The sequence below is a fragment of the Salinicoccus sediminis genome (genome assembly GCF_000986795.1).
In the GTDB taxonomy this organism is placed as follows: Bacteria; Bacillota; Bacilli; order Staphylococcales; family Salinicoccaceae; genus Salinicoccus; species Salinicoccus sediminis.
The window spans coordinates 113587-171257 of sequence record NZ_LAYZ01000002.1; the positions used below are offsets into that span (position 1 = coordinate 113587).

53 protein-coding genes and 4 pseudogenes (2 of these 57 only partly in view) are annotated in these 57671 nt (G+C 47.3%); 33 read left to right on the top strand and 24 right to left on the bottom strand.

Annotated features, from left to right (window positions below):
• The 8 genes from WN59_RS04390 to WN59_RS04425 all read left to right on the top strand — a co-directional run.
• On the top strand, positions 1-451 hold the 3' portion of the coding sequence (locus WN59_RS04390) for an HD domain-containing protein (protein WP_046513253.1). Its footprint begins 851 nt before the window's first position; only the last 451 of its 1302 coding nucleotides appear in the window; its start codon lies beyond the left edge, outside the window; it ends in the stop codon at positions 449-451.
• A 12-nt stretch (positions 452-463) separates the two neighbouring features.
• The gene (locus tag WN59_RS04395; protein ID WP_046513257.1) at positions 464-988 is read left to right on the top strand and encodes a YwhD family protein; all 525 of its coding nucleotides are present in this window, start codon (positions 464-466) and stop codon (positions 986-988) included.
• Positions 989-1200: 212 nt separating this feature from the next.
• Positions 1201-1599 carry a DUF1934 domain-containing protein gene (locus WN59_RS04400; protein ID WP_046513262.1) on the top strand — a complete coding sequence of 133 codons (399 nt, stop codon included), beginning with the start codon at positions 1201-1203 and terminating at the stop codon, positions 1597-1599.
• Positions 1600-3249, top strand: coding sequence for an arginine--tRNA ligase (gene argS / locus WN59_RS04405; protein WP_046513267.1), 1650 nt, complete (start codon positions 1600-1602; stop codon positions 3247-3249). It begins immediately after the preceding gene.
• A gap of 55 nt (positions 3250-3304) precedes the next feature.
• Positions 3305-4159: a helical backbone metal receptor gene (locus WN59_RS04410; RefSeq protein WP_046513270.1), complete on the top strand. Its 855-nt coding sequence runs from the start codon at positions 3305-3307 to the stop codon at positions 4157-4159.
• Positions 4152-5105: a FecCD family ABC transporter permease gene (locus WN59_RS04415; RefSeq protein ID WP_046513273.1), complete on the top strand. Its 954-nt coding sequence runs from the start codon at positions 4152-4154 to the stop codon at positions 5103-5105. The genes WN59_RS04410 and WN59_RS04415 overlap by 8 nt, the downstream gene beginning before the upstream one ends.
• 91 nt (positions 5106-5196) lie before the next feature.
• Entirely contained in the window at positions 5197-7152 is a 1956-nt protein-coding gene (locus tag WN59_RS04420) for a S9 family peptidase (RefSeq protein WP_046513277.1), read from the top strand.
• 48 nt (positions 7153-7200) lie between these two features.
• Complete coding sequence (locus WN59_RS04425) at positions 7201-7749, top strand: sugar O-acetyltransferase (RefSeq protein ID WP_231577111.1); 549 nt, start codon at positions 7201-7203, stop codon at positions 7747-7749.
• Between the two features lie 29 nt (positions 7750-7778).
• Here the strand turns inward: WN59_RS04425 and WN59_RS04430 are convergent, their stop codons facing one another.
• Complete coding sequence (locus WN59_RS04430) at positions 7779-8384, bottom strand: hypothetical protein (protein WP_046513281.1); 606 nt, start codon at positions 8382-8384, stop codon at positions 7779-7781.
• Between the two features lie 92 nt (positions 8385-8476).
• Here WN59_RS04430 and WN59_RS04435 point away from each other — a divergent pair, with 92 nt between their 5' ends.
• A complete protein-coding gene (locus WN59_RS04435; protein WP_046513284.1) occupies positions 8477-9601 on the top strand; it encodes a M24 family metallopeptidase in 1125 nt (374 codons plus the stop codon).
• A 62-nt stretch (positions 9602-9663) separates the two neighbouring features.
• On the opposite strand, the gene WN59_RS04440 is transcribed toward WN59_RS04435, so the two are convergent.
• Positions 9664-10566: a VOC family protein gene (locus tag WN59_RS04440; protein ID WP_046513288.1), complete on the bottom strand. Its 903-nt coding sequence runs from the start codon at positions 10564-10566 to the stop codon at positions 9664-9666.
• A 161-nt stretch (positions 10567-10727) separates the two neighbouring features.
• Positions 10728-11609, bottom strand: a complete 882-nt coding sequence (locus WN59_RS04445) for an EamA family transporter (RefSeq protein WP_231577112.1) — start codon at positions 11607-11609, stop codon at positions 10728-10730.
• A 109-nt stretch (positions 11610-11718) separates the two neighbouring features.
• Here WN59_RS04445 and WN59_RS04450 point away from each other — a divergent pair, with 109 nt between their 5' ends.
• Positions 11719-12537 (top strand): ZIP family metal transporter, encoded by an 819-nt coding sequence (locus WN59_RS04450; RefSeq protein WP_046513294.1) that lies wholly within the window; start codon positions 11719-11721, stop codon positions 12535-12537.
• A gap of 61 nt (positions 12538-12598) precedes the next feature.
• Entirely contained in the window at positions 12599-13222 is a 624-nt protein-coding gene (locus WN59_RS04455) for an SDR family oxidoreductase (protein ID WP_046513298.1), read from the top strand.
• A 40-nt stretch (positions 13223-13262) separates the two neighbouring features.
• Here the strand turns inward: WN59_RS04455 and nhaC are convergent, their stop codons facing one another.
• The 4 genes from nhaC to WN59_RS04475 all read right to left on the bottom strand — a co-directional run bounded on the left by nhaC (position 13263) and on the right by WN59_RS04475 (position 17698).
• Positions 13263-14732 (bottom strand): Na+/H+ antiporter NhaC, encoded by a 1470-nt coding sequence (nhaC, locus tag WN59_RS04460; RefSeq protein WP_046513302.1) that lies wholly within the window; start codon positions 14730-14732, stop codon positions 13263-13265.
• Between the two features lie 82 nt (positions 14733-14814).
• Positions 14815-15015: a hypothetical protein gene (locus tag WN59_RS04465; protein ID WP_046513306.1), complete on the bottom strand. Its 201-nt coding sequence runs from the start codon at positions 15013-15015 to the stop codon at positions 14815-14817.
• A gap of 113 nt (positions 15016-15128) precedes the next feature.
• On the bottom strand, positions 15129-16502 hold the full coding sequence (locus tag WN59_RS04470; RefSeq protein ID WP_046513309.1) for an SLC13 family permease: 1374 nt from the start codon (positions 16500-16502) through the stop codon (positions 15129-15131).
• Positions 16502-17698 carry a glycerate kinase gene (locus WN59_RS04475; protein ID WP_046513312.1) on the bottom strand — a complete coding sequence of 399 codons (1197 nt, stop codon included), beginning with the start codon at positions 17696-17698 and terminating at the stop codon, positions 16502-16504. Before WN59_RS04475 ends, WN59_RS04470 begins: the two co-directional genes overlap by 1 nt.
• Positions 17699-17878: 180 nt before the next feature.
• Here WN59_RS04475 and relB point away from each other — a divergent pair, with 180 nt between their 5' ends.
• Together relB and WN59_RS13800 are read left to right on the top strand one after the other, a co-directional pair.
• Positions 17879-18085 (top strand): type II toxin-antitoxin system RelB family antitoxin, encoded by a 207-nt coding sequence (gene relB, locus WN59_RS04480; RefSeq protein WP_046513315.1) that lies wholly within the window; start codon positions 17879-17881, stop codon positions 18083-18085.
• Between the two features lie 28 nt (positions 18086-18113).
• Positions 18114-18311, top strand: coding sequence for a hypothetical protein (locus WN59_RS13800; protein WP_046513318.1), 198 nt, complete (start codon positions 18114-18116; stop codon positions 18309-18311).
• Positions 18312-18554: 243 nt separating this feature from the next.
• On the opposite strand, the gene WN59_RS04490 is transcribed toward WN59_RS13800, so the two are convergent.
• Positions 18555-19403, bottom strand: coding sequence for an SDR family NAD(P)-dependent oxidoreductase (locus WN59_RS04490; RefSeq protein ID WP_046513320.1), 849 nt, complete (start codon positions 19401-19403; stop codon positions 18555-18557).
• 1 nt (position 19404) lies between these two features.
• Complete coding sequence (locus WN59_RS04495) at positions 19405-19845, bottom strand: acyl-CoA thioesterase (protein WP_046513323.1); 441 nt, start codon at positions 19843-19845, stop codon at positions 19405-19407.
• A gap of 166 nt (positions 19846-20011) precedes the next feature.
• On the opposite strand from WN59_RS04495, the gene WN59_RS13595 reads away from it, so the two are divergent.
• The 4 genes from WN59_RS13595 to WN59_RS04505 all read left to right on the top strand — a co-directional run bounded on the left by WN59_RS13595 (position 20012) and on the right by WN59_RS04505 (position 23351).
• Positions 20012-20188 carry a hypothetical protein gene (locus WN59_RS13595; RefSeq protein WP_156172389.1) on the top strand — a complete coding sequence of 59 codons (177 nt, stop codon included), beginning with the start codon at positions 20012-20014 and terminating at the stop codon, positions 20186-20188.
• Positions 20185-21222, top strand: coding sequence for a glycoside hydrolase family 3 protein (locus WN59_RS13495; protein ID WP_052747261.1), 1038 nt, complete (start codon positions 20185-20187; stop codon positions 21220-21222). The genes WN59_RS13595 and WN59_RS13495 overlap by 4 nt, the downstream gene beginning before the upstream one ends.
• Positions 21168-22034: a glycoside hydrolase family 3 C-terminal domain-containing protein gene (locus tag WN59_RS13500; protein ID WP_156172390.1), complete on the top strand. Its 867-nt coding sequence runs from the start codon at positions 21168-21170 to the stop codon at positions 22032-22034. Before WN59_RS13495 ends, WN59_RS13500 begins: the two co-directional genes overlap by 55 nt.
• Positions 22035-22151: 117 nt before the next feature.
• On the top strand, positions 22152-23351 hold the full coding sequence (locus WN59_RS04505; protein WP_046513325.1) for an MFS transporter: 1200 nt from the start codon (positions 22152-22154) through the stop codon (positions 23349-23351).
• Positions 23352-23406: 55 nt separating this feature from the next.
• Here the strand turns inward: WN59_RS04505 and WN59_RS04510 are convergent, their stop codons facing one another.
• From WN59_RS04510 to WN59_RS13695, 3 genes are read right to left on the bottom strand one after another with little or no spacing between them, the layout of a single operon-like run.
• On the bottom strand, positions 23407-24609 hold the full coding sequence (locus tag WN59_RS04510; RefSeq protein ID WP_046513328.1) for a thiolase family protein: 1203 nt from the start codon (positions 24607-24609) through the stop codon (positions 23407-23409).
• A complete protein-coding gene (locus WN59_RS13600; protein ID WP_156172391.1) occupies positions 24606-24758 on the bottom strand; it encodes a hypothetical protein in 153 nt (50 codons plus the stop codon). Before WN59_RS13600 ends, WN59_RS04510 begins: the two co-directional genes overlap by 4 nt.
• Position 24759: 1 nt before the next feature.
• Entirely contained in the window at positions 24760-25005 is a 246-nt protein-coding gene (locus WN59_RS13695; RefSeq protein ID WP_046513333.1) for a hypothetical protein, read from the bottom strand.
• Between the two features lie 87 nt (positions 25006-25092).
• On the opposite strand from WN59_RS13695, the gene dctP reads away from it, so the two are divergent.
• From dctP to uxuA, 4 genes and pseudogenes are all read left to right on the top strand, one after another.
• A complete protein-coding gene (gene dctP, locus WN59_RS04520) occupies positions 25093-25518 on the top strand; it encodes a TRAP transporter substrate-binding protein DctP (protein ID WP_231577135.1) in 426 nt (141 codons plus the stop codon).
• Positions 25515-25814: pseudogene (locus WN59_RS13280) on the top strand (TRAP transporter large permease subunit); the annotation flags it as partial. The gene dctP and the pseudogene WN59_RS13280, both read left to right, overlap by 4 nt.
• A gap of 27 nt (positions 25815-25841) precedes the next feature.
• Positions 25842-27239: a glucuronate isomerase gene (uxaC, locus tag WN59_RS04525; protein ID WP_046513335.1), complete on the top strand. Its 1398-nt coding sequence runs from the start codon at positions 25842-25844 to the stop codon at positions 27237-27239.
• 18 nt (positions 27240-27257) lie between these two features.
• On the top strand, positions 27258-28289 hold the full coding sequence (gene uxuA / locus WN59_RS04530; RefSeq protein WP_046513338.1) for a mannonate dehydratase: 1032 nt from the start codon (positions 27258-27260) through the stop codon (positions 28287-28289).
• A gap of 667 nt (positions 28290-28956) precedes the next feature.
• Here the strand turns inward: uxuA and WN59_RS04535 are convergent.
• The gene (locus WN59_RS04535; RefSeq protein ID WP_046513340.1) at positions 28957-30126 is read right to left on the bottom strand and encodes an ROK family transcriptional regulator; all 1170 of its coding nucleotides are present in this window, start codon (positions 30124-30126) and stop codon (positions 28957-28959) included.
• Positions 30127-30223: 97 nt separating this feature from the next.
• Between WN59_RS04535 and WN59_RS04540 the strand changes: the two genes are divergently transcribed.
• Complete coding sequence (locus WN59_RS04540; RefSeq protein ID WP_046513343.1) at positions 30224-31066, top strand: SDR family oxidoreductase; 843 nt, start codon at positions 30224-30226, stop codon at positions 31064-31066.
• 42 nt (positions 31067-31108) lie between these two features.
• On the opposite strand, the gene WN59_RS04545 is transcribed toward WN59_RS04540, so the two are convergent.
• Both WN59_RS04545 and eda read right to left on the bottom strand, forming a co-directional pair.
• Positions 31109-32119, bottom strand: coding sequence for a sugar kinase (locus tag WN59_RS04545; RefSeq protein WP_052747266.1), 1011 nt, complete (start codon positions 32117-32119; stop codon positions 31109-31111).
• Positions 32119-32760, bottom strand: coding sequence for a bifunctional 4-hydroxy-2-oxoglutarate aldolase/2-dehydro-3-deoxy-phosphogluconate aldolase (gene eda, locus WN59_RS04550; protein ID WP_046513349.1), 642 nt, complete (start codon positions 32758-32760; stop codon positions 32119-32121). The genes WN59_RS04545 and eda overlap by 1 nt, the downstream gene beginning before the upstream one ends.
• Positions 32761-32871: 111 nt before the next feature.
• Between eda and WN59_RS04555 the strand changes: the two genes are divergently transcribed.
• Entirely contained in the window at positions 32872-33837 is a 966-nt protein-coding gene (locus tag WN59_RS04555; RefSeq protein WP_046513352.1) for a LacI family DNA-binding transcriptional regulator, read from the top strand.
• Positions 33838-33905: 68 nt separating this feature from the next.
• On the opposite strand, the gene WN59_RS04560 is transcribed toward WN59_RS04555, so the two are convergent.
• Entirely contained in the window at positions 33906-34676 is a 771-nt protein-coding gene (locus WN59_RS04560; RefSeq protein ID WP_046513355.1) for a class I SAM-dependent methyltransferase, read from the bottom strand.
• 208 nt (positions 34677-34884) lie between these two features.
• On the opposite strand from WN59_RS04560, the gene WN59_RS04565 reads away from it, so the two are divergent.
• The 5 genes from WN59_RS04565 (at position 34885) to WN59_RS04585 (ending at position 43229) form a co-directional block, all read left to right on the top strand.
• Positions 34885-35292 carry a MarR family winged helix-turn-helix transcriptional regulator gene (locus WN59_RS04565; protein WP_046513358.1) on the top strand — a complete coding sequence of 136 codons (408 nt, stop codon included), beginning with the start codon at positions 34885-34887 and terminating at the stop codon, positions 35290-35292.
• Between the two features lie 14 nt (positions 35293-35306).
• Positions 35307-36524 (top strand): MFS transporter, encoded by a 1218-nt coding sequence (locus tag WN59_RS04570; RefSeq protein WP_052747268.1) that lies wholly within the window; start codon positions 35307-35309, stop codon positions 36522-36524.
• Positions 36525-36856: 332 nt separating this feature from the next.
• Positions 36857-38869, top strand: a complete 2013-nt coding sequence (locus tag WN59_RS04575) for a type I restriction-modification system subunit M (RefSeq protein WP_046513361.1) — start codon at positions 36857-36859, stop codon at positions 38867-38869.
• On the top strand, positions 38866-40239 hold the full coding sequence (locus WN59_RS04580; RefSeq protein ID WP_046513364.1) for a restriction endonuclease subunit S: 1374 nt from the start codon (positions 38866-38868) through the stop codon (positions 40237-40239). The genes WN59_RS04575 and WN59_RS04580 overlap by 4 nt, the downstream gene beginning before the upstream one ends.
• A complete protein-coding gene (locus WN59_RS04585; RefSeq protein WP_046513368.1) occupies positions 40236-43229 on the top strand; it encodes a type I restriction endonuclease subunit R in 2994 nt (997 codons plus the stop codon). Before WN59_RS04580 ends, WN59_RS04585 begins: the two co-directional genes overlap by 4 nt.
• 176 nt (positions 43230-43405) lie before the next feature.
• Here WN59_RS04585 and WN59_RS13400 read toward each other — a convergent pair.
• The 4 genes and pseudogenes from WN59_RS13400 to WN59_RS13505 all read right to left on the bottom strand — a co-directional run bounded on the left by WN59_RS13400 (position 43406) and on the right by WN59_RS13505 (position 46438).
• A pseudogene (locus WN59_RS13400) lies at positions 43406-44026 on the bottom strand (recombinase family protein).
• A gap of 298 nt (positions 44027-44324) precedes the next feature.
• A pseudogene (locus WN59_RS04595) lies at positions 44325-44678 on the bottom strand (carboxymuconolactone decarboxylase family protein); the annotation flags it as partial.
• Between the two features lie 425 nt (positions 44679-45103).
• Positions 45104-46039 (bottom strand): cation diffusion facilitator family transporter, encoded by a 936-nt coding sequence (locus tag WN59_RS04600; RefSeq protein ID WP_046513371.1) that lies wholly within the window; start codon positions 46037-46039, stop codon positions 45104-45106.
• 78 nt (positions 46040-46117) lie between these two features.
• Complete coding sequence (locus tag WN59_RS13505; RefSeq protein WP_082099166.1) at positions 46118-46438, bottom strand: ArsR/SmtB family transcription factor; 321 nt, start codon at positions 46436-46438, stop codon at positions 46118-46120.
• 259 nt (positions 46439-46697) lie between these two features.
• Here WN59_RS13505 and WN59_RS04605 point away from each other — a divergent pair, with 259 nt between their 5' ends.
• Entirely contained in the window at positions 46698-47696 is a 999-nt protein-coding gene (locus WN59_RS04605; RefSeq protein WP_046513376.1) for an arsenic resistance protein, read from the top strand.
• Positions 47697-48101: 405 nt separating this feature from the next.
• Positions 48102-48884 carry a hypothetical protein gene (locus WN59_RS04610; protein ID WP_046513378.1) on the top strand — a complete coding sequence of 261 codons (783 nt, stop codon included), beginning with the start codon at positions 48102-48104 and terminating at the stop codon, positions 48882-48884.
• Positions 48885-49714: 830 nt separating this feature from the next.
• Here WN59_RS04610 and merA read toward each other — a convergent pair.
• The 4 genes and pseudogenes from merA to WN59_RS04625 all read right to left on the bottom strand — a co-directional run bounded on the left by merA (position 49715) and on the right by WN59_RS04625 (position 53796).
• Positions 49715-51358, bottom strand: a complete 1644-nt coding sequence (gene merA, locus WN59_RS04615) for a mercury(II) reductase (RefSeq protein WP_046513380.1) — start codon at positions 51356-51358, stop codon at positions 49715-49717.
• 48 nt (positions 51359-51406) lie between these two features.
• Positions 51407-51729: pseudogene (locus WN59_RS13805) on the bottom strand (mercury transporter).
• A 16-nt stretch (positions 51730-51745) separates the two neighbouring features.
• Positions 51746-52153 (bottom strand): Hg(II)-responsive transcriptional regulator MerR, encoded by a 408-nt coding sequence (gene merR / locus WN59_RS04620; protein WP_020006639.1) that lies wholly within the window; start codon positions 52151-52153, stop codon positions 51746-51748.
• A 296-nt stretch (positions 52154-52449) separates the two neighbouring features.
• Entirely contained in the window at positions 52450-53796 is a 1347-nt protein-coding gene (locus WN59_RS04625; RefSeq protein ID WP_020006638.1) for a dihydrolipoyl dehydrogenase family protein, read from the bottom strand.
• A gap of 893 nt (positions 53797-54689) precedes the next feature.
• On the opposite strand from WN59_RS04625, the gene WN59_RS04630 reads away from it, so the two are divergent.
• The 3 genes in view from WN59_RS04630 to WN59_RS04640 are tightly spaced (each overlapping or abutting the next) and all read left to right on the top strand, a layout consistent with a single transcriptional unit that may run on beyond the window.
• On the top strand, positions 54690-55058 hold the full coding sequence (locus WN59_RS04630) for an ArsR/SmtB family transcription factor (protein WP_046513385.1): 369 nt from the start codon (positions 54690-54692) through the stop codon (positions 55056-55058).
• On the top strand, positions 55051-57285 hold the full coding sequence (locus WN59_RS04635) for a heavy metal translocating P-type ATPase (RefSeq protein ID WP_046513388.1): 2235 nt from the start codon (positions 55051-55053) through the stop codon (positions 57283-57285). Before WN59_RS04630 ends, WN59_RS04635 begins: the two co-directional genes overlap by 8 nt.
• Positions 57282-57671, top strand: the 5' portion of a protein-coding gene (locus tag WN59_RS04640) for a CadD family cadmium resistance transporter (protein ID WP_046513390.1). 231 nt of this gene lie beyond the right edge of the window; the window shows 390 of its 621 coding nt (coding positions 1-390); its start codon is at positions 57282-57284; the stop codon falls past the right edge of the window. Before WN59_RS04635 ends, WN59_RS04640 begins: the two co-directional genes overlap by 4 nt.

Consider the following 57671-nt stretch of genomic DNA (forward strand, 5'->3'; position numbering starts at 1 on the left):
TTTGAGGCTCGATGAAATGGTGGTCAACTTCTACCTCCAGGAGTGGATACATGAAGATGACGAAGTGCTCTCCGACCTGTCGCACCGTTTCGTGAACAGGGACCTGTTCAAATACCTGCCGTTCGACGGTTCGATCATCACGATCACCGAAATCGAAGAGCTGTTCCGAAAAGGCGGGGTGGATCCCGAGTATTATTTCTTCAGCGATTCCTATTCGGACCTGCCTTACGATTACGACCGGCCGGGGTCGAAGAGCAACCGCCGGCCGATCCATCTCCAGAAGAGGAACGGCGAACTGAAGGAGATCAGCAGCCAGTCTGCGATCATACACAGCATTACAGGCATGCACCGCATGGATTCGAAACTTTATTATCCGAAAGAGAAAATACTTCAGATTGAAGACCCCGAAGTGAAGGGGCAGATCATCAATCTGCTGAATGAATTGGCATAGGAGCATGATAATATGGCAAATGAATCTGAAAACAAAAAACCGGGGTTCCAGTTCAACATCATAAAGGATGATCCGCTGACCGGCCATAAGGGCCAGAATATCGGATCCATCAGTCTGGAGAATATCGCCCCTGTCTATATAGATATCGATACGCAGGAGACCTTCATCGACATGGCCGGCCTCCATGCCCGCGCCGAAGTTGAAAAGCGTGTGAAATGGGTGGCGAACAAGTCCGAAGTCGAAGGGGACGGCCAGAAGGAATACTGGATCGTCTGGGTGGCTGTGGAACGCAAGGATATCGGACCGGTGTATGCCGGTGTCGCAGCATGCTACCAGATGGTCAATAAAGAGCGCCGCCGCGGCTATAAGATGATGCATGAGCATGTCAATATGCTGGACCGGGCGATGAAGGGCAAGATTGACGTCGGCATGATGGATGAGGCAAGCAAAAGTTCACTGAAAAAATTCCTCCAGAATCACAATATGGAGATATGGGAGAATTCGCGAGAATTGAAAGAAATATTGGAAAATCACTAATTGTGACGTTATTGTGTCAAAGTCATAAAAACATTGCAGATTTTTACATTGAAATATAGAATTGTATATAGTTATGCATCTGTATAACTAGGACACTGTGGGCAGGAGGAATCCTGTCCACTTTTTTTATGCATCAATTGCTGAAAAGCCTCATATATAAATGTTCGGGCTTTCTGATTATGTTATAATTTAGCTTACTTGAAGGTGATCATATGGACAGGAAACATTCACAATTCAAACTGCGGCAGACGGTGGATATGAACGGTGAGAAGAAGCGGTTCCGGCAGGATCTTGACGTCGAGTTGATCGAACGGAAGGACAGGTATTACCGGTACACGGAAAAGCTCGATGAACATGAGATGGATGTCGTGCTCCGCGCAGGCGACGGGTTCGTCAAGATCCAGCGGCGCGGCGTGATCAACATGAATTTTCATTTTGAAGAAGGCCGTACGACGGAAACTTTTTATGAATCCCCGGCAGGAAAGCATCTTTTCCGGATCTATACGACCCGGCTGGATGTGGGTGACGGACTGGTGGATATCGAATACAATCTGATCGAGGACGGAACAGTCATAGGGAATTATCATTACAAATTAGAGAAAGTGGGATAGATGATGGATCTGAAACAGCATTTGAAAACTTCAATTGAAAAAGCAGTCGAAAAATCCGGCCTTGTTGAAGAGGTGCCGCCGGTAAAAGTGGAAGTGCCGAAGGATAAGGCGAACGGGGATTTTTCCACAAACATCGCCATGGTGCTCACAAAACAGGCGAAGCGCAATCCGCGTGAAATTGCCCAGGCGGTCATTGACAACCTGGATAAAGACGGAGCACAGGTGAAATCCGTCGATATCGCCGGACCCGGATTCATAAACTTCAAAATGGAGGAGGCATCCCTCACAGGCATCATCGCCAAAGTGCTTGAGGAAAAAGAGCGTTTCGGCAGTACTGTACGTGAAAATGCAGAAAAGATCCTGATTGAGTTCGTAAGTGCGAATCCGACCGGCGATCTCCATATCGGGCATGCGCGCAATGCGAGTGTCGGGGATACGCTCTCAAATGTGATGGCGTTTGCCGGGTATGACGTCGAACGCGAATATTACATCAACGATGCCGGAAACCAGATCCACAACCTCGCACTGTCCATCGAAGCGCGCTACCTGGAGGCGCTCGGACAGGAGCTCGACATGCCGGAGGACGGATACAACGGCAGAGACATAAAAGTGATCGGGGAGAAACTTGCCAAGGAATCACCGGAATATGCGGATCAGCCGCACGAAGCGCGTGTGGCGAAATTCCGTCAGCTCGGCGTGGATTACGAAATGGAGAAGCTCCGCCAGGACCTCTCCGATTTCAATGTCCATTTCGACAACTGGTTCAGTGAAACGTCCCTCTATGAAAAAGGGGAAGTCGAGGAAGCGCTCGGCAAGATGACGGACAACGGCTATACGTTCGAGGAGGATGAAGCCCTGTGGCTCAGAACGACGGATTTCGGCGACGACAAGGACCGCGTGCTTCGCAAGAGCGACGGCACCTACACCTACCTCATGCCGGACATCGCCTATCACTATGACAAGGTGGAGCGCGGCTTTGACAGGCTCATCAACCTTTTCGGGGCGGACCACCATGGTTACATCAAGCGTTTGAAAGGATCACTCGGGGCGCTCGGTGAAGACCCGGAAACTTTGGAAATCCAGATCATGCAGATGGTGCGCCTGATTGAAAACGGCGAGGAAGTGAAGATGTCGAAGCGTACAGGCAAGGCGATCACGCTCCGCGACATCATCGAAATGATTGGTGTGGATGCGAGCCGCTACTTCCTGGCTATGAGAAGCCCGGACACACACTTTGATTTCGATCTTGAGCTTGCGAAATCGGAATCCAGCGACAACCCTGTCTATTATGCACAGTATGCACATGCCCGCATCTGCTCGATACTGCGTCAGGCGAAAGAGCGTGGGTATGATGTGGACGGGGGTGTAAACGTCGATGTGATCGTTAACGATCAGGCGCTGGAACTGCTCAAGAAACTCGGGGGCTTCCCGGATGTGGTGCAGGGGGCGGCGGACAGCCGCGCCACAAACCGCATACCGAACTATATCCAGGAACTTGCCGGACTTTTCCATAAATTTTACAATGCAGACAAAGTCCTCACTGACGACAAGGAGAAGACACTCGCCTATCTGGCGATGATCGAGGCAGTGAGGCAGACTCTCGAGAATGCGCTCGGTCTGATCGGTGTGAGTGCACCGGAAAGGATGTAGCGTCCAATCCCCCGCAGCAAGCGGGGGATTATTTTTAAAAGGGGAGTGGGAATGAATGGATCGTATGAAAGGAATACTGATGATTGCCGCTTTGCTCCTGATGGCTGCCTGCAGTCCGGCGGAAGAAGGGGACGGGACCCGCATCGTATCGCTCATGCCGAGCAACACGGAAATCATTGCTGAACTGGGTCTTGAGGATGCCCTTGTCGGCGTGACGACCGAAGATGACCATCCGGAATCGGTGGCGGACGACGGGGACCTTTCGAAGCTGGATACATTCGAGCTTGATGAAGAGCAGCTCATCGGCCTCGAGCCAACACATATCGTCGCCCATGAAGCTTCGGCCGGCATGCATCGGGAGCTGCTGGACCGTGTGGCGGAAACGACGGGGGCGGAAGTGCTGACGGTGGAAGAAGCCCGCGACATCGAGGGGATCTATGAATCCATCAGACAGATCGGATCGTTCTTCAGTGTGGAGGAGGATGCCGAGGATGTGATCAGCGGCATCGCCCGGGACCTCGGCGATCTCAAGGGGCAGTACAGCGATGAAGAGACCCGCCGGGCATTCATCCATATTTCGGATCAGCCTGAAATATATACGGCCGGGGGCGGGACATTCATGGATGATGCCCTCTCCTGGATCAATGTGGGGAACGCGTTTGATGATATGGAGGGCTATCCGGCCGTGAGCGCTGAAGATATAGTGGAAAGGAATCCGGATGTGCTTGTTTCCGTAATGGGGCTTGACGATGAAGCACTCGGACGCTCCGTCAGCGATACGCCGGGGTTGCAGGATATGGCCATCAGCGACCCCGGAAACCAGTGCAACATCGATCCGGACCTGCTGACCCGTCCGGGTCCGAGAATTGCGGAAGGACTCAGGCAGACGGCCGAGTGCGTGTATGAATAGACACATCATCATCCTGCTGGCTGTCATCCTCATGACAGCCACGGCCAGTGTGTTTGCCGGGTCCGCCTCTTTAGAAGCTCTGGACGGTGACCAGCTCATGAGCATCGTCTTCGGCATCAGAGTACCCCGCATACTGTTCGCATTCGTCCTCGGTGCCGCGCTTGCCATGAGCGGCGCGGTCTTCCAGATCGTTCTGAGGAACCCGATGGCGGACAGTTTCACACTGGGCATGGCAAACGGTGCGGTGCTCGGCAGCGCCCTCGTTGTCGTCCTTGCCCTTCCTTTGTATCTGCAGCCGGTGATGAGCATCATATGCGGAATCGCCGGCCTGCTGGTCGTCCTTGCCGCCGCCCGCCGGATAGATGCCGGATACCGGCCTGAAACGCTGATCATAACGGGAGTGCTGCTCGGTGCAATGCTCTCCGGCATACTGTATATACTTGTACTCATCCAGCCCGATAAGACGGAGTCCATCGCCAGGTACATGTTCGGCTCGATGGCCGGGGCCACATACGGAGACGCCCTGGTGACCGCTGTACTTACAGCAGTATCCGGAACCATCGTCCATAAATACGGCAGGCAGCTGGACCTGCTCAATCTCGGGGACGTGCGGGCATTCAGCCTCGGCGTGAATACTGCACGGCTGCGGGTACTGCTCCTTGCCGCGGCGTCCATCCCGCCGCTCGTGGCAATCAGTTTCAGCGGCATCATAGCGCTTGTGGGCATCATCGTCCCGCAGATGATCCTCTATTTCAAACCCCTGTTGTTCAGACCGCTCCTGCTTCTGTCCTGCCTGTACGGCGGGCTCTATGTACTGTTCATCGACACGATCGGGCGCACGCTTCTTGCCCCCGTGCAAATACCGACGGGGGTCATGGTGATGGTTTCGGCAGTGCCGCTCTTCATATTCCTGATGCAGAAACGGGTATTGGCCCATAGACAGTAGTGCTTAAGGCGGGAAAATTGGATAACCTCGTGATAAACTGGATGAAAAGACTGAAACTTTCAGTCTTTTCTTAATTTAGGGGGGATGCATGATGAAGAACAAAGTCGAAATCGGGGACATTTACAAAATCAGCTCCGTTTCATCACCGGCAATCGTGCCGGGGACGGGGGCCGTCACCTATCTTGTAACGACGCTTGATGAAGAGAAGAACGAATATCGGACGAATCTGTACCGCCATCATAATGGTGAGAACGTGCAGCTTACATACCAGCATGAACGTATTTCCAATGTGAGGCATTCGCCGGACGGCGCGGGCACTTTATTCATCGCCAAAGCAGAAGAAAAGCAGCAGGTATTCCTGCTCCGGGCCGCAGGCGGGGAACGGGAACAGCTGACCGAAGAGGCGGATGGTGTCACGAGCGCTGAATTTTCCAAAGACGGGAAATCGGTCCACTATCATGTCTCGATTGAGAAGGATGCAGAAGACCGGGCAGAAGATAAGAAAGATGAAAAGGACAGGAAGCCGGAGCCTGTCGTCATCGACCGGATGAAATACAAGGCCGACAGCCTCGGGCTGCTCAAAGAGAAGTACCAGGCTGTCAGAACAATCGACATCGCATCACGGGAAGTCACGACACTCCTGTCGGGCGAAGAGAACTTCACGCTTGTGGAGGCAGCCGGTGACGTTATGATCTATACGACTGACCGGAGCGACGAACCGGACTTCAATTTCAGCCAGAAACTGTATATGAAACAGGGGAAAGAGGTACCGGTGGAGATTGAAAAAGGCGAGGGGATCGTGCTGGATGCGGCGTTATCACCGGATGGTTCGAATCTCCTCATAACCCATATGGGGCGCGAGTTTGAGAATGCAACGCATGGCGTTATAATGCTGTACGATACAGCGTCGGGCACGCTGCAGGAGCTCACGGGGCAACTGGACAAGCCGGTCGGCGACTATGCAGCGGCAGACACGCAGCAGTCGGTGGAGATGGTGCCTGCAAAATGGGTTTCTGATGAACGCTTCGTCTTCGTCGTATCCGAAAACGGCAGTGTGAACCTGTACGGAGGGAACATTGACGGTGAAGTGAAACCGCTGCTCACCGGCAGGCATCACATCTACGGGATGGATGCAGAGGCTGATCATGCAATGCTAACCATATCAAGGCATGACTCGCCGGGTGAACTCTACAGGTTCGATTACGGCTCAGGAAACCTTGAAAAACTGACCGGCTTCAATAAGGAATATGAGGAGAATACAGAGCTTGCCGATCCGGAGGATATCCGTTTTGAAAGCGGCGACGGCACTGAAGTGCATGGCTGGTTCATGAAGCCGGCGAACTTTGATGAAGACGGGAAATACCCTGTCGTCACCAATATTCACGGCGGTCCGCATGCCTTCTACGCCAATACCTTCTTTCATGAGATGCAGGTGCTGTCCTCCCTCGGCTACGGAGTGCTTTTTGTGAATCCGCGCGGTTCCCACAGCTACTCGCAGGAGTTCGTGGATGCCGTGCGCGGCAACTACGGCGGCATCGACTATGAGGACATCATGGCAGGCGTCGACTGCATCACCGGGAAATACAGCTGGATCGACCGGGAGAACCTCGGGGTGACGGGCGGCTCGTACGGCGGTTTCATGACCAACTGGATCGTCGGCCATACGGACCGGTTCAAAGCGGCGGTGACACAGCGCAGCATATGCAACTGGGTGAGCTTCCGGGGTGTCTCCGATATCGGCTACTATTTCAGCGACTGGCAGATCAAGGCCGAGTTCAGTGATATCGATGCGATGTGGCACCATTCACCGATCAAATATGTGGATGATATCAAGACGCCGCTTCTGATCCTCCACAGTGAACGCGATTTCAGATGCCCGATGGAGCAGGCGGAACAACTGTACATCGCACTCAAGTATCAGAAAAAAGAAACACGGTTTGTACGCTTCCCGGATGCAGACCATAATCTGTCAAGGACAGGGAAGCCGAATCTCAGGGTGGAGCGGCTGAACCATCTCACGGAATGGTTCAAAGAGTATCTTGACTGATCCATCTCGGGGATTTCCCGGGAAATAAAGAAGGGATGAGGTGACAGCGTGTCTGAAAAAGAAAAGATGCTGAACGGCGAATATTATGATCCCGGCGACCCGACGCTCAAGCATCTGCGTGAGAATGCAGAAAAGCTGATGGACGAATACAACCGGCCGGAGGCAAAGAATGAAGCGCAGATCCTGGAAATGCTGATGGGCTACAGGGCGGAAGGCATAAGCATCCGGAAGCCGTTCTATTGCGACTATGGCATCAATATCAAAGTGGGGCGCAATTTCTATGCCAACTATAATTGTGTGCTGCTTGATGTCGGACCGATCAACATCGGGGATGATGTCTTCCTGGGCCCCGGCGTATCACTGATCACCGTCAATCATCCGCTGGACCCCAAAGAGCGCAGGGCCGGAAAAGAATATGCCCGAACCATCAATATCGGAGATAATGTATGGCTCGGGGCAGATGTGACGGTGAACCCCGGTGTGACCATCGGGGAGAATGCGGTCATCGGTTCCGGTTCGGTGGTTGTGAAGGATATTCCCGCCAATATGGTGGCGGCCGGCAATCCGTGCCGTCCTATAAAAAGTGTGGAAACGTAAAAATGCCGGGGCGGGAGCCCCGGCATTTTTCATGCCACCCACATACTCAGCGTATCCACTGCGCCCCACAGTCTGAACAGAAGGTAGGAGATCAGGTGGATCCCGGCGATGTACATCATGAACGGCCAGAAGATATCGATCGGCCGCTCCTTCACTGCCAGGTAGAACAGATACCCCGGGTAGAGGTTCAGGACCGTGAAGATGGCAACTAAGGAAGCGCCGAATACTATGAAGACGGTGTGGCCCCCCATCCCGAAGAAATGATACAGCCCGAGTACGGCGGAGAAAAGGATGAGACTTGCGAAAAATACTGCTGTGGTGACGATTGCGTAATACGACAGCAGCACAGGGATCCTCATCCGTTCCCGTTTGAACCAGAGTATCATCAGATAAAGGAAAGCGATGTTCAGGATGATGTACAGTAGGAGTATCGCAATCCGGAGAGAAAAGATTTCAAACCCGGGCGTGAACGGCTGATAGTCATCGGCGAAGAGGTCCATCCCGATGATATGGCCGAACACACCTGATATGAGGGTATAGAGGATTAGAAGTGATATCGTGATGAAAGGCGGGATTTCCAGGCTTTTACTCAGATTTATGTGGATATCTTTCAGATAGGCGATCAATTTGGACATGGACAGGCCTCCGTGTTTCATTAGTGACATATTAGCACAAGTTCCTGTAAATTAATAACGATGGAATCTATGGTATATTGGGATAAAGACCAATGAAAGGGATGGTTACCATTACTGAAAAATATGTAAAAAGAGTGGAAAAACTGGCAGAATCACTCGATGTGGATGCGGTTGTGATCACCGATCCGGTGAATGTCTTCTACTTCACCGGATGTTTCATAGAGCCGCATGAAAGGCTGCTTGCGCTTCTCATTGATGTAAAGACGAAAGACACTGCGTTGATGTATCCGGCGCTGGACCAGGAAATCGTGAATAGCCAGGCGACCGTGACGAATCATCTTCCGCACAATGACGGAGAGGATCCGTTTGACAGGCTGTTCGAGCACCTGGACCAGGCACAGGCGGGAACAATCGGCATCGAAGGCGCGCACATGATATATGACCGCTACCAGCGTCTGCTCGATAACTATACGGCAGACCAGATCCGTTCGGTGGACAAGGAGATCAATGCGCTGCGCGGCAGAAAAGATGAAGCGGATAAAGAAAAGTTGCAGGAAGCGGTGGATATCACTGAAAAAGCACTCGCCGACCTTGTGAATGGACCGGTATCCGGCAAGAGTGAGAAAGAGATTGCGGACTTCCTTCTGCAGAAGGTGAAGGAATACGGCGCAACCGGCGTGTCATTCGGGCCGCTGGTGCTGGCAGGGGAAAATGCGGCACTGCCGCACGGCAGATCCGGCGACACGGTGGTGGAGCCGGGAGATTTCCTGCTCATCGACTTCGGTGTCGTGACCAAAGACCGTTATGTATCCGACATGACCCGCACCTTCATCATCGGGGAGCCGACCGAAGAACAGGCGGCCATATACAACGCAGTGCTGAAAGCGAACAAGGCCGGCATCAGCCAGTCGCGTCTTGGCGAGCAGATGAACACACTCGACAAAGTGGCGCGGGATGAAATCCAAAACGACGGGTACGGGGAGTATTTCACCCACCGCATCGGTCACGGCCTCGGTATTGGGCTGCATGAACAGCCGTCGCTTGATTCACAGAATACGGACAAACTGCAAAAAGGCCATGTCATCACCATCGAACCGGGCGTATACAAAGCCGGGTTCGGCGGCGTGCGAATCGAGGACATGCTGTACATCGATGATGAGACAGAGGTCCTCACATCATTCCCGAAAGACATTGAAAGCATAACGATAGAAGTATAGAAAAGAGGCAGTCCTTATCTGGCAGGGACTGCCTCTTTTCTGTCTCCCCGTACCTGTGGGGTTCAATTCTCTTTAATTCCTTCAAATGCCCGTTCCAACTCTGCAATATCAAATTTCTTCATCCTGAGAAATGCAGCAGTCAACCTTTCGATTTGTTCAGGTGTACCATGTTCTGCCATATCGTCCATAACTTTCGGCAGAATCTGCCAGGAGACCCCGTATCTGTCTTTGATCCAGCCGCATTCTTCTGCTTCGGGCACAGCGGACAGCTTTTCCCAGTAATAATCAATTTCATCCTGGTTTTCTGCATTTATCATCAGAGAGATACCTTCATTGAAATTGAAATCATGCTGTTCTGCACTATCCATTATGGAAAAGTGCTGGTTCTCGAGTTCGAATTCGCCGTGCATTACATGTGATGGGAGGTTTGGCTCCATCCCATCCGGATAGTTGTAGACTCCATCCGTTTTTGAACCTTTAAAAATATTCGTGTAAAATTCCAGTGCTTCCCCGGCTTTACCCAGATTGTCATTAATGAACATGAAAGTAGGGATCATTCTTCCCGCTTGCGCCTCATCCGTCATTAAAAACTGCCATGAAACCCCATATTTATCCTGCACCCATCCGTATTTTTCACTGAACGGATAGGATTGAAACGGCATGAGTGCTTTTCCGTCTTCCAAAAGCTTCTCCCAGACGGCTTCCATCTGTTCCAGTTCAATGGGGGCATATGTCACCAGGAATGAAATGGCGGGGTTCTTGGTAAAATACGGGCCTGCGTTTATGCCCATGAAACGGTAGCCCATCAGTTCAAACGTTATCTGCTCAGCATCTCCGGAGGGTGTATCCGGAAATACACAAGTATGGATATGTTTGGACTCCGGGAAAACCTCCGTATAAAATGCCATTGCCTCTTCTGCTTCATCATCAAACCATAAATGAGGGACGATTCTTTGATAGTTCATCAGTATTTCCTCCTTGCCAATGAATTTTTACGGTGTTGACTGCTAAAAACATGAACATGGCTTCAAAGTCTGCAATTTTCACTATCAGGTGCTTAATGTCCACTTCGTTATATTACATTTTACACTATGGTGAAAGGAGATTCTTCTTGTATGGAGAACTGTTATGCTTCAGCGCCTGCTCTTTTTCTCCACGGTCGCACTACAAGGAGCACGATGCCCATTAGCAGCATGAGGAGCCCCGTCCATGACCAGCTATCGAGTATTTCCCCGACGAGAAAAACCCCGAGGAGGGAGGCTGTCAAGGGTTCTGCCAGGGACAGGGTGACAGCCGTCGAGGACTTGACGTTTCTGAGTCCGACGGCGAAGAGGTAATAGGCGAGCCCTGTGGCGAGTACACCGATATGCATGGCGGCAAGGAAGCCTTCCGTTTCAAGCAGCCATGAGCTGTCGTATATAAGTATGAAAGGGGACAGCATGATGGCGCTGGTCATGAATATGATTGCGGCGCTGGCGATCGGATGATGGTTTTTCACGAGTCCGGAGTTCAGGATTGTGAATGAGGCGAATGAAACCCCGGCGCCGAGTGCCGACAGTATGCCGAGCGGATCGACGGTGACGGCACTGCTGTTGAACATGAGTATGATGCAGCCTGTCACAGCAAGGAAGGTGGAGAGCCACCAGACACCGGCCGGCCGGGTCTTGAAGACCACCCATTCAATCATGCCGGAGAATACAGGTGCACTGCCGATCGCCGTCACTGTGCCGACCGCGACTCCCGTCAGACTGACTGCGATGAAGAAGAACGGCTGGAACAGCGCCATGGAAAGGGCGGCCAGGAGCACGCTTTTCAGAGGCCAGCCTTTCAAAGTCATCTTACCCATCAGAATGGCGACTGCCATCAGGACCAGGCCGCCGACGAGAAGACGCATCGCGCCGATGGATATGCTGTCCGCGCCTGCCGGTGCAAATGTCTTCGCTGTGCCGACCGTCCCCCAGAGCACCGCAGCGCTCAGAATCATAAATGGTGCCAAACCCGCTCTCACGTACAAACACCCCCGTGGTCTATCTGTATAATTCATATTATAGATAATATACGCCATTATGGAGTATAATTTCCATATGAATGAATTGAGAAATGAAAGGAACATATGAATGGTTGAAATATTTATGGCGCTTGAGCCCTGGCAGCAGGCACTCACTGCGACATTGTTCACCTGGTGTATGACAGGTCTGGGCGCAGCTTTCGTCTTTCTGACGAGGGAGGTCAACGAACGCTTTTTGGATATCATGCTCGGTTTTGCCGGTGGGGTTATGATTGCGGCGAGCTTCTGGTCGCTGCTGTCGCCGGCCATTGAAAACAGTCAGGGACACTTCATCGGAGAATGGTTCCCGGCTGCCGTGGGTTTCCTCCTGGGCGGATTTTTCATCTATGGATTTGATAAAATGATCCCCCATACACACAGGAACGCACCGGATGACCGGATGGAAGGGATAGGAGCGGGGAACCGGCGGCGGAGTACACTACTTGTCTTCTCGCTGACCCTCCACAACATTCCGGAAGGCATGGCGATCGGCATCGCATTCGGGGCAATCGCCTCGAATGCAGATCCTGCAACGCTTGCCGCCGGTGCAGCGACACTGGCACTCGGTATCGGCATCCAGAATATCCCGGAAGGCATGGCTGTATCCATGCCGCTCAGAGGGGACGGCATGTCACGGACGAAAAGCTTCTTCTTTGGCTGGATGTCGGCAATCGTAGAACCGATGGCGGCAATGGTGGGTGTGCTTGCCATATCACTCATGTCCCCGGTTCTTCCGTATGCGCTCAGTCTCGCAGCCGGCGCGATGATCTTTGTGGTCGTTGAGGAAGTGATACCGAGTACCCAGAAAAATGGTCATTCCGATGTTGCGGCCATGAGCCTCATGATCGGTTTTACACTCATGATGATCCTGGATGTCGCGCTCGGATAAAGTTTAACTCCCTGTGAATCGAGGTATATATGAATGTATACTAAAATGGAGGGATTTTTAAATGAGAGTTCTTGTAGTTGGTGCGAATGGACAGATCGGCCATCAGGTTGCGGAAAAGCTGAAAGAAAAAGGCCATGATCCGGTGGCGATGGTACGCAAGGAAGAACAGGTCGGCCAATTTAAGGACAAAGGCATTGAAACAGTGCTTGCGGATCTGGAAAAAGACTTTTCCCATGCATTTGAAAATATGGAGGCCGTAGTGTTCGCTGCAGGATCCGGCGGCAGTACAGGGGCGGATAAGACGATTGTCATCGACCAGGAAGGTGCAATCGAGACAGTGGACAACGCCAGGGAAGCCGGCGTGAAACACTTCGCCATCGTCAGTTCCATCGGCGCCGGCGATCCGAAAAACGCAGATCAGATCAAGCATTATATGTACGCCAAGCACCGTGCTGATGAACACCTCAAAGCATCCGGGCTGGATTATACGATCATCCGTCCGGGCATGCTGCAGAATGAAGCGGGCACCGGCAGGGTGAAATTGTTCGAAGGCGAACCGGAAGTCGGCAATGTACCGCGTGAGGATGTGGCGGCAGTACTCGTCCATGCCATCGATAAGAACCAGCCGGCCAATAAAGTCTACAATCTCATCGAAGGCGATACGCCCGTGGAAGAAAGCATATGATACTAAAAAAACTCTCCGGTCCGGAGAGTTCTTTTAGTATCTAAACTGGATCGATAGCCTCTTCATCCGTATCATCACTGTAATATTTCCTGATGAACGAATCCTTCTCTTCATCGGTAATCTTCTCAATGCCAATGCCTGTAGCAGCAAGGATCAGTGCAATCACCGGAACTGTGAAGTTGAGGATTGCAAAGGGGGCGTATTCCCATGCAGCAACTCCGAGTACACCATATATATAGACGCCGCAAGTATTCCACGGGATGAAGACGGATGTGAGCGTCCCCCCATCCTCAAGGGACCTGGAAAGATTTTTGGAGTGCAGATTCTTTTCTATATACGTCCGGAGGAACATGCGTGAAGGTACGACGATTGAAATGTACTGCTCGGAACATGTTGCATTTGTAGTGAAGGCGGCAGCAATCGTTGAACCGACCATACCGAAAGTGCCTTTGGCAACTTTGATGATCTGGGCCATGATGGATTTCAGCATGCCGCTGTATTCAAGTATGCCCGCAAAAGTCATCGCTACGACAGTCATTGACACAGTGAACATCATACCCTGCAGGCCACCGTTATTGAACAGGTCGTTGATCATCTGATTGTCCGTTTCAATGACGTACCCGCTCTGCAGCGCGCCGACCGCAGCCCCGAGGTCCCCGCCCTGTACAAAGAGATGGCAGAGAAAACCGAGTATGATTCCGACGACGAGCGCTGGGATGGCCGCCATCTTGAAGAGCACGATACCGAGGATCATGATCACCGGTACCAGCAGCAGCCATGGGGAAATGACGAAGTTCTCCCTCAGCGCCTCCATCATGCCGGTGACTTCCTCCTGTGATGCCGCCCCGGTTCCCCCGAACTGACGCCCCAGGAAAAAGAAGGCGATGAGCGCGATGATGAGTCCGGGTATCGTCGTATAGAACATATGCTTGATATGTACGAAAAGATTCGTATTCGTAAGGCCGGCCGCCAGATTCGTCGTGTCCGACATCGGACTCATCTTATCGCCGAAATACGAACCGGAAATGACCGCACCCGCAATCATCGCAGCCGGTATTTCCATGCTCAGGCCGATGCCCATCCCAGCAACGCCGACAGTCGCCATGGTGGACCATGAGCTGCCGATCGACAGCGCGACGATGGCACACAGAATGACGATCGTCACAAGGAACAGTGCCGGGCTGATCAGAGCAAGACCGTAGTAGATCATCGTTGCGACAATCCCGCCGCCGATCCATGAACCGATGATCAGACCGACCAGCATGATGATGACAATAGCCGGAAGGGCAAGACGTATCCCTTTGAACATCATCTTTTCTATATCATCCCACTTATAGCCGTGAATCATTGCGACAACCGCTGCGGAAGCGGTACCAAAAATAAGAGGGATATGCGGGTCCTGACCGAGCCAGACCACCGTAATCCCCATCGCCGCTATCATCAGCACAAGCGGCAGTAAAGCCACAAAAAAATTGAATTCCTGTTTTACATTTTCATTCGTATTATCCATATTTCCCACCTCGGAACGATTATACAATAGTAAGTAATGGGTGGAAAGAAATTTCAAAAAATTTAGAACTAAACTGTTTTCCTCAGGAAATATTATAAAGCAGGACCAGCCCTAAAATCGATACGGTGAAAATCACGGCGTTAATCACAAACAGCTTATAGGCATTGACACCATCCGGCCCCCATATTTTCAGAAGCCTGAGGAGCGCCAGGATGGAAGTGAAGCCGAGCAGGAACAAAGAAAATCCGAAAATGACATACAGGATCATTATTAATATATCCATGGTTCAGGAACCCTCCAGTATGTATGAACTTTGATGCCCAAGAATAACATAATATAAATAAATTTCACATGGAAATAGACATGTATCTGATGAACAGGATACATGTCTATTAATCAGCCCATCAAAGCAAGCCCCACATGCTGCCAGAAAACGTAATACATGGCAATCATCAATGCGATGTAGATCGGCATGAGCCATATGCTGATTTTGGCAAGATCGCGTGTCCCGAACGGTCTGTCGTCTTCTTCGTAGAAGATCAGCAGTGCTTTTGAACTGACCGGCAATGTCACACAGTAGTTGATGCCGATGAGAGATATGAAGACGACTGCGACCGGGTTCAGTCCGAACATCTCCGAAAATATGAGGAGCACGGGTATGAACACGACTGCACGTGTTGTATGGCTTGTGATATACAGGTGTGAGGTGACGCTGATCAGGATGATAAGCATGAGCATGATGAATTCATCATTGGCATCAACCGTATCGAACAGGTTTAAAAATCTATCCTGGAAGAAATCTGTGACTTTATATGTGACAAGCAGTTCACCGAGTTGGGTGGCGCCGGCGACAAAGAATATGAGACTCCAGGAAACACTTTTCATTCCCTCTTTCCATCTGATCAGACCCACCTGGGGCAGCATCATGATCATTGCCATCAGCATAGTCACGAATGCGATGTCGAAACCATGCAATGCTTCTGTCAGCCAGAGGACAAGAGTGATGCCGATAAGCCATGATGCTTTCTTTTCCTGAGCTGAAAAAGGTTTTTTGCCGCCCTCTTCGTTCTCAACCTCGGAAAATTCCATGTCTTCCAAATACCATTTTGACAAAAGGTAGAGGGAGATTCCTCCGATCAAAATTCCGAACGGCAAGCCGTAGACCAGGAATTCCATGTAGCTTATTTTCTGTCCGGTCTGGCCTTCCAGTATGCCGATGCCGATGATATGGCTGCCTGCGCCAATCAGCGTCAGGTTCGCTCCCATCAGGATCAGGACCGGCACAGCAAGGCCGAAGAATTTTTTACTTCCTTCAAATTGTCTGCTGAACGCCCGGTAAACAGGGAGGAGGGCGGATGCCCTGCCCGAGGTGGAGGGGATTATGACAGACAGTATCTGTACCAGCACAAAGGTGAACAGAGTGATCCGTCCTTTCGAATAGCAGTTCTGCCTGACCCACCTGATAAGACGTTCGAGCAATCCACTTTTTTCCAGAACTGCTGCAATGATGAAAGCCCCGATCATCAGCCATACGACGTGCTGGCTGAAGGATGTGAACAGAATATCCTGAGGGAGTCCGAGCAGGACACCTGCGCTCAGGGACAGCCAGGCTGCGAGCCCGGCGGGAATATTGGAGAATATGAACATTCCAAGCGACAAGGAAAATATGACAAGACTTAATTTCCCTGCATACCCGAGGTCACCGGCAAAGAAAACTGCGATTGAAAACCCTGTGAATAAACCGAGTAATATGATATTTCTCGAGGACATCAGGATCTTACCTTCATAGCCTTGCCGCCATTCTCATTGATTGCTTCGGCGAGGGTGATTCCGATCGCAAGGTGTCTGAAGGCGCTTTCCGTGCATCTCTGCAGCCATTTTGAGGCATCTGTCATGGATTTTTCGAGCGTTGCCGGTTTCGGGATGATGCTCGTGAACGCATCGATGCCGCTCTCATAATTGACTTCGGCTTTCCTGCCGATGGTACCCGCAAAGGCGATGACCGGTTTGTTATGGCTTTTGGCAATGCGCGCCACTTCAGACGGGATTTTACCATTGGGTGTCTGGAAATCGATGCATCCTTCTGCAGTGATGACAAGGTCTGCATTTTGTATCGCATCGGAAATCTCGACATATTTCCGGATGATATCGAACCTGGGATGAAGTACTGCACCTGTGAATCCGACAAGGCCGGCACCAAGTCCGCCGGATGCACCACCGCCGTCTGCTTTGGAAAGATCTTCACCAGTCATCCTGAAAATCAGCTCGGCCAGATGATCGAGGTTTTCGGAAAGTTTTTTCACGTCTTCGGGCGAAGCCCCTTTCTGCGGTCCGAACACGTGGGCAACACCATTTTCACCACAAAGTACGTTCTTCCAGTTGACGGCAACATCAATATCCGTGGCATGAATCCTCGGGTCGATACCGGACATATCCACGGAATGGATCTTATCGATTTCCCCGCCGCCTTCGACGAAGATTTCACTGTCTTCAACATCTTTGAATGTCACACCGATTGCCTGCGCCATTCCAACGCCGCCGTCGGAAGTACCTGAATCACCACAGCCGATCAGAATGCGCTCCGCACCATGGTCCAGGGCCTTGATGATCGTCTCACCCACGCCGTAAGTCGTTGTTTTCAGCGGATTTCTCTTATCACCCGGCACATGGCGGAGTCCCGCGATTGCTGCCATTTCTATCACCGCAGTCTTCACGCCGTTTTCAGTAAACAATCCAAAGAAAGAATCAATCCTTTTTCCCACCGGCCCCACAACTTCAGTCGGAATCACGCGGCCCTCCTTCAGTTTAACAATCGTCTCCACAAATCCTTCCCCGCCATCCACCATCGGGATCACAGTCACTTTATGCTGGGGATTCACTTGCCTTATTCCTTTCTCAATCGCCGCACCGACTTCTTCAGAGCTCAGGCTCTCTTTGAAGCCTGAAGGTATGACAACTACTTTCATAATCAATCTCTCCCATCTGTAATATTTATTGGTACCTAATCTACACAGGGATGGTTTGAGGAGGCTTAAAGGAAAATTAATAATCGGTTAAATTCCAGTAAAGCGTTTTCATAATTCGAAATAAAGTCTCGGAAGAAAAAATGCTGTATGTTACACTGCTTTATATGGAGGGTGTTAAAGATGACTCAGAACGAAACGCTTACGATAAGCCTGTCGAAAGCAGATAAGGAAATCATCGCCAATTATGCACAGTCGAACGGCATAAGCGTCGCCCAGCTGATCAAAGAAGCCGCGCTGGACAGGATTGAAGATGATATCGATCTGGAGTCCTACCGCAAAGCCATCAAAGAATATTATGAAAGTCCCGAAGCGTATGGACTGAACTAAGTTGAAAAGTAACTTGAGGTTGAACACCATGTCGAATGAAAACAAGAAAGCCTGGACCGGTATAATTATTCCAGTTTTATATGTAATTCTTCTTTTAAATTTCCCTGGAATCAGCAACAGCATTTTTGTGTTTATGATAAGTTGGGTTGCTGTTGCAGTTATACAGCTCAATTTATATAGATTTTTAAATAACAAGTTCCCGGCAAGTGAAGACCTGAAAGATTGAGCATGTAAAAGGGGGAGGCTGGGACAAAACTATTCCCGTCATAAATAAGCCGGACGTTAGCTTTTCTGGGGCATCGCGTGAGCCTGTAGTCTCACGCAGATGCTATTCCCCTGGAAGTCTAACGTCCGGCTTTTAAAGTATAATCGATTATTTTTATATATCTTCAGGACTTATGTCCCAGCCTCCCTCATTTTTGCTGAAAGTTCATTATATGATATCAGATGAAACGCTGGAGATCTGCTCTTACCTTTCCATGAATCCATCGAAATACAGTTCGTATATGGTGTCTCCGATCAGCCTTTTTCTGGCGTAATAACTACTGCCGTGCGGCTTCAGGCTGATCTCTTTGCCGGCGTGCATGTACATGCCGGCATATTTTTCTTTATCTCTCACGGCAAGCACGGTGGACTCCGCGCCTTCTTCCGGTGACAGGAAGAATGGCTTCAGGACGCCGTATACCAGATTGCCGAATTTTTCATTCTGCTGTGTCTTGCCGAGGTTTGTGGCGACTGCACCGGGATGGACGGCGGTGACTCTGAGCCCCTTGGGGCTGAACTGCTCATGCAGTTCCTGCATGAAATACAGTGTGGCCAGTTTTGAACGGCCGTACAGCTGCATCGGATTGCCTTTTCCCTTGAAATAATCCGATTTCAGGGTGGTGAAGGCGTACGCGTTGGATGAGACGATCACAATCTGCGGTGCGCTGCTGTTCAAGAGGACGGGCATCACGTAATGCGTGAGCAGGTAGTGGCCCAGATAGTTTGTCCCCATCATGAGCTCGTAACCGTCCGCGGTCTCCTGTTTTGACAGTGACACAACACCTGCATTGTTGATCAGGCAGTCTATCCTGTCGTAGTTCTCCTGTATGTGAAGTGCCGCTTTTTCGACGCTTGCAAGGCTTGCCAGGTTGCATTCCACGACTGTCACCTTCAAAGCAGAATTACTGCTTCTCAGCTCCTTTTTCAGCAGTTCGGCTTTCACCACGTTTCTGGCGAGCAGGATGATTTCATCAAAATCCGCTGTGAGTGCTTCGGCTGTGGCTCTCCCGATGCCGGAAGTGGCGCCTGTGATGGCGAGTGTCCTATCTCCCATATTATTCCTCATCCACTTTGATCTGCTCATATTTGCCGAACCATTCCGGGAAGACCTTTTTGAAGGCGACGGGCTTGAATTCACCGTTCACTTTCTTTACGACGATGTGTGTCGTCGTGCCGAATGTGCATACATCACCGTCGCCGTTGACGATCTCAAACCCGTAATCCGTGCGCATGCCGGTGTTTTTGGCCACCCATGTCCTGACGAATGCACGATCGCCGTACTTAAGGGATTTCTTGTAGGTGATGTTGACGTTGTAGACCGGGGCGTAGTAGCCAGAGCGTTCCATGGCAACGTAATCGTAGCCGACGTCCGCGATCAGCTGCATCCGGCCGACTTCGAGCCATTTTATATAACTTCCGTGGTAGATGACCCCCATCATGTCGGTGTCTGCGTACATGACCTGGATTTCTTTTTCTGCAACATATCCTTTTTCCATCGTCTATTACCTCTCGTTTCCTATTACATCTATCCATCCCATTATAGCACTGCACCGTTTTCCCCACGAACAGAAAAGTTTATCCCGGATTTGAAAATTCTGATAAAAAGAATGATAATATAATGATAGTTGGACTGATAAACTATAAAACGGGGTGTATATATTGATGGAAAAACAGGTACAGTCAAGAAAGAAGGGAATCATTGTTGTAAACGGCAGGGAGTTCCGGGATCTGAACGGCAACGGCGTCCTCGATCCTTATGAAAACTGGGAACTGCCGATCGAGGAGCGGGTGCGGGACCTCGTATCCAGGATGACGCTGGAGGAGAAGGCGGGCTCATGACGGTTTCATCCCAGTATATGCCGTATTCCGAAAAGATACCGGGCGGGGCGGAGTCCAAAGAGACCGATGACAGCGGCCTGCTGAACGAGACGGATATTGTTCTCAGAACCCACCCGTTCTCAGAACCGGGTGACAAAAACTATGAGCTGCCCCGGCCGCTGCTCTATACAGCGGGCGCCACTAAAGGAATCAGCGGACTCAATCTACGCTATTTCATCATCCGGGACAATCCGGAATCGCATGATCTGGCAATCTGGACCAATAAACTCCAGGAGCTCGCAGAAAGTTCGCGGCTGGGTATACCGGCTGTCATGATCTCCAATCCCAGGAACCATATCGGCTATCTCTATCATGGCATGATGGAGGCTTCGGGAGAATTTTCACTGTGGCCGGGCGAGCTCGGCATGGCGGCGACTTTCGACGCTGGGCTTGTACAGGAGTTCGGGGAGATCGCAGCGAAAGAATGGCGTGCCACGGGCATCCACAAGCTGTACGGCTATATGGCGGATATCGCCACGGATCCGCTGTGGATGCGCTATAACGGTACATTCGGTGAGGACCCGGAACTGTCCGCGCGGATGATAAGCGCCATTGTGCGCGGCTTCCAGGGTGACAGGCTGGGGGACGGGAGCGTGTCCATTACGACGAAGCATTTCCCCGGCGGGGGCGCAAGGCACGGCGGCCATGATCCGCATTATCCGTGGGGCAGCTTCAATCCCTATCCGACACCGGGCAGCCTCTATGACTATCATACACCGCCGTTCAAAGCGGCGATTGATGCCGGGACCACTTCGATCATGCCCTATTATTCCTATCCGAGCAACGCGCACAGCACAGTGCAGCTCGCGGACGGCAGCCCGTTTGAAGAGACCGGCTTCGCCTACAACAAAGTCATCATACAGGACATTCTGCGTGGTGAACTCGGCTTCAAAGGCTACATCAACTCGGACACGGGCATCATCAACATGATGCGTGGGGAGTGGAGACACTTACACCGGAAGAGCGGTATGCGAAGGCCCTCGGGACAGGTGTGAACATGTTCTCCGATGAAGCGGATCCTGCGACACTGATCAGGACGGTCCAGGAAGGTTATGTGAGTGAGGAAAGGCTCGATGAGTCAGTGACATACCTGCTTACGGAAATGATGGAACTCGGCCTGTTTGAAAATCCGTATGTAGAAGCGGACCGCGCCCCGGCGATTACAAAAGATGTGAAGTCGCAGGAACAGGCGGATGAGGCACACCGCAAATCCGTCGTGCTGCTGCGCAATGATGAGCGTATGCTGCCGCTTGAAGATGAAAAAGTCAGAAGCATGAAACTGTATGTAGAGGTGTTTCAGAAAACGGATGCCAAAAAGAGTACAGAAGAAGTGAGGGAAACGATCAAAAGGCATGATCCGGAAATTGGACTGGCAGATGATCTGATGGAGGCGACACATGCCCTGCTGTTCATCTCACCGATGCCCGTACCGGACCGTCCGGATGAACCGCTGTCGGTGGACCTTGATGACGCGACCGGCATCGATACAGAACGGGTCAGGATGATCGAGGGGAAGGTGCCGACAATCCTTGCCGTCAACATGACCAACCCGTGGCTGATCGGGGGCATTGAGCCGGATGCACAAGCGGTGCTGGCGACGTTCGGAGTGAAACACGAGGCTTTCATCGACGTGCTGCGCGGCAGGCACAATCCGTCAGGGAAGCTGCCGTTCACACTGCCGGCGGACAGGGAAACACTCGACCGGAGTCCGGGTGACATCCCGGGCCATGCCCAGCGGGCGGGATACGCATACCGCGATAAAAACGGCAATGAATACGGATTCGGATACGGCCGCTCCTATGACTGAACTGGCTTTTTGAACCCTTCTTAATGAAGGGTTATTTTTATCTTCGGGCAGCGGTTTAGAAACTTTGTACCGAAAAGTGTTAGTATTGAACCAAATAAAATTTTGGAGTCGAGTGAAATGGAATACATAGAGCAGGGGACACAGCAGTTCAGAAAAACGACATTCGCCTTTTTTGCCGCAGGGTTCAACACGTTCGCAATCCTTTATACCGCACAGCCGCTCATGCCGATATTTACGGAAGAATTCGGAGTCAGCGCGACGCTGTCGAGCCTGTCGATGACGGTCACGACGCTGGCGCTGGCTGTGAGCATGCTCGTTTTCGGTTCCATTTCTGAATCGCTCGGGCGCAAGAATATCATGGTGATCTCCATGCTCGCGGCATCGCTGCTCTGTATCCTCACGGCCTTCAGTCCGAATTTCTATGTGCTGATCGCCCTTCGCGCCCTGCAGGGTGTGGTGCTGGCCGGTGTGCCGTCGATTGCGATGGCGTATATCAGTGAAGAGGTCCACCCCCGGAGCCTGGCTGGTGCCATGGGGCTCTACATCAGCGGCAATGCCCTCGGTGCGGTATTCGGCCGTGTTTTCTCGGGAGTCATGGCGGATTATATCGGCTGGCACGGTGCGATGTTCGGCATCGGTGTCATCAGCATCATCGCCACGGTGATCTTCTGGCGGAGTCTCAGGCCGCCGAGGAATTTCGAGGCGCGGGACTTCAATTTCATGCAGCTCAGCCGCTCGCTGCTCGGCCATATGAAGAATCCCGTGCTGGTGTGCTTCTTCCTTGTCGGCTTCCTCCTGCTCGGCGCCAACCTGTCCATATACAGCTACGTCACATTCGTCTTCCTCGCCGAACCGTATTCACTCAGCCAGTCCATCGTCAGCTGGATCTTCCTGATCTTCATCATCGGCATATTCAGTTCGATGATTACAGGCAGTCTGGTCGCAAAGTTCGGCAAGGTGATGTTCATCTATATCGCACTCGGCATCACGCTGATCGGGGTCATCCTCCTGTTCATACCGAATCTTGCGGTCATGGTGGCGGGGCTCAGCCTGTTCACATACGGGTTCTTCGCTTCCCATTCCGTCGTCAGCGGACTGGTTGGGGAGAATGCCGCGGCCAATAAAGCCCAGGCATCCTCGCTGTATCTTTTCTTCTACTACACAGGGTCAAGCGTCGGCGGGACGGCAGCCGGCGTCTTCTGGGCGGACTTCGGCTGGAATGGCGTCGTGGTGATGAACGTTGTGTTCATCGGGCTCTGTTTCCTGCTGATCTCGGTTGCCATCAAAATGAAGCGGGGAAAAGCTGAGGCTAATTAAAGAGAGGACGGAGAGCATCTGCACTCTCCGTCCTCTTCATCATCGATATTGGATGTCACTCCACATTGTCCACCATTACAGAAATTCCCTGGCCGACGCCGATGCACATTGTGGCGAGACCGGTTTCAGTTCCTCTGCGCTTCATCTCATAGATGAGGTCTGTGAGGATCCTTGCGCCGCTTGCTCCGAGCGGATGGCCGAAGCTGATGGCACCGCCGTTGACGTTGACGATGTCAGGATCGAGTCCGAGCTGGTTGATGCACTCGAGGGATTGTGATGCGAATGCCTCGTTCAGTTCAACGAGTCCGATGTCGGCGATCGTCCGCCCGGTCTTACGGAGCAGTTTCTTCGTCGAGTCGATCGGGCCGAGTCCCATCACTGCGGGCTCGACGCCCGCTGTCGCCGAGAAGGTGTATTTCACGAGCGGCGTGAGTCCGAGTGCGTCGGCTTTCTCCCTGCTCATCATGAGGAGGGCGCTGGCGCCGTCGTTGACACCGGAAGCATTGCCGGCTGTGACGGTGCCTTGCGGGAATATCGTCCGGAGGGATTCGAGCTTTTCAAGAGTCGTTTCCGGTCTCGGGTGCTCATCCTTATCAACGACCGTTTCATTGCCTTTGCGGTCTTTTACCGTGACGGGGATCATCTGTCCGCTGAACTTGCCCGATTCGACCGCCGCCTTGGCACGCTGCTGGCTCCGGTAGGCGAATTCATCCTGCGCCTCCCTTGAAATGCTGTAGCGCTGCGCCACGTTTTCAGCCGTCTGCGGCATGGAGTCTATCCCGTATTCACTTTCGATCCCGGGATGCGGGAACCGCCAGCCGATCGTCGTATCGACCATTTCCATGTTGCCGCGCGGAAACTCCTTCTCCGGCTTCAGCATGACAAAAGGCGCGCGTGACATGCTTTCGGTGCCGCCCGCGATGGCGACATCGATCTCACCGGTAAGTATCGAGCGGGCGGCCATGGAAACAGTATCGAGGCTCGAGCCGCACAGGCGGTTGACTGTCGTGCCGCCGACCGTCTCTGGCAGGCCGGCGATGAGCGCGGACATGCGGGCGACATTGCGGTTCTCCTCGCCGGCACCGTTCGCGTTGCCGAACAGCACTTCGTCGATCTGATCCACATCGACACCTGGATTCCTGTTGACGAGTGCCTTTATGACGATGGCTCCGAGGTCATCCGGACGCACGGATTTGAGCGCCCCTTTATAACGCCCGATCGGTGTCCGAACCGCATCTATGATGACGACTCCTGTCATTGTCTGACCCTCCCTTTCAGCGTTTCTGCCATGGTGTAATCCGCTTCTGTCTTCTCCGTCACTTCCTCAAGTGTGGTATCTCCCATCAGTTCGATCAATTCAAAACCATCCCCTTTCCTTTCAAATAGTGCGAGGCCCATAATAATCATATCAATCATCCTTGTGGAAGTAATGGGATAAGTGCATTACTTGAGGAACTTCGGGGAGCCGTCCTTTGCGGTATGGTCGGTGGTGATGACTTTCTTTGCACCGGTTGATGAGCATCTCTTTCGCTTTCTCGATGTCACCAGCCGTATCACCGTCGGCGAGCGTCCAGGCGAGGGCAGGGTTTTGCCAGACTGAAAAAATGAGATGCGACAATTGTTTAATAGAAAAACTAAATATAATAATTTTCATCAAGGTACACATTGATTTATATTATAATTAGTTGTACTATTAAACCATTAATAAAATATAGGAGTTTTGTTTATGAGAAAATATTTTATGCTTTTTGTAAGCGTATCCATCCTCCTGCTTGCCGGATGCACTGACAGCGCTTCGGGCCAGGATGATAAACATAACCTCACACTTGCTCATAACCATCCGACGAGCCACCCTGTGCACTCGTCCCTTGAAAAGTTCAAGGAAGAGGTTGAAGAGCGTTCGGGTGGTGACATTACCATCAGCCTCTATCCGAACGGAGAACTCGGAGATGAGAGGGAAGTGATCGAGCTGACGCAGACGGGTGCCGTGGACATCACAAAAGTGAGTGCGGCCGCGCTCGAAAGCTTCCGTCCGGAATATTCGATCTTCGGCGTCCCTTATATGTTCGACAGTGAAGAGGAGTTCGAAGAGAAGATGAACGATCCTGAAATTTCGGAGACGATCTACCAGTCCTCAAAGGATATCGGGTTTGTCGGCCTGACATAGATATTACGCCGGCCGTGCTGATATTCACGCCGATATTCCTGCCGATCGCGATGGAGATGGGGATCGACCCGATCCACTTCGGCATCATCCTGACGTTCAACCTGTGTATCGGCAACATCACACCACCGGTCGGTTCGGCACTTTTCGTCGGTGCGAGTGTCGCGGATATCAGAATCGAGAAAGTTGTACCGATGCTGATACCTTTCTTCATCGCATTGCTCATCATGCTGGTCATCGTGACGTTCACGCCGTTCTTCAGCATGTTCCTGCCGGAACTGTTCGGCCTGACCCAGTAAGGATATAAATGAGAAGGAGAGATACGAATGATTGATAAGGATTTCCTGCTTACGACAAATACTGCGAAATGGCTGTTCCATGATGTGGCGGCGCATTTGCCCATCGTCGATTATCACAACCATCTAAATCCAAAGGAAATATACGACAATGAAAACTATGAATCCATAACAGATGTCTGGCTCGGCGGCGACCACTACAAATGGCGTGCGATGCGGGCTGCGGGCATCGATGAGGAGCGTATTACAGGAGGGGCGGATGAAAAGGCGAAGTTCGATGCATTCGCAGAAACGATGCCGAAGCTCTTCGGCAACCAGCTGCTCCACTGGACGCAGTTGGAGCTCAGGACGTTCTTCGGCATCGAGCGCTTCCTGTCTCAGGAGTCCGCGGATGAGATATATGAACAGACGAATGCCGCGCTCAAAGAGGAGGCGCTCAGGCCGCGGAATATCCTTTCTCGACAAAAGGTGAAGTTCCTCGGCACGACGGACGATCCGACAGATTCCCTGGAATACCATCGGCTGCTCAAGGAAGATGAAACGTTCGATGTCCATGTCGCACCTTCGTTCAGGCCGGACAAGGCCATCGCAATAGATGCGCCGGACTACGCGGAATGGCTCGGCAGGCTGGAAGCGGCAGTGGACTTCAAAGTGGACAGCTACGGGAAGTTCATGGAGGCCATGAAAAAGCGGATCGAGTTCTTCGATGGAATGGGATGCCGGGCATCCGACCACGGCATCAACGAAATGTTCTATGAGGAAGCGACGGAGGATGAAATGGAGGAAGTGTTCGACAAGGTCCTCTCGGAAGAGGCGGTCAGCCGCACGGAAGTGGACAAGTTCAAGACGCATACACTCATAAGCCTTGCGAAAGAGTACCATGCACGCGGCTGGGTGATGCAGCTGCACATCGGGCCACTCCGCAACAACAATACGAGGATGTTTGACAGGACGGGGCCGGACAGCGGCTTCGATTCCATCAACGACAAGCTTGTGGCTGAACCGCTGAGCCGTTTCCTGGATGCGATCGACCGCACGGACGAGCTGCCGAAGACGGTGCTCTATACACTCAATCCGAGGGACAACATCATCATGGCGACAATGGCCGGAAACTTCCAGTCGGGTGATATCCCCGGCAAAGTGCAGTTCGGTACCGCCTGGTGGTTCAATGACAACTATGACGGCATGATGGATCAGATGAAGACGTTGGCAAATGCGGGGGCATTCAAAACATTCATTGGAATGCTGACGGATTCAAGGAGCATGCTGAGTTTCACACGCCATGAGTATTTCAGGAGAATCCTCTGCGAACTGCTCGGACAGTGGGCGGAGTCCGGCATGATTCCGGATGACCGGGCTTTATTGAAAGAATATGTTGAGGATATATGCTACAACAATGCGAAAAATTACTTTGGTTTGGAAAACTGATCAGGAGGAGAGAATCATATGGAAATGAGTTTTAGGTGGTATGGCAATGACGATCCGGTCACACTGGAGAACATCCGCCAGATTCCAGAGATGAAAGGTATCGTATCGGCGATATACGATATACCGGCCGGGGAAGTGTGGCCGTATGAGCGCATCGTTGAGCTGCGGGACCAGATCGCAGCACACGGCATGCGCCTGAATGTGATCGAATCCGTGCCGGTGCACGAGGATATCAAGATGGGGCGCGGCCGCCGCGACGAGCTGATCGAGAATTACAAGGAGACGATCCGTAACCTTTCGAAAGCGGGCATCAAAACAGTGTGCTACAACTTCATGCCTGTGTTCGACTGGACACGCATCGAGCTTGACGCGCCGCTTGCAGACGGTTCCAATTCATTGAAATACGATGAGGCGAAAGTGAAAGGGATCGACCCGCTGAGCGGTGAGCTCACACTGCCGGGGTGGGATCTTTCCTATCAGACCCATGATCTTAAGGAAATCATCGATGCGTACCAGGAAATCAGTGAAGATCAGCTGTTCTGCAATCTGATCTACTTCCTCGAGCGCATCATCCCGGTTGCCGAAGAGGAGGATGTGCTCATGGCCATCCATCCGGACGATCCGCCATGGAGCATCTTCGGTCTGCCGCGCATCATTACGGGAGCCGCCGCCTTGAGGAAGTTGTTCGATGCGGTGCCGAGTGTGCACAACGGCATCACGTTCTGCACAGGATCATACGGCTCCAGTCCGGCAAATGACCTGTTCGAAATCATCGACACGGCCGCCGGACGCATCCACTTCGTACATGCGAGGAACGTGAAGTGGACGGGCGAACTTTCATTCCAGGAAGTATCACATTCCGTCCATGACGGTTCACTCGATATGGTCGGCATTATTGATAAACTCGTTGCATCAGGCGTCGACGTCCCGATCCGGCCCGACCACGGGCGCATGATCTGGGGAGAAACCGGCCGCCCCGGCTACGGACTGTACGACCGCGCCCTCGGAGCGACCTATCTGAACGGCATACTGGATACTTTGAAAAGGTAGCCAGATGGCGAATAAAAGCCCGCGGGCGTTCTCTTGCCTTCGATTCGAAATCGGTAATAAGGCAGGGGTGTCTCTTATCATCGTTTCCCGATCGATGATAGGAGGAGGCGTTCTCTTGTCTTCGATTTGAAATCGGTAATAAGGCAGGGGTGTCTCTTATCATCGTTCCCCGATCGATGATAAGCAAAGACGTTCTCTTGTCTTCGATTTGAAATCGGTAATAAGGCAGGGGATGTCTCTTATCATCGTTTTCCGATCGATGATAGGCAAAGACGTTCTCTTGTTTTCGATTTGTAATCGGTAATAAGGCAGGGGGTGTCTCTTATCATCGTTTCCCGATCGATGATAGGAGGAGACGTTCTCTTGTCTTCGATTTGAAATCGGTAATAAGGCAGGGGTGTCTCTTATCATCGTTCCCCGATCGATGATAGGAGGAGGCGTTCTCTTGTCTTCGATTTGAAATCGGTAATAAGGCAGGGGGTGCCTCTTATCATCGTTTTCCGATCGATGATAGGCAAAGGCGTTCTCTTGTTTTCGATTTGGAATCGGTAATAAGGCAGAGGGTGCCTCTTATCATCGTTTCCCGATCGGTGATAAGACCCTGCCCTCCACCCCGCCCAATCCACACACAAAAATACCTCTCTGCATCTGCAGGGAGGTATCCGTATTAATGTGTATGGTGGTATTCATTCAGATCCAGGTGGTTGATATCCAAAAACCTTGCGAGCGGGACGATGGCAGCACCGAGGGCGCTGGAACGGTCGCCGAGTGAAGAGATGACGATCTCATCATAGTCTATGAATGACGATGACAGCTGCGGCTTGACTTCCTCCACAAGCTCAGGGTACTTGGTGAAGATGCTGCTGTTGATGACGAGCTTTTTCGGGTTGAATATATTGATGATGTTGTTCAGCCCTACGGCGAGAAACGCAATGTAGTCATCAAAAATTTCGCGCGCCTTCTCGTTTTGCTGAAGCGATTCATAAGTCGGATAGTCGTAGAGTTCGATATCGTTTTCCGACAGGGAGCGTTTAAGAACTTCATCCGAAGCGTACCGTTCGAAACAGCCGTGGTTCCCGCACCGGCAGGGGATGCCGTCCTGCCTGATGATCATATGTCCCACTTCACCCGCATAGCCGGTGAATCCGCGGAATATTTCATGGTTGAGCAGGATGCCGAGCCCGATACCGCTGGATAATGTCACACAATAGAGGTTGGGCTGGTACTCGGTGAATGCCTGTTCGGCGCGGACGGCCATATTGGCATTGTTGTCGGCATAGATGGGTACATTGAAAGTATCCTCGAGTTTTGTGAGAAGCGGCTGTATATGGATCTGGTCCGGCGGGGCATAAAGCAGCTCCTTGCTTTCGTTGACAATCCCGTGGAAACTGATGCCGATGCCCACGAGTCTGTTTGGGCTGTGCACTTCATCATACTGGCTGATGACCGGCTGCAGAAGGCCGGGCAGGATGTCAATCAGCTGCTCGGTGCGCCTGATATCGAAATCATGCATGTTGTTGTAGACGGTCATGCCCCTGAGGTTGACGACGACGATCCGGATATGATTCCGATCGATGTCGACGCCGATGGTATAGGTGCTCATTGGGTTCAGCTCAAGGTTGATCGGGCGGCGTCCGGGGGACTGGTAATTCTCCACCGGTTTCTCGATGACGAGAGATTGTTCAATCAGCTCGTTCACCTGCGAGGAGACGGTCGCTTTGTTGAGCCCGGTCCGTTTGGAAATGTTGACTCTGGAAATGGACTTGTTCCGGATGATGTCTTCAAGAACAAGCCGGCGGTTCATGGTTTTTATATAATTCGCATCACCGGTAAGCATAGAATATCCACCCTCATCTTGGTTTACTTATTAAACTGATTCTAACAAAATATAGTAATATCAGCAATTCGATATCAAATTATCAGGAGGTAATGACATGAATAATACAGATCTTTCAGGAAAGACGGCGGTTGTCACAGGCGGCGGGGGAGTGATTGGCTCCCATTTCTGCAAAGCTCTGGCCGGAGCTGGAGCGAAAGTGGCGATACTGGGGCGCACGCTTGAAAACTGCGAAGCGGTTGCGGAGGAGATCAGGAAGGACGGCGGCGAAGCGGTCGGAATCAGCTGTGATGTGACGGATAAGACTTCTGTCGAAGCGGCGAGAAGCGAGATCAGTGAAAAATTCGGCACGTGCGACATTCTCGTAAACGGAGCCGGAGGCAACAACCCGTCCGCATCGACTGACGACGAATACCTCGATACCGACAAGATCGACGATTCGAACGTCAAGGACTTCTTCGAGCTCGACACCGACGGCATCGATTTCGTGTTCAAGCTCAATTTCCTTGACACACTCATCCCGTCCCAGATTTTCGGACGTGACATGGCGCTAAAAGAGCATGCGACAGTCATCAATATCTCATCCATGAACGCCTATACGCCGCTTACGAAGATCCCGGCATACAGCGGGGCGAAGTCTTCGGTGACGAACTTCACCCAGTGGCTGAGCGTCTATCTTTCCAAAACAGGCGTCAGAGTCAACGGCATCGCACCGGGCTTCCTTGCCACCAAGCAGAATAAAGATCTCCTGTTCGACGGTGACGGCAATCTGACCGACAGGAGCCATAAGATCATCAGTGCCACACCGATGGGCCGTTTCGGTGAACCGGAGGAGCTCCTCGGCACGCTGCTCTACCTCGCCGATCATAAGGCATCCGGCTTCGTCACAGGCATAACGATCCCTGTCGACGGCGGTTTCTCGGCATATTCAGGTGTGTAAAACAAAAAAACAGCTGTCCGCATAGGCGGACAGCTGTTTTTTTCATCGTTTCACTTCTCTGGTTGCATCGAGCACACTGCCCATCGTGGCGATGTCTTCGGTCAGGAAATCCCCGCTGATCGTATGCTTGTAAAGCATGTTGCCGAGTGCGTTCTGCAGTGTGTCTGCGTAACTCATCTCAGCATCCATGAGACCGTGGATAACGCCTGCCGTGAAGGCGTCCCCTGTACCGATGCGGTCGAGGATTTCGACTTCGTAGGCATCTGTCTCGTGGATGGCACCGCCTGTTGAGATCATCCCCTTGATGACATTCCTGTTGGAATGGACCACTGTGCGCTGTGTGAATGCGATGTGCGACACGCCGTATTCCTTGTGGATCCGCTCAAGTATCGGCTTGAGTGTATCAGCATCCGGATTGCGTTCGAGTCCGTCTTTGATCTCTTTGCCGTCCTCGATCAGCTCAAGCGGCTCGTAGCCGAAGATGACATCGCAGTATTTGACGAACTTCGTCATCGTCTTCCTCGCTTCTTCGAAACTCCACAGATTGCCGCGGAAGTTCAGGTCGGCGCTGATCTTCATGCCGCGCGCCTTTGCGGCTTCCAGCGCATCCATGAGCACTGCCTGCATTTCAGTGTTGAGCGCAGGGGTGATGCCGCTGAAGTGGAACCAGTCATAGCCTTCGAACGCCTTGTCAAAAGCGTAGTCGGCCCTGGTGGACTGTTCAAGGCTGGAATATTTGCGGTCGTATATGACAGAAGATCCGCGGACATTGAATCCCTTTTCAAGGAAATATGTCCCCATACGCTGACCCTGCAGATTGATGTGCTCCGTTTCGATGTCATTGCTTTTGAGCATGGATACAGTCCGCCTGCCGAAACCGTTGTCCGGAAGGGAAGTGATCATCGAGACGTCCACGCCCGAAGCGGCAAGGCTCATTGCGACGTTCATTTCACTGCCGCCGATATTGATGTTGAAATGGCCGGCAGTCTTGAAAGTATCGGCGGCTTCAGTGCTGAGCCGCATCATGATTTCCCCGAAAGTGATGAAGCGCATCATTCTTCCCCCTTCACTTGTGCTTCGTAGACAGCGACGAAACTCTCTGTGTTGGCTTTGACAACTTCAGGATTGGACCCGTCGTACCCTTTGGCGAGTGCACTGCCGATGCCGACGGCAAAAGCGCCGTTTTCCATCCATTCGGCCATGTTGTCTTTATCGACCCCGCCGGATGGCATGAGGTTGGCATGCGGTATCGGACCTTTGATATCCTTGATGAAGGAAGTGCCAAGCACGCCGCCCGGGAATACTTTCAGTACATCGACACCGGATTTCATCGCAGTGACAACTTCAGTTGCGGTGGCGCATCCCGGCAGATAGGGGATCTGGTTCAGGTTGCACAGTTCGGAAACCCCGGCGTCAAAATGCGGACTGACGACATACTGTGCCCCGCGGCGGATCGCCTCGTCGGCAGTTTCCCGTGACATGACCGTCCCGGCGCCGACGCAGATATCCCCGCGTCCGGCGAAATGCTCGATCAGTTCGCTCGCCCCCGGTGTAGTGTAGGTGATTTCAATGTTTCTGATGCCGCCTTCTACAATGCTGTCGATCATTTTAACAGTATCGTCGAACCCTTTGCCGCGGACGACGGCGATCAGATAGTTCTTTCGGATTTTATTCAGAATGTCGAATTTCTTCATGATCTTCACTCCCAAGTGGATATTTGCTTGACTGCATGCTAGGTTAAATGTAGATTGGAAATAAAAATAGAGCGTTTTACTAAAACGTTTTACCCTTGGGAGCATTATAACATGAAAAGGATAACAATCAAAGATGTGGCAGAGCGCTCGGGCGTCTCGGTCAGCACCGTTTCCCAGTATCTCAACGGGCGGTATAACTATATGGGGGAAGCCACCAGGAACAGGATAAAAGAAGCGGTGGTCGAGCTCGGATACCGTCCCAATTTCATGGCCAGGAATCTAAAGAGCAGATCGACAAAGACGGTGGGGATCATCGTGTCGAACATCCTGCATCATTTTGCCGTATCACTCACAAGGAAGATCGAAGATTACTGTGATGAAAACAACTATAACCTGATCATATGCAATGCCGACGATGATCCCGAGAAAGAGGGGAAGTACATCAGCAGCCTGATTGAAAAGCAGGTCGACGGCATGATCATCATGCCGACCACTGCGAATGATGCCCTGTATAAGAGCCTCGCCAACCAGAATTTCCCGGTGGTGTTCGTCGACAGGTTCATGGAGCATGTGGATATACCATCCTTCAAGCTGGATAACCACCATGCGATGGAAATGGCATTTGAATATCTGCAGAATAAAAAGATCGAAAACTTCTATTATATCGGTACTTCGGATGAAATGGACATTACTCCGCGGGTCGAACGCCTGGCCCGGTTCAAGGAACTGGCACCGGAACAAAAAGTCATCACAGGGGAGAACGATGCACTCTACTCACATATAGAAAAAGAGTTTGCAGGCGGGAAGTCGAATGGCATCATACTTGCCAATGACTTCGCACTTATGGCATTCCTGGAATTCGCGAATGAAGTACACCTGGATCTTGAAAAAAATCAGCTGATTGCGATAGATGATGTCCCGCTGGCAGATGTATATCGCCCGCGGATTTCCACGATTGTACAGCCGGTCGAAGAGATCGCCAAAAATGCATATATGGCATTAATGGATAAAATCGAGGGTGGAGCAGGACCTGACAAAATGGTAAACAGCTATAAAGGGAAACTCATAGAGAGATGATCAGGAACAAAAGAGGGGGAGGATATCATGATGATATCCTCCCCCTCTTATTTATATGGTATGCTGAATCACCATTTCACAGAGCTTAATAGTACAGCCTCTCCCTGAAACGATTCGATTTTACCTGCATCTGACTGGATGCGGAACTTCTGTGTCACTTTTTCATCTGCTTCAAGCATTATGCGGGTCAGTGTTCTCTTCTCCTGATCCATCAAATGCATCCGGGTGCACCAGTCTTCAAAGTCAAAGTGTTTTTCGAAGCGGTGCATCTCGACAATCTCGAAGGCGGTATGTTCAAGCATGCGCAGCCATTCCGTCTTCTTCCAGGCCCGGTGATGACTGTAGTCGCGTATTTTTTCGATCTTATTATAGAAATCATCGAACGCATCCTCTTCAGGTGCAACATTATCATCCAGCAGGAAGCGGCCGCCTGGTTTCAGTACACGGTATACTTCCTTTATGAAGTCCCCGATATTCGGGAAGTGATGGGGTGCAATCCGGCAGGTGACAATGTCGAATGATTCATCCTCAAACGGCATCTTCTCGGCATCGCCTTCGACAAACTCTACATTACTGTGGCCATTGCCCTCAATGAATTTCCCGGCGTTCTCAAGCATTTCAGGTGTGATATCCATCGCTGTCACTTTTTTGACGAGTGGAGCGAGGGCATTCGCCGTATGCCCGCCGCCTGTGGCGACGTCAAGCGCATATTCCGTTTCTTCAGCATGTGCCATTTCAATCAGTGCTGCAAGATCCCCGCCGCTGCGATGTATTTTGCTGCTTACATAAAGACCCGCACTGCGCCCGAACTGGTTTTTAACATCCTGTTTGATATCCATGCATATCATCCCCTTCATCATTTTGATAGAAGATTCAAAATACTCATCAGAAATACTGTATCATACATCTAATAATAAGTTTAATCTATTATTAATATCATTAATGATAAGTTTTTATGATATATATATTTTAAGATAATTTGAATCTTGACTATATCGACTCTATGCTTTAAAATTAGTTAGTCTAACTAATTAAAGAGGTGTATCCATGCGTATTGAACAGGAATTCTTTGATGCATATGTAGCTCTGTACCGCCCGTATATCAACAGGGCGAACAGCATTCTGACTGCATATAACCTGTACAGCTCCCAGTGGCTGATTCTGAAGGATATTGCGAAGCACGGCACGACGACTCTGGCGGATGTCAGCAGGCGGCGGCAGATCGAGAAGCCGACGGCGAACAAAGTGATCAAGCATCTGCTGGAGCTCGGTCTCATACAATCCGAGCAGGGCGAGGACCGGCGGGTCAAAAACCTGACGATGACAGAAGACGGGGTCGATCTTTATGATGAAGTACGGAAGAAGATGGACGAAATGCAGCGCGAAGTGCTGCAGGATGTAGACCAGGAACAGCTGGAAACGATGATCACCAACTTTGAAAAAATGAAAATATAGAAAGGGTCCTCAGTTTGACGAACAAAGAATATTTGAGCGACAGGATTTGGACGAGGGAATTTGTCATCCTGTTCCTGTATCATTTCATAATAATGTTTTCGATGTATGTATCGATTGTGACAATAGGGAATTTTGCGATAGAGAATTTTGATGCGAGTGTGAGCACCGCCGGATTGGTGGCAAGTATATTCATCGTCGGGGTGCTCATAGGAAGGGCAGTGTCCGGCCATCAGGTGAACCGCATCGGTGCAAGGAAGATCATGTATATCGGCACAGTCCTCTTCTTCCTTACTTACGGTCTTTATTTCGTAGAAGGCGGACTGGCACTGCTGATAGCAGCACGTCTCCTGAACGGGTTTGCGACAGGGGTGGTCAGCACGTCGCTGAACACACTGGCCACGATTTCAGTGCCCGAGAACCGGAGAGGGGAGGGCATCAGCTATTTCAGCCTCAGTTTTGTCCTCGGCTCGGCAGTCGGGCCGTTCCTCGGCTTCCTGCTATTTGAAATCATGAGCTTCAATACGATGCTCATCCTCGTGCTGGCAGCAGTACTGATCGTTGCACTGATGACGCCGCTGGTCAAGATAAACAATATCAGCGGGGATTATAAACCGGAGACAGGACGGTTCAAAATGATAGACCGCAAGGCGCTGCCGATGGGCTTCTCCGTTCTGTTCATGGGACTGGCGTATGCCTCCATACTGTCATTCCTAAACCTGTACGCCATAGAAGTCAACCTGATCACAGCAGCCAGCTTCTTCTTCCTGGTCTACTCCGCAGTCGTCATGCTCACACGGCCGGTGACAGGGAGGATATTGGACCAGAAAGGCGCAAACATCGTCATATATCCGACATTCATCTTCATGGCCATCGGATTCTACATCCTCGGCAACTCCACAACCAGTTTCGTCATGCTGCTCGCAGGCGCACTCATCGGGCTCGGATTCGGCAACTTCCAGTCCATGGCCCAGACACTGTCCGTCAATCTGGCAGACAAAGAGAATGTCGGACTCGCAACATCCACATACTTCATAATGCTCGAAGTCGGACTCGGGTTCGGCCCATTCTTCCTCGGCTTCCTCGTACCATCACTCGGCTACGGCGGACTGTACCAGTTCCTCGTATTGTCGATCATGGCAGCGATGGTGATATTCTACTTCGTGTACGGCAGGCATGAGAGCAGGGATAAAAGCATGGACACCGGAAAAGTGGAAGAGAATATAGTGGACTGAAGATAGTACAAAGAAATATTCAGATGAAAACATCCCAAGGCGTAAAATCAAACAAGATTTTACGTCTTTTTGTAAGTGGGGAAAGATGTAACCACTTTTATTCAGGGCGTTGTCTTTTTGGCAGTTTGAATCAAAAGTGTCTATCAGGATATTGGGTGATATATGCTTTAATAATCTTTTACGGCTTGATGTAATCCTATGTTAAGCTAAAAGGGACGGTGTTTGTAAATTCCCTTCTTTTGTTCTCTGACAAATGATGGAATATGAAACTGGATTACCTGCATTTCGTAAAAAATACATAAACAATATTATAGAAAAAGGAATAGATAGAAATGGTTAATTTTCAGGATAAAGTAAACTTTTTATGGACCATCGCAGAAATACTGAGAGGGCCATATAAACCGGAAGACTACGGGAAGGTCATCTTACCGATGGCGGTATTGCGCCGGTTCGATAATGTTCTGGAGGATACAAAAGCAGACGTATTGGACAGCTACCAGCAATTCAAGCATTTGCCTGAAGAATCCCGGGACGAAATACTGAACAGACAATCAAAACAGCGTTTCAACAATACAAGCAATTATGATTTTCATAAGCTATTAAATGATTCGGATAACATCGCAGAGAACTTCCGGGATTACATCAATGGCTTTTCAAAAACAGCAAGAGAGATCATCGAGTACTTTGACTTCGATAAGCAAATCGAAAAAATGGACCGCAATGATCTTTTGTATCTGACAGTGAAGCGCTTTGCAGAAGTCGACTTGCACCCTGATACGGTATCTAACCTTGAAATGGGCTACATTTTTGAGGAATTGATTCGTCGCTATTCTGAACACGCAGAAGCCGGGGATCACTATACACCAAGGGAAGTGGTTCGGTTGATGGTGGGACTCATGTTCAATGAGGATGATGAGATTCTGACCAAGCCCGGCATTACCCAGACCCTTTATGATGGATGTGCCGGCACAGGCGGCATGGGGTCCATCGCCCAGGAATACTTGCATGACATGAATGACTCTGCAGAATTGCAGTTTTTCGCTCAGGAGTTCAACGAGGAATCATTTGCCATGTGTAAGGCAGACACCCTAATCAAAGGAGAGAATGCGCAGAACATTCGCTTTGGAAACACATTAACGAGAGATGCTTTTCCGACTCAGAAATTTGATTACCTGATTTCGAATCCACCCTATGGCGTCGAGTGGAAGCCCGCTGAGAAAGTCGTCAGGGAAGAATATGAAGATTTAGGAATGGACGGACGTTTCGGGGCCGGATTGCCGCGTATTGGTGATGGCCAACTGCTGTTCCTGCAGCACCTGGTATCAAAAATGAAGCCGGTGAGCGAAGACAATCCTCAAGGTTCCCGTATGGCGATCATCATGAACGGCTCGCCATTATTCACAGGGGATGCAGGCAGCGGAGAAAGCGAGATACGACGCTATGTTATTGAAAATGACCTGGTGGAGGGCATTGTGGCAATGCCGAATGACCTTTTCTACAACACTGGTATTTCCACTTATGTCTGGATTCTGACTAATAATAAATCCAAATGGCGTAAAGGAAAGGTTCAGCTCGTTAATGCCGTCGATTACTATGAAAAGATGCGCAAAAGCTTGGGAGCAAAGCGTAATGAGATTTCTCAGGAGCAAATCGACGAGATTATCCGGATATATGGTGAACTCAAAGAGCAGGACAATGTGAAGATTTTTGATAACGAAGATTTTGGTTATCAGAAGATTGTTGTAGAGCGCCCGTTGAAGCTGAACTTCAAGATAGATGATGCACGCATTGAGCGTCTCTACGAACAAAGAGCGTTCCAGAACCTGGCTAAATCCAAGAAAAAAGGGGACGCCGGCATCAAAGAGCAAGAAGCCGGTGAAGAAGTGCAAAACGCTATCATTGAAGTATTACAGCAACTGAAAGAAGACACGCTTTATAAGAACCGGGAAGTATTCACCGAAAAATTGAAAACTGCATTTTCAGATGCTGCCATCGATATGAAGGCACCTTTGCTAAAGGCACTGCTCGCAGCGCTCTCTGAGAAGGATGAGACGGCGGATGTCTGTGTGAAAAATAAAAAGGGGGATGTGGAACCAGATCCAGATTTACGTGATACAGAAAACGTCCCCCTGAAAGAAGACATTCATGACTATTTTGAACGGGAAGTCCTGCCGCATGTACCGGATGCATGGATCGATGAAGACAAAACGAAAATCGGCTACGAAATTCCATTCACCAGACACTTCTACAAGTACCAGGAGCTTCGCTCTTCCAGTGAAATCAAAGCAGAAATACAGGCGCTTGAGGAGAGTATTTTGGAGAAATTGAAGAAGGTGATGATGTGAAGGAGCACTATAAAGAATCGGGTGTAAACTGGATTGGTAAAATCCCAGCGCATTGGGAGATAATTAAAGTGAAAAACTTAGCTCGTAATAACGGGTCATTATTTATTGATGGTGACTGGATTGAGAGTGATGTTATACAAAAAACTGGGGTAAGATATCTAACAACAGGCAATATAGGGCCAGGTAAATTTAAAAAACAAGGAAATAATTATATTTCTGAAGAGACTTTTCATTCTATGAATTGTCTGAAGGCCCTCCCGGGTGATTTAGCGATTTCTAGACTAAATGAACCAATAGGTAGAGCATGTATATTGCCGTATGACGAACCACGGTATGTTGTGGCAGTAGACATAGTTATACTAAGGCCGGATAGTAAGTATGATAAGCAGTATATATCCTATTGTATGAATACAGTGGGATATAGTGAAAACGCCGCGATAATGTCAAGAGGGACAACTATGAAAAGGATTAGTAGGGGAGGGTTAGGTAATTTTTCAATACCGATCACGAGTTATAGTGAGCAAAAATTAATATCGAATTTTCTCAACCAAAAAACCTCAGAAATCGACACCTTGATCGAAGACAAAGAAAAACTGATTCAACTCCTCGAAGAAAAACGGCAAGCCATTATTACAGAAGCCGTTACAAAAGGACTTGATCCGGACGTTCAAATGAAAGACTCCGGTGTGGAATGGATTGGGGAGATTCCGGAGCATTGGGAAGTGGTTAAACTCAAAAGCAAAGGTGAGATAAGAGGAAGAATTGGCTATAGAGGATATACAACAGAAGATCTCGTTGATGTAGGAAAAGGAGCTATAACATTAGGGGCCTCAAATATCAATAAATTGAATCAACTAGACTTATCCCAGAAATCTTTCATTAGTTGGGAAAAATATTATGAATCACCCGAAATTATGGTACAAACCAATGATTTAATATTTGTACAAAGAGGAAGTGTTGGGCGCTTCTGTATTATAGAAGATAAAGTAGAGAATATAACCATAAACCCAAGCCTTTTAATAATTAAAGAATATATTGAAAATACTAAGCACTTATATTGGTATTTAAACAGCAACTATATTACAAACCTAGTTACATTGCTTACTACATCTACAGCTGTTCCCATGGTTTCCCAAGAGCAACTTAAGAACTTTAATATTATTTTGCCTCCTAAACAAGAACAGAACAAAATAACTGGATACTTGAATCACAAAACAAAAGCTTACGATATTACTGTCAATATAGTAAATACGCAAATCAACAAACTCAAAGAATACCGCCAATCTCTTATCTACGAAGCTGTCACAGGCAAGATTGATGTTCAGGAGATGCTGAAAGAAACAGAGCAGGAGGAGGTATCGTCGTCGTGAGTATCGACAAAAGTGAAACAGGTTTTGAAGAAAATATAGAACGAGAGTTAATAGCATCCGGCTTTCACCAACGTACACTGAAGGGGCCTGCACTTGCCAAGTTCCAAAAGTGGGCCGTCGATCAGGAAGTGCTTTTCACATTTTTGGAAGCCACACAACCAAAGGCTCTGGCACAGTTACAGAAGGTCTACAAAGATGAGTATCAATCCAAGATCATGGAGCGTCTCGACAAAGAGCTGAAGCGCCGGGGCATGATTGATTGTCTGCGCCATGGTATCAAAGATTACGGGGCCACACTCAAACTCGCCTATAACAAACCACCGACGGAGATGAACCAGACACTCGTTGAAAACTACGAGAATAATATTTTCACTGTGAGTCGTCAGGTGTATTATAGTGCCTCCAATCAGAACTCCATCGATATGATGATTTCCTTAAATGGGCTGCCACTGATTGTGATGGAGCTGAAAAACCAGCTGACCAACCAAACCGTGGAGCATTCCATGAGACAGTTCAAGAAAGATCGGGATCCGAAAGAACTACTGTTCCAGTTCAAGAAACGTGCTGTTGTGTTCTTTGCCGTGGATACCGATGAAGTATATATGACGACCCAGCTCAACAAAAATAGTACATTCTTTCTTCCTTTCAATAGAGGCAACAATGGCGGGAAAGGGAACCCGCCTGTGGAAGATAACTATCGTACTGCTTACCTCTGGCAGGAAGTACTGCAGCCGGACAGCCTCCTCGATATCCTTTTCCGATTCTTATATGTCGAAAAAAAGAGCATCCGGGACAGCAACGGGGACATCATTGACGAAAAAGAAGTGGTCATATTCCCGAGATATCATCAACTGGATGCCGTGCGTCAGATAGAGGCGGACGTAAAAACACACCATGCCGGGAGAAACTATTTAATCCAACACTCTGCAGGCAGTGGAAAAACCAACAGCATTTCATGGTTATCCCACCGGTTGGCAAAAACCCATGATGCAGAAGACAATCCGGTCTTCGACAGCATCATCGTCATCACGGACAGGCGGGTGCTCGACAAACAGCTCCAGAATGCAATTTACCAATTGGAGCACAAAGCGGGCATGGTGGAGAAGATTGATGAGAATTCGGAACAACTGGCCAAAGCGATCCGCAACAAAACGAAAATCATTGTAACAACACTCCAGAAGTTTCCATTTATCCTGGATAAAGTCGGGGAGTTCAACCGGGGCACTTATGGCATCATCATAGATGAAGCCCACAGCTCCCAGGGCGGGAAAGCGTCTTCTGCCATGACGGCGCTGCTGTCGAATAAAACATTGGAAGAAGCCTATGAACAAAGCGCACTGGAGGAAGAAACGGCAACAGATGCAGAAGAACGGATGCTTGAAGCCATCGCGAAGAGTGGTAACCAGTCGAACATCTCCTTCTTTGCGTTCACAGCGACACCGAAGCCAAAGACTGTGGAACGATTTGGCACTCAACAACAGGATGGCACGTTCGAACCGTTTCACCTCTATTCCATGCGTCAGGCCATCGAAGAGGGCTTCATTCATGATGTGCTGCAAAATTACGTGACGTATGAAACATTCTATAAAATCGAAAAGAGCATCACAGATGACCCGGAGGTGGCCAAAGGCAAAGCGAGCAAGCAGATTGCACGTTTCGTTTCCCTTCATCCACACAATATTGCCCAAAAGGCAGAGATCATGGTGGAGCATTTTAGAAACGTCACCCGCCATAAGATTAATGGCCGCGCCAAGTCGATGGTCGTCACCAGCAGTCGGCTCCATGCTGTGCGGTATAAACTGGCTTTTGATAAGTATTTAAAGGCAAAAAGATACACCGATCTCCAGACCCTTGTGGCATTCTCGGGCACCGTGGAGGACTCTGGGGAACAATATACAGAAGCAGGTATGAATGAGATCAGTGAAAATGAACTGCCGGATAAGTTTCATTCGGATGATTACCAGGTGCTGATTGTGGCTGAAAAGTATCAGACCGGTTTCGATGAGCCATTGCTGCATACAATGTATGTCGACAAGCCTCTGGACGGGATTAAGGCCGTCCAGACCCTCTCCCGCCTAAATCGGACATGTCGCGGGAAAGACGATACGTTCGTGCTGGACTTTGTAAATGATCCTGAAACCATTCAAGCTGCCTTCCAAACCTATTACGAAGTGACCGGACTTGGGGAAGCGACCGAGCCGAACCTTCTCTATGATTTGCAGAGTGAACTGGATGCGATGCAGGTGTATACGGATGAAGAAGTGGAGACTGTCGCAAACTTGGAGTATAGTGAGCAGTCTGCAAAAAATGCCCGTTTCCAAGGCAGATTAAATGCTGCGCTGGACCCCGGAGTGGAACGGTATAAGCAGGAATTGGATGATGAAGCGCAGGAACAGTTTAAGTCCGCAGCTGTAAAATTTGTGCGGACGTATGCATTTATCCTGCAGATTGGTCCATTCTCAGATCTGGATCTGCACAAACGGTTCATTTACCTCAGTTCATTGTTGAAAAAGCTGCCAAAAAAACCAGTGGACCCGGTTTATATCTCTGATGAAGTGGCATTGGAATATTATCGTAATGAGAAAGCATTTGAAGGCACCATACCCCTGGATAGCACCGGGGGAGAGCATCTGTATCCGACACAGCATGGCGGTGCCAGTCGAGTCGAAGAAGAAAAAGAACGCCTGTCTTCGATTATCGACCGCATCAATGACCGTTTTGGAACAGACTTCACAGAAGCTGATAAACTGTCGAGAGATCAAATCATCGAAGATATGAAAGCCGATGAAAAACTGGTATTAAAAGCGCAAAACAATACGAAGGAGAACTTCAAGTTAAGTGTCAGAGATAGTTTCACGGATTTTGTCCTCAGCCGGATGACAAGTAATGAGAGCTTCTTCATGAGAATATTCGAGGATTCGGACTTTAGAGAGTACTTGATGGAAGATGTGATTGATGAAGTATACAGGGATTTGAGGAAGACAGAGTGACGGGTTTCAAATGCGGATGAAAATTATATGCATCATTTTTGAAGATGAATTGTAGATATTTCAAGAGATACTTTTATAGACAGTGTAAAAATCCAGCTTATCTTTTCCGAAGGTAGAGCTGGTTTTTTAATTTTGTTTTCTAGCATAATATCAATTAATAAAGAAAAGAGAGAATTTTAATGGAAATCATTATAGTGAAGGTGATTATCAAAGGTATTATCATCATGTTTATTTATTTGCCTCAGATTTCTGTCTATTAACCATATTATATATTGTTCCCTTGATACCCCAGTCATTTTAATAATGTTATTGATAGTATATTCTTTACTCTCATAAAGAGACATAATCACAATAATTTTCTCTTGAGTTATTTTTGGTTTTCCCATAATCTTCCTCTAGCTCTTGCAGATTCTATCCCTTTTTTCGTTCTTTCACTCAATAGATTTGCTTCAAGTTCTACAAAAGCATTCATCATGGTAAAAACATCTTCCCATTGCATCGTTGGTAATAATATTCATGTCTATAATTTCTAAACCTATTTCATGTTCCTCAAGGTGTTGGACTAGTTCTATTAATTGTTTCGTTGTACGTTCCAGCCGGTCTAATTTATTTATGACTAAAGTGTCTCATTCACGTAGATAGTCGAGACATTTATCCAGTTCTGTTCTTTTATATCTCCTTCCACTTACCTTTTCGGAAAATATTCGATTACAACCATGTCTATTTAAGACGTCAATTTGACTATTTAGGTTCTGATCTCTTGTACTGACCCTGGCATAACCAATTTTGCTCCTGATTTTTCCTCCTTATATTTCTCTTAGTGGGGGCTTATATATATTCTATCCTTTAATTTGCATTCACAAGCTTTGTATGTAGTACAAAAACTCAATACGTTTTTAAATTATTGTACAAAGATAATTATCCGGGTTCTTGGACCTGCAATATACAATGAAATCAACTATTTTTCATTCTTCCAATAAACGGTCGTTTATTGAACAACAAATGTATAGTTCTTATTTGCGAAAACTATTCTTCTGTCTCCAGCATCAAGAGAGTTGAGATGGCAATTCTATTGAAGGCATTAATTGCTATGATCTACATAATAAGTTGTGCAATTTCTTCCTCGTCGAAATACTGCTGTACTTGATTGTATATAGAATCTGGTACCTGTTCGTTACTTATCAATGTTACTGCTTCTGTCAATGCAAGGACTGATTTTTCATTGTCGGTAAAGAAGTTAGATTCTCTCCAGGCATTTAGAGCATAAATTCTTTGCTCGCTCTCCCCTTTTTTGCGAGCATCTTTAGTATTAATATCGATGCAATACGCACATCCATTAATCTGTGAAGCTCTAATTTTGATAAGTTTTTGCAAGGCACCTTCGATACGTGATCCTGAAACTACTCTGTCCATTCTAACTACGGTTGCGTACGCTTTAGGGCTTACCTCATTATGCGTATTAAAGTAAGATCACTTAAGTTCGAGCGTAATAACTTACCAAGAAATGCTCAATATACGCTCAGTCTGCTGTGAAACAGTGAACTCGTATTGATACAGCACCTTCCTAACTGTGAGATTTCTCACATATAGTATAATTTAGTTAGAAATCTAATAATGATAATGAGCAGGATGCATTTAGTAAAACTGATTGACCTTAAAGTTAGTATAAAACAACTATATGGTAAAATTTAATATAACCATTTAAGAATATGGAGGATGATGCGCTATTACTAACGAGTTCAATAAAGAGATTGACTATTTTTATGACACTTATATCAATTGTGAAAACAAAACGAGGCCACTGAAAATCTTAAGGTTTTCAGTGGCCTCTTATATTTATGGCAGCTTTTTTACAACGTAGTATATTCTATCATTTAATGTTCATGATCATGCTCCGTATTGCCATCCTTGCACATTACAGAATCTTTATGAGGATGATTTTCACTTTCCATCTGAATAGTTGCATGGCCAATATTCTCGTCTTCCAACTTTTGTTCAATTGTTCTCAACATTTCCTGGCTTTCCTGAATAGAAATGGTTCCATCCACTACTACGTGGCACGAAAGTGCATTTTGACCACTTGTAATACTCCATACATGTAAGTCATGCATGTTATTAACACCAGGAATGCGCTCTATGGTTCTAATCACTGCATCGATTTCAACATTTTTGGGTGTGCCTTCCATCAATACATGAATGGACTCTTTTGTCACACGCCACCCACTTATTAATACAAGCACTGCGACAATCACACTTGCCAACGGATCTGCCCAACCCCAGTTGAAGAAGATGATCATCAGAGCTGCAATAATGGCACCCACTGAACCAAGCAGATCGCCGACCACATGTAAAAATGCTGCCCGTATGTTCAAGTTTTCCTTCGTATCCCCGCCGCGCATGAGGAGCCATGCTACAAGGATATTTACCAGTAATCCGATAGTAGCGATGATCAACATACCAGTAGATGCCACTTCAGGTGGGTCCGTAAACCGTTGGTATGCCTCGTAAAAAATGTAAATGGCAATCAGTACCAGAGTAACTCCGTTAAATACTGCTGCCAGAATTTCAAACCGTTTATATCCATATGTTTTACTATAATCGGCAGCTTTTTCTCCAAGTATAAAAGCCAACAACCCAACACCTAGCGAAATTGAATCACTTAACATATGGCCCGCGTCAGCTAGTAAGGCGAGACTGTTGGTTAAAAAACCACCTATGGCTTCAATAACCATATATGTTGTGATGATGATAAAACTAATCAAAAGTATTTTTTTGTTTGCACCATGTGTATGGTCATGTTCCTGACCCATCCGATTACCTCCTAATTAACATTTGCAGATAAGTATATTTAATTGGATTCTATATATAGTCCTATCATACTTCTTTGGTCAATGATGACAGGCGTGATCAATCGTTTCTTTCAGCATGTTCATTACATGCGAATCATCATGGGAATAATATAGGGTGGTACCCTCTCTTCTATATTTGACCAAGCGTAAATTCTTCAAAAATCTTAGTTGGTGAGAAACAGTAGATTGTCTTAAATGTAAGTTTTCAGCAATATCATTTACGGAATATTCATTAAGAAAAAGTAAATTCAGTATTCTGATTCGCGTCGGGTCACTTAATGCTTTGAAAGTATGGGATACAACAAATAAAGTTTCTTCATCGAGATCTTTATTATTATCAACAGTTTCGTCTTCCTCAATGTCTTTTATGATTGGTCACCTCTTCCTGGTTATAATGATAACTTTCAATGCCAATATGCTTATATCAACATATACTCATATATTAAAAATGTTTGGCACTATTGTCAAGACCTCCTGAGTATTATAAAATTTGTCCTTCTAATTTATATACAATTGCATCTATCTTTTTCCTATCACTTCAATTGAAAATCAAGGCAATCATTGATAGATTATATTATACTGATTTGCAGAAAGGTTCATCTTATAAGAAAATTTTTAAATGGAAAAGAGATTTATTTATGGGGACATTAGAAAAATTCCAAACTTTTATTATACTATTCGCTGTTGGGTCAGGTCTTTTATTATACTATTCGCTGTTGGTTCAGGTCTTTTATTAGGACAATTAGACGTAATTGAACAATATGCAGAGACTCTGGTTGTTCCGTTCTTATTCTTAATGCTCTATGGATTGTTTTTGACGATTCCACTGCATCAACTAAAAAAGGCATTTTTAAATATCAGGTTCCTTGGATCCAGTACTATCATTAATTTTATATGGACACCAGTATTAGCCTGGGGTTTAGGGGCTATTTTCTTATCAAACCATCCGGCTTTATGGATTGGTTTCATTATGCTTATGGTGACACCTTGCACAGATTGGTATCTGGCATTTACAGGCATAGCAAAAGGAAATGTGTCCCTTTCAACATCCGTTCTACCGATTAATTTGATTTTACAAGTCTTACTTTTGCCTGTGTATCTACTACTATTTGCTGGAAGCATTGAAACGATACCCCTCTCGACGCTTATAGAGAGTATATTGATTGTACTGGTTATCCCTTTTGCACTTGCTCACCTTACGCGATTCCTATTGAGAAGAAAAGAAACAGTTTTAAACAACAAAGTCATACCCTTTTTTAGCAATGCTCAGATTTTCTTTTTATCATTAGCCATTATGGCAATGTTTGCTTCCCAAGGTTCATATTTACTTGCCAACTTGGAAGTCATTTATATTTTGATCATACCTATTCTGGTGTTTTTTGTTATCAACTATGTATTAGGCCGTCTGGTGGGAAGGGTCTTGAAGTTTTCCTATGAAGATTCGGTCAGCTTAAGTTTGACGATTATTGCACGGAATTCTCCGGTTGCTTTGGCTATAGCTGTTACAGCATTTCCTAATCAGCCACTCATTGCTTTGGCTTTGGTTATCGGACCTTCGATTGAATTGCCTGTACTTGCCATTGTGTCCCAAGTACTGCTTTTCACAAAAAAAGAGTGAAAAATGAAAGAGAATACCATATGACTTGGGTAACCTTTATTAAAAACGGCCATTTATTAAATATTTACAGGTGTCATTTATGACGATAAAATACATATATTTTAAGTGTTATTTTGCATAACAACGTTAAAACCCAGCTATCTTCTTGAAAAGATAAACTGGGTTTTTAACTATAGTACAAGTTACCGCCTAAATCAGTGCAAAATAAAATTGAAAGTGACACAGGTTGATTTTAATCTGAGCTAATCTCCCAATAAACGACTGGATACATCGTGTAATGTGTTCATTCTTCGTACTTAATTAGTACGCGAATAGCCCGGCAAAAGTCCGGGTTTCTAATAATATTTAAATAAGGTTCGAATATAAACTGGTATAATATTATGCAAAAGCGTAGGAGATGGTGGTGTGCAGAACTTCGAAACTCCGATAAAGAGCTTGGTTGATAGAAGAACAAGAATACGATTAGAATTATTTAAAGCTCGACTTAATGGAGATGATGTTTCTAAAGGTATTGATTTCAATATCCATAACTCCTTAAAGGATATGGCGAAAACTGCCAATAGAATGCAACGCATAGCGAATCAAGTGAATCTCGGTATGGCTCGGCAAATGAATATGTCTGTTACAAACGTTGTTCAAGATGCAGTGAGTAATGTTAATAGATCCAATGTCGAATTTATGCAAGCAATTAGTAAAGATATTACTAAAGGTCTCTATCAAAATGTCTTTTCTGATAGTGATCGATTTAGAACGATAGTCTTAAATTCAGCCCCTACTATTTCGATATTTGAAAATATAAATTTTAATCTGCTACATGAAATGCGATCTACAGCAAATAAAGCACAAGAAATTTTACGTACTATTAATTTAGATGTTAGTCGTACTTTTTACCAGTCGTTCAATAATCTATATAATGTTTCTGAAATGATGACAAGACCACTTTTTTATCGTTCTTCAATGTTAACTATTGATGATATTGAAGATGATGAAATTGATTTTGAGCAGCTAAAGAAATCATTGATACTATCAGCTGCACATGGAGTAGTTTATTTTCACATGTTTGTAATGGTGTACACAGCTGTAACAGATACTAACTTGTTTGCTCTTCTATACAGTGTATACGAAAACCCAATACAAAAAGCTTCAAAGAAATACATTGAAGATAACAAGAAGAGTGAAGAGGACTAATAACCTCCTCACTCTTTTATTCATTCTGGTTCCTCTTTGTCCTTGATATACTTCTAACCGTGTGAATAAAGATATATTATTTTCTTTAGCGAGACTGGTTACTGCATATACACTGTCCTTATTAAATATCACTTACTCTGAACTTATATTAAGGTATTTTTACTTTTGATATAAATAGGAGGTGTGAATATGGACTTAAAAAAGTGCTTAATGACCTAACACGTAAAGGTGTTCCTACTGAATGTCCCAAATGCGGCGTCGAAAAAACTTTCAATGAGACTCCAACGAATCTAGTGATGGATGGGCAACTCGGTACATTTAGTAGCGCCAGTATCGCTGCAATTTACTGTTCATCGTGGTCACCTAGATCTATTCATTAGAGAAGCATTAGGAAAATGATTGCATATTAAGTAAGTAATAAAGTGGACCCCACAGTCAAGACACGGATTTTATAAATTCAAGTACACTGTCTGTATGAACTGGGCATAGTGCAAGTTATCACCTAAATCAGTGCAAAATAACATCAAAAGTGATAAGCATACTGCCATTAGGGTGGTGTTTATAGTATGAATTGGGTAGACCCTAAATAGACAGTACAAGGCTATTGAGTTCCCTGGTTGTGACTTTTGGTTTTATTTTGCACCTATTTTAAGTGATATTTTGCATATCCAACTTTAAAAACCTAGCTACCCCTCACATGAAAAGATTAGCTGGGTTCCTTAATTATTTACATCCAAACATTTATAGAACTATTCTGTTCCGTCTAATAAAAAAGCGACTGCTCATGTTTTAGCAATCGCACCTGTTTGAGGAAGATTAATCATATAAGTTTAACCCGCACAACAAGATAATTTCGACACATCCCTACCAAAGGTCAAGGCTGCGAGTTTTAAACCTTCGGCCATGGTTAAATAGGGGGCAAAACTATCCGTAAGATCTTCAATGGTCAGGCCGAATTTCACCGCCAAGGTCGCCGTATAAATGACATCCCCGGCATTTTCACTGACGATATGAGCTCCGATCAACTTACGGGTTTGCGCATCAACAACAAGTTTATAAACCCCGGTTGTTTCGTGATTGACCAATGCCCTGGGAACAGCATCCAACGGCAGAATCGAAGTTTTCACGTCGTAACCCTTTACCTTGGCTTGTTGTTCGGTTAGGCCGACGGTCGCAATCGATGGATTCGTGAATGTTACCCCGGGGACAAAGCGAAGATCGATTTTCCGTTTGGCCACACCGAGTGCATTGTCCGCGATAACGCCCCCTTCATAAGCCGCAACATACACGAATTGTGGACCGAGTGTCACATCGCCTGCGGCATAAATGCGGACATTTGTCGTTTGTAAAAATTCGTTGGTCAATACTTCGCCTTTTTCACCTGTTTTCACGCCTGCTGTTTCTAGGTTTAAGGACTCTGTGTTTGGCTTTCTGCCTGTTGCGACCAACACTTGGTCGGCTGTGATGACTCGTTTCTCGCCGTTCACTTCAATCGTAACGCTTTTCGTATCGTCGTTTTGCTCGACTTTTTGATAGGTGACGCCAGTGATCAGATTGAGTCCCTTCTCCGTTAAGGCGTCATTAATAGCGTCAGAAATCTCTGGTTCGTACGTCTTAAACAAATGCTCACTTCTTTGCATAAGGGTCACTTCTGTTCCAAGATTGTGAAACATTTGGCCCAATTCCGCTGCAATATAACCGGAACCGATAACAGCGAGACGTTTCGGAACATCTTTCAATTCTAGTGCCGTCGTGCTTGTTAAAAAATCAATCTCACTCAATCCCGGAATGTCCGGAACCGCAGGATCTGCCCCCGTTGCAATTAAGAAACTTTGGGCTGTAATGTGTTCTCCGTTGACTTGTATCGTTTTTTCATCGACAAACGAGGCTTGACCACGAATGAGATCAAATCCGTATTCATCAATCAAGTCGATATATTTTTCTTGGCGCATTTGACCGACCAATTCATCTTTTTGCTCGGTCAATCCCGCAAGGTTCACAGCACCGGCACCTGTTTGTAAACCGTTAAATGGATGGTTCTGTGCCAGTCCATTGATGTCACCGGCACGAAGCATGGTTTTGGAAGGGACACATCCGATGTTGACACAAGTTCCCCCAACTGTGCCCCGTTCCACCATGGCCACCTTCGCGTCGTTTTCACTGGCTTTGATTGCGGCTGAAAAGGCCGCACCGCCGGAACCAATAATCAGAAGATCGTAATCGCCATCCCGATTGAAATCTACACTGTTTTCAGAGGTCTGGCTTTCTTCCTCTCCGGGTTGATAGCCGGCTGCCGAAATATTTTTCTTAGCCTTTTTGATCTGATCATCGCTGAGTTCAAAAATGGCCTCACCACGTTGGGAATCGGCCGAAACATCTTTAGCTCCAGCTTGTTCCAATGCTTCGGTTACATGTGCTTCACAACCTATGCATGTCATGCCTTGAATGGGTATTTTATATGAATTTTGAGTCATTTGAATCCCTCTTCCTATTTAAAGTTTGATAGACAGTTCTGTACATTTTTATCTTGTCTCATGCTTCCGATTCATGCTCTCTGGAGGCGTATAGCATTCCGTTTTATTTTTTGTTTTTCCGTTGCCTTCAAGAGAATTGTATTTGTTCTTCAAGAACTTGCTAAGAATCAGAGCAATCATAACAACGGCCAATGCTGCGAAAATGCCAGTCAACCACCAATTTCTTGTCGCACCAGCAAAGAGGGTACCAATCCCTGTACCTCCTAATGCAACAAGGAGAATCGGTCCTGCACAACAAAGTAAAGGAACCAATAATATACCGAAAAGGCCCACACACCCCAGCCGTTACCTAAGGAAATGCGTCTTTTCATCCAAATCTTCCCCTATTCATTTATCAGGCTCCCTCATTAACGTTTCAATAATGGGACAGGTATACATCGCCTTTTCATCTGGACACTTTTCTTTTAATTCCTCTAATAACCGTTGGATCCGCAACAAATCGTGCACTTTCCGCTCGATTTCTTTGGTTTTTTGAACGGTAAAGACGTACATATCTTTACATCTCTCCCCATCTTGATCAACTACACCAAACAACAGGTGGATTTCTTTTAGCGAGAAGTCCAATTCCTTCATTCGTTTAATAAACCGTATCCGATCTGCTGTTTCCTCTGAATATATTCGATACCCTGATTCGTTTCTGGGAGGTCCGGCTATCAATCCTTTCCGCTCGTAATACCGAACGGTTTCTTTATTCACATTACACGCTTTAGCCAATTCACTGATTTTCATCCCCATATTGTCACCTCAATAAAAGTATAAACTCTGTACCATAGTACACGGTCAAGTCATACATTATTTTTCTTTTATAGAATAATCTTATAAAACAGATCAGATAAAAAACCTTATTTATCAATTGTTCACATAAGTTTTTTAGAAGTTTAAGAATAAAGCTATCTGCTCTTCACGCCAAGAAGCCACATTCTTCCGTTGAAAAATGCGGCTGTCAAAAAAGTTATTTTCTTTTTGATTCTAAGATCATATAACAAGATTAGACGATAAAGTGGTTTATAAACATCTCACATTACGTAAACTTACACCATGTGGGCAATGTCCGAAGCTGCCGTTGGATAGGCAAATATCATTTGTTTCAATTCTTTGGTTGAAATTCCAAAACGAATGGCTGTTGCAAAATGGTTAATTAGTTCATCGGCTTCATTACTAATCAAATGAGCACCGACAACTTGATCACTATCTTCGTCAATTAGCACTTTAAACGCAGCAAACCCTTCATTTGTCCGTTTATACGTAAACCAATCGGAAATGTTTTTATGTTTTACTTTAATATTCCGGCCAGAATTTTTGGCTTCCTCTTCGCTCATACCTACCGACGCCATTTTCGGTACGGTGAATACAGCAGATGGAATCACGGAATATTCAATTTTTTTGCTGTTCCCTTTCAATAAATTAGATGCTACAACATGAGAATCTGCACTGGCTACAGGTGTGAGGGGCAAGCCATCCGTTGCTGCAGCATCTCCAGCTGCATAGACGTTCGGACTACTTACACTTTGCAAATACTCATTAACATGGACACCATGTTTCTTCCTTTTTATATTCCCTTTTTCAAGATTTATATCTAACGCTGGAACCCGTCCGGCTCCATGGATGACGATGTCTGCTTCCAACCGAATTATATCCTCTTTTTTTCGAGCGTGCACATGAAACTTTCCTTGGTCTTTTTCAATGGATTCAACGGAATGTTGAAGATGTACCTGAATGCCAATCTCTTTCGATTTTGCTAAAAGAATATCTACAAGGTCTACATCAAAGTTCTCCAAAGGTCTTTGACCTCGATGGATAATATGAACTTCTGAGCCAGCACGTGCTGCGATATGAGCAAATTCAAACGAAATATATCCCCCACCAACAAAGACGATTCTTTTTGGTAATTTATCCAACTCCAAAAATTCATCACTATAGGTAAGATGTTCTTCCCCTTGTATAGGCAAAGGGGTAGGCTTCGCACCGCTAGCAATCAAGAAATGCTTCCCTTCGAGTATTTCTTGATCTACTTCAAGTTGATCCTCACTAATGAAAGATGCTTTGCCATGATACGTATCGATTCCCTGATTATTCAATGCTTGTTCTTTTTTTTCCGGGACATCACCTGTAAAGGTTCGTTTAAAGCTCATAAGATCTTTCCAGTTGATGGAGACCTCTGATGGTACTCCGTTCCTAATCATTCGTTTATTCCAATCGATGAGATCGGCTGCCCCATGTAGAACTTTTTTTGGGTCACATCCACGCAGCGCACACGTGCCCCCAAATGGCCTGTCATCTACCATGGCTACACTCCAGTCGGCGTTATTACATTTTGCTGCTGTGATTGACCCCGCAGAACCTGTACCAATCACAATGAGATCGTATTTCTTTGTCATCATTATCCTCCTCATAGAAATCACTCTTTAATAAGTTTTCCTTGTTTTTGTCTAATGAAACCCTGTACTTCATCCACAGTTTGAAAAAATCCAGCGTCTTAACTAAACGGTGACTTCACTGTGTTTTTATCCCGCACAACATTGTTAAATATATAGCAAGACTTTCTTTTAAATCTTCTATGGTTAAGCAAATTAACGGCTAATGTCATCGTGTAAATCACATTTCATGCATTTTCGGATACAAGATGAGCCCCTAACACCTCAATATTTTTGTATCTGCCACTAACTCCATCCTTTTCATGCATTAAAAAATCGGCCCGTGTGTCAAATAAATAAGCAAGTAAACACCGGATAACAAGATGATAAATGCCACCAATGTCTGCATGATTGGCATGAATTTTCGGATTCATTTCTGGGCAAGTGTGCGCGACCCTAAAGGAAATATCGTAATGATAGTAATCGCTAACCTCATATCTATTGAGAAAAGCATAAAATTTATGACTATACTTTAGTATCTAGGCGTCTGTCATGGATTGGGAAACGACTATATAAGTTGAATTAAATATTTTACAGTACCATTAAGGTTCATAAAAGTACACTTTGACGAACACTATATAAGTGACCCTATATAAAGAGGAATCATCGTTCATAAACATATAAAAATAAATTACGAACGTCCTCCATTTTATATGTACTTTTAAGAACGAATAAATTATTTATCACAATAAAGTTCACTTACGATATCGTAATTTCTTTCAGTTTTATTTCAGAAAATTCTTTCTATGTCGCGAAAAACTTATACAAATTTATTATTATTCAAACATCTGCTTGAATAAAGAAAAACAAGATGATATACTATATTCAAAAAAATATTTGAATGACGGGGTGTATGTATGAATAAGAAAGAAACATGTGAAGTTTTTTGTTATGACGAAGAAAAGGTTAACCGGATGCAAGAGAATTTACAAACTGTCGATATTGCCGGTATATCACAGATGCTTAAGGCTATTGCCGATGTGAATAGGGCAAAAATCACCTATTCCTTATGCAAGGAAGAGGAATTATGCGTCTGTGACATCGCAAATATACTCGGTGTGACTGTAGCAAGTGCATCTCATCATTTACGCACGCTCTACAAAGAAGGCATCGTTAGATTCAGGAAAGAAGGGAAACTCGCGTTCTATTCTCTGGAAGATCAGCATATTAAAGAAATCATGACGATTGCATTAATACATAGGAAAGAAGTGATAACCAATGTCTGAAGGGATTGCAGAGCTGACTGAAGAAGAAAAAAAAGTTTACCGTGTTCAGGGGTTTTCCTGTGCGAACTGTGCAGGGAAATTTGAGCGCAATGTGAAGAAACTACCTGAAGTTCAAGATGCGAAGGTGAATTTTGGCGCATCAAAAATTTCTGTATATGGTTCTGCAACGGTTGAGGAACTGGAAGAAGCAGGAGCATTTGAAAATCTCAAAGTGGTGCCTGAGAAATCCCGGGAAGAAAGTGGACAAGACAAAAAAGAAAAGGAAGTAACCATTCCATTTTATAAAAAGCACAGCACTCTGCTCTATTCGCTACTGTTTATCGCTTTTGGCTTCATTTCAATGTTGGTGAATGGTGATGACAATATTCTTACACCATTGCTATTCATCACTTCCATGATTGTCGGAGGGGCTTCAATGCTGAAAACGGGTCTCCAGAATTTAGTCCGGTTTGAATTTGATATGCGAACCCTGATGACAGTCGCAGTGATTGGCGGTGTCATCATCGGAGAATGGGCCGAGGTCGCCATTGTTGTCATCTTGTTTGCCATCAGCGAAGCGTTGGAGCGTTTCTCGATGGATCGAGCAAGGCAATCCATCAGTTCATTGATGGATATTGCTCCTAAAGAGGCACTTGTCAGACGCAACGGACAGGAAATGACAGTGCACGTCAATGATATTGCTGTGGGCGATATCATGATTGTTAAGCCTGGACAGAAAATTGCTATGGACGGCGTAATTGTCAATGGCTACTCTGCAATCAACCAGGCAGCAATCACAGGTGAATCAGTGCCGGTTGAAAAATCGCTCGATGATGAAGTGTTTGCAGGGACGCTGAACGAAGAAGGCTTACTGGAAGTTAAAATCACTAAATTGGTTGAAGATACGACCATTGCCAAAATCATTCATCTGGTGGAAGAAGCACAGGGTGAGCGTGCCCCCGCCCAGGCATTCATTGATAAATTCGCAAAATATTATACACCCATCATTATGGGTGTCGCAGTGCTGGTTGCGATTGTACCGCCGTTATTTTTCGGTGCCAGTTGGTCTACTTGGGTATACCAGGGGTTAGCGGTCCTCGTTGTAGGTTGTCCATGCGCATTGGTGATTTCCACGCCGATAGCGATTGTTTCAGCAATCGGAAATGCTGCCAAGAAGGGAATCCTTATAAAAGGGGGGGTTTACCTCGAAGAAATGGGTGGATTAAAAGCCATTGCATTTGATAAGACCGGCACACTCACAAAAGGCGTCCCGGTTGTAACCGATTATCGTTTAATCGACAATGCAGTTGATGAAAAGGAAATGCTGGCAGTCATCACAGCATTGGAAGATTGTTCCCAGCATCCATTGGCATCCGCTATTATAAAGAAGGCAGACAGTTATAACCTTCCTTATTCTGATATCTTTGTCGAAGACTTTTCTTCCATTACAGGCAAAGGGATACGGGGTAAAATCAATAATGAAATGTATTATGTTGGCAGTCCGGCATTATTTGAAGAGATACAGGCAACTAATTTCAATGATGCAATTAAAAGTGATGTCAAAACACTTCAAGAACAAGGTAAGACCGTTATGGTTGCAGGAACGAAAAATACAGTTCAGGCAATTATTGCAGTCGCGGATGAAGTCCGCGAATCAAGTAAAGCGGTAATCCAGAAGCTGCATCAGGCAGGCATCGAAAAAACAGTCATGCTTACGGGGGATAATCATAGTACCGCCAGTGCGATTGGTTCACATGTCGGTGTCACAGATATTCAATCTGAATTACTCCCGCAGGATAAACTAGACGTAATTAAGCAACTAAAAACTGATTATCGTCATGTAGGCATGGTCGGTGATGGGGTCAATGATGCGCCAGCATTGGCAGCTTCCACCGTGGGTATCGCTATGGGTGGCGCCGGTACAGATACCGCTCTTGAAACAGCAGATGTCGCCTTAATGGGCGATGACCTGAAGAAACTGCCTTTTACCATCAAGCTCAGCCGCAAAACATTGAACATCATCAAAGCGAATATCGCTTTTGCTATTGGAATCAAACTGATTGCTCTATTGTTGGTCATCCCAGGATGGCTGACACTATGGATTGCGATTCTCTCGGACATGGGTGCCACTTTAGTGGTGGCCATGAATGGTTTGAGGCTTATGCGTGTGAAGGAAGATGAATTAAGCTTGGGTTCTTCCCAGATAAATAAAAGTACTGATGCTGAAAAATTGGAGTTGGAACTATGATTGTAACGGCATTTACAGCTGCTGCCGTTTATGTAGCGACAGGGATCGACTACCTCGTTATATTGATTCTTCTGTTTTCGCAAATCAAAAAGAGTAATCAAATAAAACATATTTGGATTGGACAATATATAGGGACAGTCATTATTATAGGCGCAAGTCTTCTGGTCGCATTGGGAGTAGCCAATTTTATTCCTCAACAATGGATGATCGGCCTGCTTGGATTGCTGCCACTTTACCTGGGTATAAAAATATGGATTCAAGGTGAAGAAGACGAAGATGAAGGCAACATTCTCTCCCTTTTCTCTTCAGGCAGATTCAATCAATTATTCATAACGGTCACTTTCATTGTACTGGCTTCCAGTGCGGATGATTTCGCTATCTATATA

What these genes read in the sequence shown, in the direction of transcription:
- WN59_RS04395 (WP_046513257.1), top strand. Translation starts at nt 464, where the DNA reads ATGGCAAATGAATCTGAAAACAAAAAACCGGGGTTCCAGTTCAACATC.
- WN59_RS04400 (WP_046513262.1), top strand. Translation starts at nt 1,201, where the DNA reads ATGGACAGGAAACATTCACAATTCAAACTGCGGCAGACGGTGGATATG.
- argS (WP_046513267.1), top strand. Translation starts at nt 1,600, where the DNA reads ATGATGGATCTGAAACAGCATTTGAAAACTTCAATTGAAAAAGCAGTC.
- WN59_RS04410 (WP_046513270.1), top strand. Translation starts at nt 3,305, where the DNA reads ATGGATCGTATGAAAGGAATACTGATGATTGCCGCTTTGCTCCTGATG.
- WN59_RS04415 (WP_046513273.1), top strand. Translation starts at nt 4,152, where the DNA reads ATGAATAGACACATCATCATCCTGCTGGCTGTCATCCTCATGACAGCC.
- WN59_RS04420 (WP_046513277.1), top strand. Translation starts at nt 5,197, where the DNA reads ATGAAGAACAAAGTCGAAATCGGGGACATTTACAAAATCAGCTCCGTT.
- WN59_RS04430 (WP_046513281.1), bottom strand. Translation starts at nt 8,384, where the DNA reads ATGTCCAAATTGATCGCCTATCTGAAAGATATCCACATAAATCTGAGT.
- WN59_RS04435 (WP_046513284.1), top strand. Translation starts at nt 8,477, where the DNA reads ATGAAAGGGATGGTTACCATTACTGAAAAATATGTAAAAAGAGTGGAA.
- WN59_RS04440 (WP_046513288.1), bottom strand. Translation starts at nt 10,566, where the DNA reads ATGAACTATCAAAGAATCGTCCCTCATTTATGGTTTGATGATGAAGCA.
- WN59_RS04450 (WP_046513294.1), top strand. Translation starts at nt 11,719, where the DNA reads ATGGTTGAAATATTTATGGCGCTTGAGCCCTGGCAGCAGGCACTCACT.
- WN59_RS04455 (WP_046513298.1), top strand. Translation starts at nt 12,599, where the DNA reads ATGAGAGTTCTTGTAGTTGGTGCGAATGGACAGATCGGCCATCAGGTT.
- nhaC (WP_046513302.1), bottom strand. Translation starts at nt 14,732, where the DNA reads ATGGATAATACGAATGAAAATGTAAAACAGGAATTCAATTTTTTTGTG.
- WN59_RS04465 (WP_046513306.1), bottom strand. Translation starts at nt 15,015, where the DNA reads ATGGATATATTAATAATGATCCTGTATGTCATTTTCGGATTTTCTTTG.
- WN59_RS04470 (WP_046513309.1), bottom strand. Translation starts at nt 16,502, where the DNA reads ATGTCCTCGAGAAATATCATATTACTCGGTTTATTCACAGGGTTTTCA.
- WN59_RS04475 (WP_046513312.1), bottom strand. Translation starts at nt 17,698, where the DNA reads ATGAAAGTAGTTGTCATACCTTCAGGCTTCAAAGAGAGCCTGAGCTCT.
- relB (WP_046513315.1), top strand. Translation starts at nt 17,879, where the DNA reads ATGACTCAGAACGAAACGCTTACGATAAGCCTGTCGAAAGCAGATAAG.
- WN59_RS13800 (WP_046513318.1), top strand. Translation starts at nt 18,114, where the DNA reads ATGTCGAATGAAAACAAGAAAGCCTGGACCGGTATAATTATTCCAGTT.
- WN59_RS04490 (WP_046513320.1), bottom strand. Translation starts at nt 19,403, where the DNA reads ATGGGAGATAGGACACTCGCCATCACAGGCGCCACTTCCGGCATCGGG.
- WN59_RS04495 (WP_046513323.1), bottom strand. Translation starts at nt 19,845, where the DNA reads ATGGAAAAAGGATATGTTGCAGAAAAAGAAATCCAGGTCATGTACGCA.
- WN59_RS13595 (WP_156172389.1), top strand. Translation starts at nt 20,012, where the DNA reads ATGGAAAAACAGGTACAGTCAAGAAAGAAGGGAATCATTGTTGTAAAC.
- WN59_RS13495 (WP_052747261.1), top strand. Translation starts at nt 20,185, where the DNA reads ATGACGGTTTCATCCCAGTATATGCCGTATTCCGAAAAGATACCGGGC.
- WN59_RS04505 (WP_046513325.1), top strand. Translation starts at nt 22,152, where the DNA reads ATGGAATACATAGAGCAGGGGACACAGCAGTTCAGAAAAACGACATTC.
- WN59_RS04510 (WP_046513328.1), bottom strand. Translation starts at nt 24,609, where the DNA reads ATGACAGGAGTCGTCATCATAGATGCGGTTCGGACACCGATCGGGCGT.
- WN59_RS13600 (WP_156172391.1), bottom strand. Translation starts at nt 24,758, where the DNA reads ATGATTATTATGGGCCTCGCACTATTTGAAAGGAAAGGGGATGGTTTT.
- WN59_RS13695 (WP_046513333.1), bottom strand. Translation starts at nt 25,005, where the DNA reads ATGAAAATTATTATATTTAGTTTTTCTATTAAACAATTGTCGCATCTC.
- dctP (WP_231577135.1), top strand. Translation starts at nt 25,093, where the DNA reads ATGCTTTTTGTAAGCGTATCCATCCTCCTGCTTGCCGGATGCACTGAC.
- uxaC (WP_046513335.1), top strand. Translation starts at nt 25,842, where the DNA reads ATGATTGATAAGGATTTCCTGCTTACGACAAATACTGCGAAATGGCTG.
- uxuA (WP_046513338.1), top strand. Translation starts at nt 27,258, where the DNA reads ATGGAAATGAGTTTTAGGTGGTATGGCAATGACGATCCGGTCACACTG.
- WN59_RS04535 (WP_046513340.1), bottom strand. Translation starts at nt 30,126, where the DNA reads ATGCTTACCGGTGATGCGAATTATATAAAAACCATGAACCGCCGGCTT.
- WN59_RS04540 (WP_046513343.1), top strand. Translation starts at nt 30,224, where the DNA reads ATGAATAATACAGATCTTTCAGGAAAGACGGCGGTTGTCACAGGCGGC.
- WN59_RS04545 (WP_052747266.1), bottom strand. Translation starts at nt 32,119, where the DNA reads ATGCGCTTCATCACTTTCGGGGAAATCATGATGCGGCTCAGCACTGAA.
- eda (WP_046513349.1), bottom strand. Translation starts at nt 32,760, where the DNA reads ATGAAGAAATTCGACATTCTGAATAAAATCCGAAAGAACTATCTGATC.
- WN59_RS04555 (WP_046513352.1), top strand. Translation starts at nt 32,872, where the DNA reads ATGAAAAGGATAACAATCAAAGATGTGGCAGAGCGCTCGGGCGTCTCG.
- WN59_RS04560 (WP_046513355.1), bottom strand. Translation starts at nt 34,676, where the DNA reads ATGGATATCAAACAGGATGTTAAAAACCAGTTCGGGCGCAGTGCGGGT.
- WN59_RS04565 (WP_046513358.1), top strand. Translation starts at nt 34,885, where the DNA reads ATGCGTATTGAACAGGAATTCTTTGATGCATATGTAGCTCTGTACCGC.
- WN59_RS04575 (WP_046513361.1), top strand. Translation starts at nt 36,857, where the DNA reads ATGGTTAATTTTCAGGATAAAGTAAACTTTTTATGGACCATCGCAGAA.
- WN59_RS04600 (WP_046513371.1), bottom strand. Translation starts at nt 46,039, where the DNA reads ATGGGTCAGGAACATGACCATACACATGGTGCAAACAAAAAAATACTT.
- WN59_RS04605 (WP_046513376.1), top strand. Translation starts at nt 46,698, where the DNA reads ATGGAAAAGAGATTTATTTATGGGGACATTAGAAAAATTCCAAACTTT.
- merA (WP_046513380.1), bottom strand. Translation starts at nt 51,358, where the DNA reads ATGACTCAAAATTCATATAAAATACCCATTCAAGGCATGACATGCATA.
- merR (WP_020006639.1), bottom strand. Translation starts at nt 52,153, where the DNA reads ATGGGGATGAAAATCAGTGAATTGGCTAAAGCGTGTAATGTGAATAAA.
- WN59_RS04625 (WP_020006638.1), bottom strand. Translation starts at nt 53,796, where the DNA reads ATGACAAAGAAATACGATCTCATTGTGATTGGTACAGGTTCTGCGGGG.
- WN59_RS04630 (WP_046513385.1), top strand. Translation starts at nt 54,690, where the DNA reads ATGAATAAGAAAGAAACATGTGAAGTTTTTTGTTATGACGAAGAAAAG.
- WN59_RS04635 (WP_046513388.1), top strand. Translation starts at nt 55,051, where the DNA reads ATGTCTGAAGGGATTGCAGAGCTGACTGAAGAAGAAAAAAAAGTTTAC.